Origin of the sequence: Streptomyces sp. BA2 (assembly GCF_009769735.1) — a bacterium.
Lineage (GTDB): Bacteria > Actinomycetota > Actinomycetes > Streptomycetales > Streptomycetaceae > Streptomyces.
In genome coordinates this window covers 1711087-1767156 of record NZ_WSRO01000002.1, presented here as the reverse complement: position 1 = coordinate 1767156, position 56070 = coordinate 1711087, and the positions used below count along the sequence as shown (strand labels likewise).

Annotated in this window: 53 protein-coding genes and 1 pseudogene (1 of these 54 only partly in view); 19 read left to right on the top strand and 35 right to left on the bottom strand. The window is 72.1% G+C overall.

Translation table 11 applies throughout. The features are described from left to right. Positions 1-54 precede the first annotated feature (54 nt). Together E5671_RS10520 and E5671_RS10515 are read left to right on the top strand one after the other, a co-directional pair. The gene (locus E5671_RS10520) at positions 55-1218 is read left to right on the top strand and encodes an exonuclease SbcCD subunit D (RefSeq protein WP_160503585.1); all 1164 of its coding nucleotides are present in this window, start codon (positions 55-57) and stop codon (positions 1216-1218) included. Continuing rightward, positions 1215-4316 carry an AAA family ATPase gene (locus E5671_RS10515; RefSeq protein ID WP_160503584.1) on the top strand — a complete coding sequence of 1034 codons (3102 nt, stop codon included), beginning with the start codon at positions 1215-1217 and terminating at the stop codon, positions 4314-4316. The genes E5671_RS10520 and E5671_RS10515 overlap by 4 nt, the downstream gene beginning before the upstream one ends. 10 nt (positions 4317-4326) lie before the next feature. Here the strand turns inward: E5671_RS10515 and E5671_RS10510 are convergent, their stop codons facing one another. After that, positions 4327-4773 carry an Lrp/AsnC family transcriptional regulator gene (locus E5671_RS10510; RefSeq protein ID WP_160503583.1) on the bottom strand — a complete coding sequence of 149 codons (447 nt, stop codon included), beginning with the start codon at positions 4771-4773 and terminating at the stop codon, positions 4327-4329. 103 nt (positions 4774-4876) lie between these two features. Between E5671_RS10510 and E5671_RS10505 the strand changes: the two genes are divergently transcribed. Further along, positions 4877-5395, top strand: coding sequence for a rhodanese-like domain-containing protein (locus tag E5671_RS10505; protein WP_443032783.1), 519 nt, complete (start codon positions 4877-4879; stop codon positions 5393-5395). A gap of 6 nt (positions 5396-5401) precedes the next feature. Here the strand turns inward: E5671_RS10505 and E5671_RS10500 are convergent, their stop codons facing one another. Next, a complete protein-coding gene (locus E5671_RS10500) occupies positions 5402-7126 on the bottom strand; it encodes a DUF885 domain-containing protein (protein ID WP_160503581.1) in 1725 nt (574 codons plus the stop codon). Between the two features lie 35 nt (positions 7127-7161). After that, positions 7162-7674 (bottom strand): winged helix-turn-helix transcriptional regulator, encoded by a 513-nt coding sequence (locus E5671_RS10495; protein ID WP_160503580.1) that lies wholly within the window; start codon positions 7672-7674, stop codon positions 7162-7164. Positions 7675-7734: 60 nt separating this feature from the next. Here E5671_RS10495 and E5671_RS10490 point away from each other — a divergent pair, with 60 nt between their 5' ends. Then, positions 7735-9015, top strand: a complete 1281-nt coding sequence (locus E5671_RS10490; protein ID WP_160503579.1) for a trans-sulfuration enzyme family protein — start codon at positions 7735-7737, stop codon at positions 9013-9015. On the opposite strand, the gene E5671_RS10485 is transcribed toward E5671_RS10490, so the two are convergent. Further along, complete coding sequence (locus E5671_RS10485; RefSeq protein WP_160503578.1) at positions 8954-10435, bottom strand: GNAT family N-acetyltransferase; 1482 nt, start codon at positions 10433-10435, stop codon at positions 8954-8956. The two genes, E5671_RS10490 and E5671_RS10485, sit on opposite strands and share 62 nt — an antisense overlap. 141 nt (positions 10436-10576) lie before the next feature. Beyond that, a complete protein-coding gene (locus E5671_RS10480; RefSeq protein WP_160503577.1) occupies positions 10577-12160 on the bottom strand; it encodes an alkaline phosphatase D family protein in 1584 nt (527 codons plus the stop codon). A gap of 252 nt (positions 12161-12412) precedes the next feature. On the opposite strand from E5671_RS10480, the gene E5671_RS10475 reads away from it, so the two are divergent. Beyond that, the gene (locus E5671_RS10475) at positions 12413-12823 is read left to right on the top strand and encodes a VOC family protein (RefSeq protein ID WP_160503576.1); all 411 of its coding nucleotides are present in this window, start codon (positions 12413-12415) and stop codon (positions 12821-12823) included. Positions 12824-12889: 66 nt separating this feature from the next. On the opposite strand, the gene E5671_RS10470 is transcribed toward E5671_RS10475, so the two are convergent. The 5 genes from E5671_RS10470 to pdxR form a co-directional block, all read right to left on the bottom strand. Further along, positions 12890-13210 (bottom strand): hypothetical protein, encoded by a 321-nt coding sequence (locus tag E5671_RS10470; RefSeq protein ID WP_160503575.1) that lies wholly within the window; start codon positions 13208-13210, stop codon positions 12890-12892. Positions 13211-13225: 15 nt separating this feature from the next. Further along, the gene (locus E5671_RS10465) at positions 13226-13480 is read right to left on the bottom strand and encodes a hypothetical protein (protein WP_160503574.1); all 255 of its coding nucleotides are present in this window, start codon (positions 13478-13480) and stop codon (positions 13226-13228) included. 34 nt (positions 13481-13514) lie between these two features. Beyond that, positions 13515-15221, bottom strand: a complete 1707-nt coding sequence (locus tag E5671_RS10460) for a S8 family peptidase (protein WP_336605724.1) — start codon at positions 15219-15221, stop codon at positions 13515-13517. 106 nt (positions 15222-15327) lie between these two features. Further along, the gene (locus E5671_RS10455; protein WP_160503572.1) at positions 15328-15618 is read right to left on the bottom strand and encodes a hypothetical protein; all 291 of its coding nucleotides are present in this window, start codon (positions 15616-15618) and stop codon (positions 15328-15330) included. A 67-nt stretch (positions 15619-15685) separates the two neighbouring features. Continuing rightward, positions 15686-17269, bottom strand: coding sequence for a MocR-like pyridoxine biosynthesis transcription factor PdxR (pdxR, locus tag E5671_RS10450; protein ID WP_160503571.1), 1584 nt, complete (start codon positions 17267-17269; stop codon positions 15686-15688). Between pdxR and E5671_RS10445 the strand changes: the two are divergent. Then, positions 17268-18104: pseudogene (locus E5671_RS10445) on the top strand (DMT family transporter); the annotation flags it as partial. The gene pdxR and the pseudogene E5671_RS10445 sit on opposite strands and share 2 nt — an antisense overlap. A gap of 24 nt (positions 18105-18128) precedes the next feature. On the opposite strand, the gene E5671_RS10440 reads toward E5671_RS10445, so the two are convergent. Beyond that, positions 18129-18974 carry an alpha/beta fold hydrolase gene (locus E5671_RS10440; protein ID WP_160503570.1) on the bottom strand — a complete coding sequence of 282 codons (846 nt, stop codon included), beginning with the start codon at positions 18972-18974 and terminating at the stop codon, positions 18129-18131. A gap of 182 nt (positions 18975-19156) precedes the next feature. Here E5671_RS10440 and sigJ point away from each other — a divergent pair, with 182 nt between their 5' ends. Both sigJ and E5671_RS10430 read left to right on the top strand, forming a co-directional pair. After that, positions 19157-20047, top strand: coding sequence for an RNA polymerase sigma factor SigJ (gene sigJ / locus E5671_RS10435; RefSeq protein ID WP_160503569.1), 891 nt, complete (start codon positions 19157-19159; stop codon positions 20045-20047). Positions 20048-20290: 243 nt separating this feature from the next. Next, the gene (locus tag E5671_RS10430) at positions 20291-21052 is read left to right on the top strand and encodes a GntR family transcriptional regulator (RefSeq protein WP_160503568.1); all 762 of its coding nucleotides are present in this window, start codon (positions 20291-20293) and stop codon (positions 21050-21052) included. A 34-nt stretch (positions 21053-21086) separates the two neighbouring features. On the opposite strand, the gene E5671_RS10425 is transcribed toward E5671_RS10430, so the two are convergent. From E5671_RS10425 to E5671_RS10415, 3 genes are all read right to left on the bottom strand, one after another. Beyond that, the gene (locus E5671_RS10425) at positions 21087-22244 is read right to left on the bottom strand and encodes an ROK family transcriptional regulator (RefSeq protein WP_160503567.1); all 1158 of its coding nucleotides are present in this window, start codon (positions 22242-22244) and stop codon (positions 21087-21089) included. A 108-nt stretch (positions 22245-22352) separates the two neighbouring features. Then, complete coding sequence (locus E5671_RS10420) at positions 22353-23015, bottom strand: response regulator (RefSeq protein WP_160503566.1); 663 nt, start codon at positions 23013-23015, stop codon at positions 22353-22355. Between the two features lie 14 nt (positions 23016-23029). Further along, positions 23030-24244 (bottom strand): sensor histidine kinase, encoded by a 1215-nt coding sequence (locus E5671_RS10415; RefSeq protein ID WP_160503565.1) that lies wholly within the window; start codon positions 24242-24244, stop codon positions 23030-23032. 108 nt (positions 24245-24352) lie between these two features. Between E5671_RS10415 and E5671_RS10410 the strand changes: the two genes are divergently transcribed. From E5671_RS10410 to E5671_RS10400, 3 genes are all read left to right on the top strand, one after another. Further along, positions 24353-25285: an ATP-binding cassette domain-containing protein gene (locus E5671_RS10410; RefSeq protein WP_160503564.1), complete on the top strand. Its 933-nt coding sequence runs from the start codon at positions 24353-24355 to the stop codon at positions 25283-25285. A 2-nt stretch (positions 25286-25287) separates the two neighbouring features. Next, positions 25288-26025, top strand: coding sequence for an ABC transporter permease (locus tag E5671_RS10405; protein WP_202121073.1), 738 nt, complete (start codon positions 25288-25290; stop codon positions 26023-26025). Positions 26026-26142: 117 nt separating this feature from the next. Next, positions 26143-26631 (top strand): hypothetical protein, encoded by a 489-nt coding sequence (locus E5671_RS10400; protein ID WP_160503563.1) that lies wholly within the window; start codon positions 26143-26145, stop codon positions 26629-26631. Between the two features lie 32 nt (positions 26632-26663). Here the strand turns inward: E5671_RS10400 and E5671_RS10395 are convergent, their stop codons facing one another. The 7 genes from E5671_RS10395 to E5671_RS10365 form a co-directional block, all read right to left on the bottom strand. Beyond that, positions 26664-27737, bottom strand: coding sequence for an enoyl-CoA hydratase/isomerase family protein (locus tag E5671_RS10395; RefSeq protein ID WP_160503562.1), 1074 nt, complete (start codon positions 27735-27737; stop codon positions 26664-26666). A gap of 143 nt (positions 27738-27880) precedes the next feature. Continuing rightward, positions 27881-29128: an alpha/beta hydrolase family protein gene (locus E5671_RS10390; RefSeq protein ID WP_160503561.1), complete on the bottom strand. Its 1248-nt coding sequence runs from the start codon at positions 29126-29128 to the stop codon at positions 27881-27883. A gap of 85 nt (positions 29129-29213) precedes the next feature. Next, complete coding sequence (gene meaB / locus E5671_RS10385; RefSeq protein ID WP_160503560.1) at positions 29214-30218, bottom strand: methylmalonyl Co-A mutase-associated GTPase MeaB; 1005 nt, start codon at positions 30216-30218, stop codon at positions 29214-29216. Positions 30219-30220: 2 nt separating this feature from the next. Then, a complete protein-coding gene (scpA, locus tag E5671_RS10380; RefSeq protein ID WP_160503559.1) occupies positions 30221-32422 on the bottom strand; it encodes a methylmalonyl-CoA mutase in 2202 nt (733 codons plus the stop codon). Then, positions 32422-34275: a methylmalonyl-CoA mutase small subunit gene (mutA, locus tag E5671_RS10375; protein ID WP_160503558.1), complete on the bottom strand. Its 1854-nt coding sequence runs from the start codon at positions 34273-34275 to the stop codon at positions 32422-32424. Before mutA ends, scpA begins: the two co-directional genes overlap by 1 nt. A gap of 141 nt (positions 34276-34416) precedes the next feature. Then, positions 34417-34989 (bottom strand): hypothetical protein, encoded by a 573-nt coding sequence (locus tag E5671_RS10370; RefSeq protein ID WP_237330152.1) that lies wholly within the window; start codon positions 34987-34989, stop codon positions 34417-34419. Between the two features lie 165 nt (positions 34990-35154). Further along, complete coding sequence (locus tag E5671_RS10365) at positions 35155-35970, bottom strand: SDR family NAD(P)-dependent oxidoreductase (protein WP_160503557.1); 816 nt, start codon at positions 35968-35970, stop codon at positions 35155-35157. A gap of 603 nt (positions 35971-36573) precedes the next feature. Between E5671_RS10365 and E5671_RS10360 the strand changes: the two genes are divergently transcribed. Further along, positions 36574-36978, top strand: coding sequence for an SAV_915 family protein (locus E5671_RS10360; RefSeq protein ID WP_160503556.1), 405 nt, complete (start codon positions 36574-36576; stop codon positions 36976-36978). A gap of 62 nt (positions 36979-37040) precedes the next feature. Continuing rightward, positions 37041-38381: a diaminopimelate decarboxylase gene (gene lysA / locus E5671_RS10355; RefSeq protein WP_160503555.1), complete on the top strand. Its 1341-nt coding sequence runs from the start codon at positions 37041-37043 to the stop codon at positions 38379-38381. 25 nt (positions 38382-38406) lie between these two features. On the opposite strand, the gene E5671_RS10350 is transcribed toward lysA, so the two are convergent. Together E5671_RS10350 and E5671_RS10345 are read right to left on the bottom strand one after the other, a co-directional pair. Next, positions 38407-39042, bottom strand: coding sequence for a response regulator transcription factor (locus E5671_RS10350; RefSeq protein WP_202121735.1), 636 nt, complete (start codon positions 39040-39042; stop codon positions 38407-38409). Then, positions 39042-40178 carry a sensor histidine kinase gene (locus E5671_RS10345; RefSeq protein WP_160503553.1) on the bottom strand — a complete coding sequence of 379 codons (1137 nt, stop codon included), beginning with the start codon at positions 40176-40178 and terminating at the stop codon, positions 39042-39044. Before E5671_RS10345 ends, E5671_RS10350 begins: the two co-directional genes overlap by 1 nt. A gap of 134 nt (positions 40179-40312) precedes the next feature. On the opposite strand from E5671_RS10345, the gene E5671_RS10340 reads away from it, so the two are divergent. Further along, complete coding sequence (locus E5671_RS10340) at positions 40313-40990, top strand: DedA family protein (RefSeq protein ID WP_160503552.1); 678 nt, start codon at positions 40313-40315, stop codon at positions 40988-40990. A 4-nt stretch (positions 40991-40994) separates the two neighbouring features. On the opposite strand, the gene purB is transcribed toward E5671_RS10340, so the two are convergent. Continuing rightward, positions 40995-42437 carry an adenylosuccinate lyase gene (purB, locus tag E5671_RS10335; RefSeq protein WP_160503551.1) on the bottom strand — a complete coding sequence of 481 codons (1443 nt, stop codon included), beginning with the start codon at positions 42435-42437 and terminating at the stop codon, positions 40995-40997. 246 nt (positions 42438-42683) lie between these two features. On the opposite strand from purB, the gene E5671_RS10330 reads away from it, so the two are divergent. Continuing rightward, positions 42684-43034, top strand: coding sequence for a hypothetical protein (locus tag E5671_RS10330; protein WP_160503550.1), 351 nt, complete (start codon positions 42684-42686; stop codon positions 43032-43034). Between the two features lie 253 nt (positions 43035-43287). Here E5671_RS10330 and E5671_RS10325 read toward each other — a convergent pair whose 3' ends face one another. After that, on the bottom strand, positions 43288-44067 hold the full coding sequence (locus tag E5671_RS10325) for an SGNH/GDSL hydrolase family protein (RefSeq protein WP_160503549.1): 780 nt from the start codon (positions 44065-44067) through the stop codon (positions 43288-43290). Positions 44068-44084: 17 nt separating this feature from the next. Between E5671_RS10325 and E5671_RS10320 the strand changes: the two genes are divergently transcribed. After that, complete coding sequence (locus E5671_RS10320) at positions 44085-44588, top strand: GNAT family N-acetyltransferase (RefSeq protein WP_160503548.1); 504 nt, start codon at positions 44085-44087, stop codon at positions 44586-44588. A gap of 42 nt (positions 44589-44630) precedes the next feature. Here the strand turns inward: E5671_RS10320 and E5671_RS10315 are convergent, their stop codons facing one another. Continuing rightward, positions 44631-45122 carry a DNA-binding protein gene (locus E5671_RS10315; protein ID WP_160503547.1) on the bottom strand — a complete coding sequence of 164 codons (492 nt, stop codon included), beginning with the start codon at positions 45120-45122 and terminating at the stop codon, positions 44631-44633. Between the two features lie 343 nt (positions 45123-45465). Between E5671_RS10315 and E5671_RS10310 the strand changes: the two genes are divergently transcribed. Beyond that, positions 45466-46086, top strand: a complete 621-nt coding sequence (locus tag E5671_RS10310) for a hypothetical protein (protein ID WP_160503546.1) — start codon at positions 45466-45468, stop codon at positions 46084-46086. 18 nt (positions 46087-46104) lie between these two features. On the opposite strand, the gene E5671_RS46170 is transcribed toward E5671_RS10310, so the two are convergent. Both E5671_RS46170 and E5671_RS10305 read right to left on the bottom strand, forming a co-directional pair. Further along, positions 46105-46254, bottom strand: coding sequence for a hypothetical protein (locus E5671_RS46170; RefSeq protein ID WP_237330151.1), 150 nt, complete (start codon positions 46252-46254; stop codon positions 46105-46107). After that, entirely contained in the window at positions 46206-47384 is a 1179-nt protein-coding gene (locus E5671_RS10305; protein WP_237330150.1) for an acyl-CoA carboxylase subunit beta, read from the bottom strand. The genes E5671_RS46170 and E5671_RS10305 overlap by 49 nt, the downstream gene beginning before the upstream one ends. 137 nt (positions 47385-47521) lie before the next feature. On the opposite strand from E5671_RS10305, the gene E5671_RS10300 reads away from it, so the two are divergent. Continuing rightward, entirely contained in the window at positions 47522-48094 is a 573-nt protein-coding gene (locus E5671_RS10300) for a TetR/AcrR family transcriptional regulator (RefSeq protein ID WP_443032592.1), read from the top strand. Between the two features lie 112 nt (positions 48095-48206). After that, positions 48207-48569 (top strand): AMP-binding enzyme, encoded by a 363-nt coding sequence (locus E5671_RS10295; protein WP_237330149.1) that lies wholly within the window; start codon positions 48207-48209, stop codon positions 48567-48569. Here the strand turns inward: E5671_RS10295 and E5671_RS10290 are convergent. From E5671_RS10290 to E5671_RS10260, 7 genes are all read right to left on the bottom strand, one after another. Continuing rightward, positions 48520-49209 (bottom strand): HAD family hydrolase, encoded by a 690-nt coding sequence (locus E5671_RS10290; protein WP_160503545.1) that lies wholly within the window; start codon positions 49207-49209, stop codon positions 48520-48522. The two genes, E5671_RS10295 and E5671_RS10290, sit on opposite strands and share 50 nt — an antisense overlap. A gap of 59 nt (positions 49210-49268) precedes the next feature. Next, positions 49269-49751, bottom strand: a complete 483-nt coding sequence (locus tag E5671_RS10285; protein WP_160503544.1) for an Lrp/AsnC family transcriptional regulator — start codon at positions 49749-49751, stop codon at positions 49269-49271. A gap of 110 nt (positions 49752-49861) precedes the next feature. Then, positions 49862-51025: an aminotransferase class I/II-fold pyridoxal phosphate-dependent enzyme gene (locus tag E5671_RS10280; RefSeq protein ID WP_160503543.1), complete on the bottom strand. Its 1164-nt coding sequence runs from the start codon at positions 51023-51025 to the stop codon at positions 49862-49864. Between the two features lie 3 nt (positions 51026-51028). After that, on the bottom strand, positions 51029-52627 hold the full coding sequence (gene malX, locus E5671_RS10275; RefSeq protein WP_160503542.1) for a maltose/glucose-specific PTS transporter subunit IIBC: 1599 nt from the start codon (positions 52625-52627) through the stop codon (positions 51029-51031). 219 nt (positions 52628-52846) lie between these two features. Then, complete coding sequence (locus tag E5671_RS10270; RefSeq protein WP_160503541.1) at positions 52847-53632, bottom strand: ABC transporter permease subunit; 786 nt, start codon at positions 53630-53632, stop codon at positions 52847-52849. Beyond that, positions 53629-55146, bottom strand: coding sequence for an ABC transporter permease subunit (locus E5671_RS10265; RefSeq protein ID WP_160503540.1), 1518 nt, complete (start codon positions 55144-55146; stop codon positions 53629-53631). Before E5671_RS10265 ends, E5671_RS10270 begins: the two co-directional genes overlap by 4 nt. Then, on the bottom strand, positions 55143-56070 hold the 3' portion of the coding sequence (locus E5671_RS10260) for an ABC transporter ATP-binding protein (protein ID WP_160503539.1). It continues 38 nt past the right edge of the window; only the last 928 of its 966 coding nucleotides appear in the window; its start codon lies off the right edge, out of view; the stop codon is at positions 55143-55145. The genes E5671_RS10265 and E5671_RS10260 overlap by 4 nt, the downstream gene beginning before the upstream one ends.

The window sequence follows — 56070 nt, the reverse complement described above, 5'->3', positions numbered from 1 at the left end:
TCCTCGATCCGGGGCGTGGGAGGGGAGAGCGAGCATGTGGGCCGGAGCGGCGTCTTGAGAATTCTGCACACGTCCGACTGGCATCTGGGCCGGGCGTTCCACCGCGTGAACATGCTCGGCGCCCAGGCCGAGTTCATCGGCCACCTGGTCGCCACCGCGCGTGAGCGCGAGGTGGACGCCGTCGTCGTGTCCGGGGACGTCTACGACAGGGCGGTGCCGCCGCTCGCCGCCGTGGAACTCTTCGACGACGCGCTGCACCGCCTCGCGGACCTCGGCGTCCCGACGGTGATGATCTCCGGCAACCACGACTCGGCACGCCGCCTCGGCGTCGGCGCCGGACTCATCGGCCGCGCGGGCATCCATCTGCGCACCGCGCCCGCCGCCTGCGCGGACCCGGTGGTCCTGGCCGACGGCCACGGGGACGTGGCGTTCTACGGCCTGCCCTATCTCGAACCGGCACTGGTCAAGGACGAATTCGGGGTGGAGCGGGCCGGACACGAGGCGGTGCTCGGGGCCGCCATGGACCGGGTGCGCGCCGACCTCGCCGACCGCACGCCGGGCACCCGTTCCGTCGTCCTCGCCCACGCCTTCGTCACCGGCGGCGAGGCGAGCGACAGCGAGCGCGACATCACCATCGGCGGGGTGGCCGCCGTGCCGTCGGGGGTCTTCGACGGCGTCGACTATGTGGCGCTCGGCCACCTGCACGGCAGCCAGGCCATCAGCGAGCGCGTGCGCTACTCGGGCTCCCCGCTGCCGTACTCGTTCTCCGAGTCCGCGCACCGCAAGAGCATGTGGCTCGTCGACATCGGCGCCGCCGGGGAGATCGCGGCCGAGCGGATCGACTGCCCGGTGCCGCGGCCCCTCGCCCGCATTCGCGGCGACATCGAGACGCTGCTCGCCGACCCGGAGCTCGCCCGCCACGAGGAGGCCTGGGTCGAGGCGACACTCACCGACGCGGTGCGGCCCGACGACCCCATGGCCCGCCTCTGCGAGCGCTTCCCGCACACCCTCAGCCTCGTCTTCGACCCGGAACGCGCCCCCGAGGACCCGGACGTCTCGTACGCCCAGCGTCTGAAGGGGCGCAGCGACGAGCAGATCGCGGAGGACTTCGTGTCCCATGTGCGGGGAGCGGGACCCGACGTACGCGAACAGGCGGTGCTGCGGGCGGCGTTCGACACCGTCCGTACCGACGACACGCTGCGCGAGGTGGCCCGATGAGGCTGCACCGGCTGAGGATCACCGCGTTCGGCCCCTTCGGCACCACCCAGGACATCGACTTCGACGACCTCTCGGCCGCCGGGCTCTTCCTGCTGCACGGACCGACCGGCGCCGGGAAGACGTCCGTCCTGGACGCCGTCTGCTACGGCCTGTACGGCTCGGTGCCGGGCCCCCGGCAGGGCAGCGGCCAGGGAGTGACGCTGCGCAGCGACCACGCGCGGCCCGAAGCGCGGACGGAGGTGTGCCTCGAACTCACCGTCGCCGGACGCCGGTTGGAGGTCACCCGGCAGCCGCCGTGGGAGCGCCCGAAGAAGCGCGGCACCGGCACGACCATGGAGAAGGCGCAGAGCTGGCTCCGCGAGTACGAGTACGAGGCCGCCGGTGGGGGTGGCGGCGAGGGTGGCGGTGAGTGGAAGGACCTCAGCCGCTCCCACCAGGAGATCGGCGAGGAGATCACGCAGCTGCTCGGCATGAGCAAGGAACAGTTCTGCCAGGTGGTGCTGCTGCCCCAGGGCGACTTCGCGCGTTTCCTGCGGGCCGACGCCGAGGCCCGCGGCAAACTGCTCGGGCGGCTCTTCGACACGCGCAGGTTCGCCGCGGTCGAGCAGCGCCTCGCCGAGCAGCGGCGCGACGCCGAGGGCGCGGTGCGGGAGGGCGACGGGGAGCTCCTCGCCGACGCGCACCGGATGCAGCAGGCCGCCGGGGGCGACCTGGAGGCCCTGGAGCATGCGGAGTCGCCGCTGCCCGACCTGTCGCCCGGCGACCCGGGGCTCGCCGAGTCCGTCCTGGCCTGGGCCGCCGTCGCCCGCACCAGCGCCCGCGAACGGCGCACGATCGCCGCGTGCGCCCTCACGGCCGCCGAGTCCGCGCAGGCCGCCGCGGGGCGCCGCCTGGACGACGTACGCGAACTCGACCGGCTGCAGACGCGGTTCGCCCAGGCGCAGGAGCGGGCGGGGCGCCTTCAGGAGCGCGCGGACGAGCACCGGCAGCGGCAGACCCGGATGGAGCGGGGCCGCAAGGCCGAGACGGTCGCCCCCGCGCTCGGCCTTCGCCGGGCCACCGAGGAGGAACACCGCCGCGCGAGCGCCGACGAGGCACGCGCGCGTGGGCAGCTGCCCGCCACGTTCGCGGACTCCGGCGCGTCGGGGCTCGCCGCCGCCGCGCGCAAGGTCGCCGAAGAACTCGGCGGCCTCGAATCGGCCCGGCGCGCCGAGCGGCGCCTCGCCGAACTCGGCACGGAGCGCGCGTCCCTGGAACGCGAGGAGCGGGCCGACGACGAGCTGCTGCGCGAGGCGGCAGGCTGGCTCGACGGCTGGGAAGCGAACCGGGCCGCGCTCCAGGAGCGCATCGATTCCGCCCAGGAGGCGGCGACGCGCGCGGAGCACATCGCGGGCCAACTGGAGCCCACACAGGGCAGGTTGGACGCGGCCCGCCGCCGTGACCGCCTCACGCAGGAGGCTGCCGTCGCGTACGAACGCACCCTCGCGGCCCGCGAGCGTGCCACCGCGGCCCACGAACACTGGCTCACCCTGAAGGAGCAGCGTCTCACCGGCATCGCGGCGGAACTGGCCGCGGGCCTGACCGACGGCAACCCCTGCGCGGTCTGCGGAGCCACCGAACATCCCGCGCCCGCGCCGAAGTCGGCCGGTCACGTCGACCGCGCCACGGAGGAGTCCGCGCTTGCCGCCTACCGGCAGGCGGAGGAGTTGCGCGCGCGGGAGGAGCGGCAACTCGGCGAGTTGCGCGAGTCGTTGGCGGCGGCCGGGGCGGCGGCGTCGGGGTCGTCCGCCGGGGAGTCGGGTGCCGAAGAGTCGAAGGCTGCCCCGCAGGGGCCCTCGGTCGAGCAACTCGCCGTACTCGTCGAGGAGTTGCGAGGTGAACACGCCGGGGCGCGCAGCCGCGCCTCCGGGCTGCACGCCGCACGGGAAGCCCTCGCTCAGGCCGAGCGCGAGCACGACCGCAGGGTCTCCGTGCAGCAGGAAGCCGCTGTGCGGGCCGCGTCCCGCGCCACTCTGCGGGACGCCCTGGAGCGCGAACAGGCAGGCCTGAGCGTCGAGTTGACCCGTGCGCGGGGAGCCAGCGGCAGCGTCGCCGCCCGAGCCGCACAACTGGAGCGGCAGGCCGCGCTCCTGACCGAGGCGTCAGAAGCCGCGCGCGTCGCCGACGACACCGCCCAGCGGCTCAAGGACGCCGACGCGCGACTCGCCGACGCGGCCTTCCGCGCCGGGTTCGACACGCCGGGGGACGCCGCCGACGCCCTGCTCGACGACGCGCGCCACCGCGAGCTCCAGCAGCGCATCGACGCGTGGCGGAACGAAGAGGCGGCGGTGCGTTCCCTCCTCGCCGAGCCCGACGCGGTCGCCGCGGCACAGCAGCCGCCCGCCGACCTCAGGGCCGCCCAGGAAGCCGCCGAGCAAGCTGACCGGCGGGCCCGCGCGGCCGCTTCCGCACTCGACGCGGCCACGCGGCGCTGCGCCGAACTCGACCGCCTCTCCGACCGGTCGGCCGCAGGAGCCCGGCGGCTCGCGCCGCTGCGCGCCGAGTACGACCGCGTGGCGCGCCTCGCGGGACTCGCCGCGGGCACGTCGGCGGACAACGAACGCAAGATGCGCCTGGAGTCCTACGTCCTCGCGGCCCGCCTCGAACAGGTCGCGGCCGCGGCGACCGCACGGCTGCGGCGCATGTCGTCGGGCCGCTACACCCTCGTCCACTCCGACGACCGTACGGGGCGCGGCCGTTCGGGCCTCGGGCTGCACGTGGTCGACGCGTGGACGGGGCGCGAGCGCGACACGTCCACGCTCTCGGGCGGCGAGACCTTCTTCGCCTCGCTCGCCCTCGCGCTCGGTCTCGCGGACGTCGTCACCGACGAGGCGGGCGGCGTACGGCTCGACACGCTCTTCATCGACGAGGGCTTCGGCAGCCTCGACGACCAGACCCTCGACGAGGTCCTCGACGTCCTCGACTCCCTTCGGGAGCGGGACCGCAGCGTCGGCATCGTGAGCCACGTCGCGGACCTGCGACGCCGCGTCCACGCTCAGCTGGAGGTCGAGAAGGGACGCGCGGGGTCGGTCGTACGGCAGCGGGGCGGCGGGGTCTGAGCCGCCGGGGTCAGCGGCCCAGAGGGCGCCTCGGCAGGGGAGAGGAGTAGACGATGCTGGTGGTCACCGACCCCAGCGCGCCGATCTTCCCCGCGACCTCCTCGAGGTGACCCATCGAGCTCGCCGCGACCTTGATCACGAAGCAGTCGTCGCCGGTGACGTGGTGCGCCTCCAGGATCTCCGGGGTCACTTCGACCAGGTCGTGGAACGGCTTGTAATTGCCGTTCGGGTAGCGCAGGCGCACGAACGCCAGGATGGGCAGACCAAGACGCTCCGGGTCGACCACGGCCGCGTACCCCTGGATCACGCCCGCCTCCTCCAGGCGGCGGACCCGTTCGGTGACGGCGCTTGCGGACATGGAGACGGCGCGTGCCAGCTCGGCGTAGCTGGCGCGGCCCTCACGCTGGAGGACGTCGAGGATGCGCCAGTCGGTGGCGTCCGTGGAATAACCGGTCATGCCTGAGAGGTAACAGGGGAATCCCCGGCCGATCAAGAGGTACGCCGGTGATCGGCTCTTCTGGGTGGGCGGATTCGCCCGTAGATTTTTGGCCATGAGCACAGTGACGAACACAGAGCCGACGACCGCCACGAGCCCCCAGGCAGCGGCCGCGGGCGCCCGGAACGCCGTCCTGCGGGTGGTCCCCGCCGCCCCGGCAGCCGCCGCCGCGTACTTCGGCGCGAGCCTTGCCTTCCACGCCGACGTGTCCGACGTCGCCGCGGCGCTGTCCGCCGACGGCGACCCCGGCTTCGTCGTGATCGACTCCCGCTCGACGGCGTCCTGGGACCAGGGCCACATTCCCGGCGCGATCCACCTCCCCACCGCCCTCATCCCCGAGCAGGCGGAGCAACTCCTCGACAAGTCGGTCCCGGTCGTCACGTACTGCTGGGGCCCCGGCTGCAACGGCGCGACCCGCGCGGCCCTCGCCCTCGCCCAACTCGGCTTCCAGGTGAAGGAAATGCTGGGCGGTTTCGAGTACTGGGCCCGAGAGGGCTTCGAGTTCGAAACCTGGGAGGGCAGCGCGCGCCGCACACCCGATGCCCTGACGGCCCCGCTGGACGCGGACGACTGCGGCTGCTGAGGCCCCTTAAAGGGCCGACAACTCGTCCACCAGATCGTCGAGCCCCAGAGACCCTTGCGACAGCGCCGCCATGTGCCAGGCCTTCGCGTCGAAGGCGTCCCCGAGCCGGCGCTGCGCGTTCTCGCGGCCGAGGAGCCAGGCCCGCTCGCCCAGCTTGTAGCCGATGGCCTGGCCCGGGATGGAGAGGTAGCGGGTCATCTCGCTCGCCACGTAATCCGTGGGACGGCTGCAGTGCGCGTCGTAGAACTCCTGCGCGAGGTCAGGTGTCCAGCGCTCGCCCGGGTGGAAGGGCGAGTCCGCCGGGATCTCCAGCTCCAGGTGCATGCCGATGTCGACGATGACACGCAGCGCCCGCATCATCTGGGCGTCCAGATAACCGAGCCTGCGCTCGGCGTCCTTGAGGAAGCCGAGCTCGTCCATGAGCCGCTCCGCGTACAGCGCCCAGCCTTCCGCGTTGGCGCTGACGATGCCGATGGTCGCCTGGTAGCGGGAGAGGCTCTCCGCGACGTGCGCCCACTGCGCCAGCTGGAGGTGATGGCCGGGCACGCCCTCGTGGTACCAGGTGGAGACCAGGTCGTACACGGGGAAGCGGGTCTCGCCCATCGTCGGCAGCCACGTCCGCCCGGGGCGCGAGAAGTCCTCCGACGGACCCGTGTAGTACGGCGCCGCGGCGCCGCCCGGCGGGGCGATGCGGGACTCCACCTTCCGTACCCGCTCGGCGAGTTCGAAGTGCGTACCGTCAAGCGCCTCGATCGCCTCGTCCATCAGCTCCTGGAGCCAGACCCGCACCTCCTCCACGCCCTCGATGTGCGTGCCGTGCTCGTCGAGGTGGGCGAGCGCCACCCACGGGGTGGCCGCGCCGGGCACGATCTTCTCGGCCTCGGCGCGCATCTCGCCGAGCAGCCGGTGGAATTCGGACCAGCCGTACGCGTACGCCTCGTCCAGGTCCAGATCGGTGCCGTTGAAGTAGCGCGACCAGCGGGCGTAGCGCTCGCGGCCCACCGTGTCGGGGGCACCCTCGATCGCGGGCGCGTACACGTCCCGCATCCAGTCGCGCAGCGCCACGACCGACGCGGTGGCGGCGCGGGCCGCGGCGTCGAGCTCGGAGCGGAGCGCGTCCGGGCCCTGCGCGGCGAACTCCTCGAACCAGCCGCGGCCCTCGTCGCCGCCAGGTCCCGCCCACTCGCCGAGTTGCTCGATGAACACGGCCGTGGGACGCGGCGCCGCGAACAGCTCGCGCTCCAGGCCGAGTTCGAGAGAGGCGCGATATCCCTCGTACGCGGCCGGCACGGCACGCAGCCGTTCGGCGATCGCCGCCCAGTCCTCGTCCGTCTCCATCGGGGTCACGGTGAAGATCTCGCGCACCGCGTGCGGAATCGTATGCAGATTGCCGACCGCGCGCAGTCCCTCATCCGCGTCGTGCACGGCGAGTTCGGCGGTGAGCCGCTCCCGCAGGAGCCGCGCGCACCGGCGTTCGGCGTCGCTGTCGGCGCCGGGCGCGCGCTCTGCCTCGTCGAGGCGGGCGAGCGTCGAGCGGGCAAGTTCCGCGACGGCGTCCTGGCCCGCAGGGGAGGTGTCCGGGAGCTTGCTGTGGCTGGCCTTGACGCCGAGAAACGTGCCGTTGATGGGGTCGAGGGCGATGAGCTCGTCGACGTAGGCGTCGGCGACCTGGCGAGGCAGCGGGCTCCCGCTCTCGCTCGTGTTCGGGCTCGGGATCTTCGTGGCTGACATGCGGACATCCTCATACGCGAGGCGCGTCCCCGTCATCACGATTGGCCGGAGGCCTCTCCTTGGTCATCGGCTCCCGGCCCCGGCGGCAGGAGCGGACCGCACTCCCACTGCTGGAAGATCAACCGCGTCTCCACGCGTGCCACTTCACGCCGCGCGGTGAACTCGTCGAGGACGAGCCGCTGGAGGTCCGCCGTATCGGCCACCGCCACGTGCACCAGATAGTCGTCGGGGCCCGCGAGATGAAACACGGAGCGGGACTCCGGCAGCGCCCTGATCCGCTCCACGAACGGCCCGACAAGCTCCCGCCGGTGCGGCCTGACCTGCACGGAGAGCAGCGCCTCCAGGCCGCGCCCGAGCTTCCCCGGATCGAGGCGCAGCTGGTGTCCGAGGATCACGCCGGAGCGGCGCAGCCGGGAGATACGGTCGAGGCAGGTCGACGGCGCGACGCCGACCTGGGCCGCGAGATCGCGGTAGGTGATCCGGGCATCGTTCTGCAGCAGCCGCAGTATGCGGAGATCCACCGGGTCCAGTACGACAGAATCAGCCACTTGCCGAACGTAGCACGGGGTTCAACTACCAGCCACCGGCCTTTGTTCAGGCTGTCGGGCATGGACACGAACACGGAACCCCGCACCGGATCCGGCCACCCGGCCGCCAGGCAGGCATCGCCCGCTCCGCGCGCCCTCGCTACCGAGGCCGTGCACGCCGGACGCGACGACCTCGCCGGACTCGGCCTGCACGCCGCGCCGATCGATCTGTCCACCACCTACCCGTCGTACGACACCCGTGGCGAGGCGGCGCGCATCGACGCCTTCGCCGCCGACGGCGCCCTGGACGATGGACCGCCCGTCTACGCCCGGCTCGCGAACCCGACCGTCGCCCGTTTCGAGACGGCTCTGGCCCGGCTCGAAGGGACGGAGAGCGCGGTCGCGTTCGCGAGCGGCATGGCGGCGCTGACCGCGGTCCTTCTCGTCCGGGGGGCGGCAGGCCTGCGCCATGTCGTCGCGGTCCGGCCGCTGTACGGCTGCAGCGACCACCTCCTCACGGCGGGGCTCCTCGGCTCCGAGGTGACCTGGGTCGACCCCGCGGGGATCGCGGACGCCATCCGGCCCGACACGGGTCTGGTCCTTGTCGAGTCGCCCGCCAACCCGACCCTCGCCGAACTCGATCTGCGCGCGGTGGCCCACGCCTGCGGCACGGTGCCACTCCTTGCCGACAACACCTTCGCCACGCCCGTCCTGCAACGGCCGGCCGAGAGCGGGGCGCGGCTCGTGCTGCACAGCGCCACCAAGTACCTGGGCGGCCACGGCGACGTCCTTGGGGGAGTGGTCGCGTGCGACGAGGAGTTCGCGCGGCAGCTGCGGCAGGTCCGGTTCGCCACCGGCGGGGTGCTGCATCCGCTCGCCGGTTATCTGTTGCTGCGGGGCCTTTCCACGCTGCCGGTGCGGGTGCGTGCCGCCTCCGCGAACGCGGCGGAGCTGGCGCGGCGCCTGGCCGCCGATCCGCGCGTGAGCCGCGTGCACTATCCGCGGCTCGGCGGCGCCATGGTCGCCTTCGAGGTCGAAGGCGACCCGCACGCGGTGACCGCCGGGGTGCGGTTGATCACCCCGGCGGTCAGCCTCGGCAGCGTCGACACGCTTATCCAGCATCCGGCGTCCATCAGCCACCGCGTCGTCGACCCGGCGGACCGGCGGTCGTCGGGCGTGAGCGACAAACTGCTGCGCCTCTCGGCCGGGCTCGAGGACATCGATGACCTGTGGCAGGACCTCGACCGCGCCCTCGGCCCTCAGCCTTCGGGCACCCGTGCGGCAACCACGGCTCCCCGGGTCAGTGCTGCTCCGCCCGCCCCTGCGGCTGGTCGTACGGCAGTCGCGAACTCACCGGCGTGACTTCGAGGCGCGCGGTGATGACCAGCGTGCCCTCCTCGATCTGGTAGTCGAGGGGGAGCCCGAGGCCGCGCATCGCGGCGACCATGCCCGTGTTGGACGCCTGCGTCACCGCGTACACGCTCTCGCAGCCCGCCTCGACCGCCATCGTCACCAGGCGGCCGAGCAGCTCGCTGCCGATGCCGCGGCGCTGCCAGTCGTCCTCCACGAGCAGCGCGATCTCGGTCTCGTCGCCGTCCCAGAGCAGATGGCCGAGGCCGACGATGCGACCGGACGCGGTCCGCACCGCCAGGGTGCGGCCGAACCGCGGGCTGAGCAGGTGGTTGAGGTAGCGGTCGGCGTCCCGCACGGGGCCGTGGTAGCGCATGCCGAGGGTGCGCTGCGAGCAGCGTTCGTGCATGGCCTTGGCCGCGGCGACGTCGGCGGTGTCGGCCCGGCGTACGGTGATGGAACTGCCCTCGGCGAGGGTCAGTACGTCCTGGCTGCGCGGGATGCGCGGGCCGAGCCGGGTGTCGAGCTCGACCAGGGCACGCGCGCGGGCGAACTCGGTGGGCGTGAACGGCAGGTAGGGCCGCTCCACGGTGATCACTTCGCCGTCCGGCGCCTGGAGCCGCAGCACCGTCCCTTCGCCTTCCAGGGCGCCCTCGACGGGTGCGCCGTCGGCGGGCTTGTCCACCGGCGGCCCGGACGCGCCCTGCGCCTTCGCGGGCAGCGATCGGATGGTGCAGCGGCCCAGCAACTGCCGCAGTGCGAGGGGGAGTTCGGCGGCGTCCAGGGCGGTGCGGGTGGCGAGTCCGAGGATGCGGGTGGGGGCGTCCACCAGGTCGTGGGCGTCCGCACGCTCGATCCAGGTGCCCGAGCCGCCCGCGTGCGCGACGCCCCGGGTGATCTCGGCCGCGGGCAGGTCGGCGGGGGCGCGCAGCAGGAACTCGTCGACGGTGCCTTCGGCCAGCGGGTGCGCCTGGAGGCTCAGGATGTCGACCTTGCCGTGGGCGAGGGCGGTGCACAGGGAAGCGAGCGAGCCCGGCTCGTCCCGCACCGTGGTGCGCATCCGCCACAGGGCCGTCGCCCCTGCGGACGACTCCGTGGCGATGGCCCCGGCGCGCTCCATGGGCCCGGCCTGCTCCACGGCCCCGGTCTGCTGCCCGGCGGTGAGCGGCCGGGCGCCGGTATCGTCCCCCGTCGGGGGCGCATGGTTGTGGCGGCGTGCCCACCATGTGTGGAACCCGACCGTGGCGAGCAGCGCCACGGCCGAGATCACGAGCAGGGCGGGGCCGTCGGGGCCGTGCCCGATCATGTTCGCCACCGCGTCCGCCACGGCCACGGCCGTGAAGAGGGCGGCGAGCTCCACCAGATCCCGCCGCCAGTGGTGAACGGGACGGCCGTGTTTGGTTCGTGTCACATCAGGCATGTCAGCACTCATACAGCCACTGTGGAGGAAGGGTGTTGCGTGATCACGAACGTTTTGTGACTGATGAGTTAAGACACCTTCTGCCCGTTTAGTTCATCTTTGGCCTTTCGTGGTGGCCGGACGTGACCTCTCGTTGCGTGTTCAGGCGCGTCATCACTGCTGCCCCACCCGACCCGGCGACAGCACCTTCGTGAACAGCACCGCGCCGTCCTCCTGGCGCAGCCGCACGGTCAGCTCCCCGCTGCCGCCGTCGATGTCGACCTCGCCGAAGTACTGCGGGGTCTCGGCCGGAGAGGTGTTGGCGCGGTTCGGCGCCTTGACGAAGCGCTGCTCGGCGCCGAACGTCCCGTCGAGCTTGAGGGCCTGGAAGCCGCCCGCCGCCAGCGGCCCCGACACGAACTCCCAGAACGGCGCGAAGTCCTTGAAAGCCGCACGCGAGGGGTCGTAGTGCTGCGCCGACGTGTAGTGCACGTCGGCCGTCAGCCACAGGGTTCCGGTGATCTTACGGTGCTTGATGTGCCGAAGCAGCTCGGCGATCTGCAGCTCGCGGCCCAGCGGCGCGCCCGGGTCGCCCTGCGCGACCGCCTCGAAGTTCGCCGACCCGTCCGGTACGACGAGGCCCAGCGGCATGTCGGAGGCGATGACCTTCCAGGTGGCGCGCGAGCGCGACAACTCACGCTTCAGCCACTGCAGTTGCCGGGCACCCAGGATGCCGGTGGTGTCGTCGGGCTGCCGGCCGGGCGAGTTGGCGTTGCGGTACGAGCGCATGTCCAGGACGAACACGTCGAGAAGGGGGCCGTGCCGCTGCACGCGGTAGACCCGCCCGTCCTCGTCGCCCGGCGGGAGCGTCGAGATCGGGTAGTACTCGCTGAACGCCCGCAGGGAGCGCTCGGCGAGTACGTCCACGTTCTTCTCCGTGTAGCGGGGGTCGGTCAGGATCTGTCCCGGGTACCAGTTGTTGCGCACCTCGTGGTCGTCCCACTGGACGATGGAGGGCACCTGCGCGTTGAAGCGCCGCACGTTCTCGTCGAGGAGGTTGTAGCGGAAGGCGCCACGGAACTCCGCGAGCGACTCGGCGACCTTCGACTTCTCCTCCGTGGTCACGTTCCGCCACACGCTGCCGTCGGGGAGGGTGACGCTCGGCAGGATGGGCCCGTCGGCGTAGATGTTGTCGCCGCTGCACAGGAAGAAGTCCGGGTCCCTGCGGCGCATCTCGTCGAAGACGCGCCAGCCGCCGCGGTCCGGGTTGATGCCCCACCCCTGGCCCGCGATGTCACCCGACCACAGGAGGCGCACCCCCTCCTTGCGCCCCTTCGGTGTCGTACGGAACGTGCCGGTGACCGGCTCGCCGGTGCGTCTGGGGTCGTCGGGGTCGGCCAGGACCACGCGGTAGTGGATCTGCTCGCCCGCGGGCAGCCCGCGCAGCCGTGTCGTCCCGGTGAAGTCGGTGTCCGGGCCGAGCACCGGGCCCTTCCAGCGGGTGGGGTTGCGGAACGACTCCGTGGCGGACGTCTCCACGATCATGCGGGCCGGACGGTCGGAACGTACCCACACCAGGCCCGCGTGCGCCGTCACGTCACCGGCCTGCACACCCCACTCGGCCCGCGGGCGACCCGACCGGGCGAACGCCGGAGCGGCCCCGGCGAGTGACGGCACGGCCAGCGCCGCCGGTACGGCGAGCGAGCCGCGCAGCACACTGCGGCGGCGAGGGGACGGGCTCGGCTGAGGGTGTGACATGAATGCGCCTCCAGTGACAGGTCCGACCAGTGTGCAGGGCCACAACTAGCGGTGCGCGGCGGCGCACACACAAACCACAAGTGAACAACTGCCCATGGGGGCAAGGGAACCGGTGTGCGAAAACCATGTCGGCCACATCGTCGCCTACATCCCCGGTCGCAGGTCTTGAGCCCGATGCCGGAAGATCGTTCGCTGTCTACGCTCGGCGGCAGAGGCGCGCGGCCGAGCGCGCCCGCCCGAAGGGGGAGTCCCATGCCTGTCAACGGTCAGAGCCACATCCGTATCGCCCGCCCGTCCCGCGACCTCGCGGTGGCCGAGCGGTTCTGGGTGACGGGCCTCGGCCTGGACGTCGTATGGCGTTCGGAGGGCGGCGGTGCTCCCGGAGAGCACGACCTGCTCATGGTCGGCTGGCCGGACGCCCCCTGGCACCTCGAACTCGTCCACGAGGCCGGGAAGCCGGTCCTGCCCCGCCCCACGGAGGAGGACCTCCTCGTCATCTACCTCGACGAGCCCGTCCCCGAGGACCTGGTGGCCCGCCTGGAGGCGCACGGCGGCACGCGCGTGAAGTCGCCCAACCCGTACTGGAACGAGTGGGGCGTCACCATCGAGGACCCGGACGGCTACCGCCTGGTGCTCTGCACGCGCGCGTGGGCCAACTCCTGAGCCAGGTGCGGGTACCCGAACGGGGCCGTCACGCAACGCGTGGCGGCCCCGTTCGTCGATGACTGCTCAGCGCGGAGCCCCTCCCGCGCTCCCGGCATCCATGGACAGGCCATCCGAGGGCCGTCGGGTCTCCTGCGGCTCCTCGCCCGGGCGGGCCACCTCTCCGGCATCGGCGAGCCGGACGAGTTCGGCGAGCCAGGCCGGAGCCTCGCCGCCGTCCGTGACGGACCCTTCCGGACGCGCCGAATCCGTGCCAGGAGCGGCGGGCCCGGCGTCGACGGCGGCCGTGATGTCCGCGGCCCGTGTCACGTCGAGCTGTCGCTCCGCCCCGGCGGCCGGGGCCGGGGCCGCGCCCGCGTCCTCCGCGATCGTGATGTGCACCTTCATGGCCGTTCCCCCCGCCTAGTTGAGAACCGCGTACCGGCCTTCGAAGTTCATCTGGGTGCTGCCGATGTTCTTCACCGTCAGCCAGTACGTGACCGCCGTGGCCGATGCCCGCTCGACCTCGGTTTCCCACTCGATCTGGGGGCTGCCCGTCTGGGGTGTCGTCGGCATGAAGTACCAGACGACGTGCCAGTCCTGCGGCCAGCCGAAGGTGAACCAGCGCCCGGTCTGCCCGGGGTTGAGTGTTCCGGTGAACTGTGTGCCTACTCGCATCGTTGTTTTCCTCTCACCATCCGAGAACCGCGAATCACCATCCGAGAACCGCGAACCGGGCCTCGAAGTCGACCGAGTCGGCCACGAGGTTCGTCACGTCGATCCAGTACGTCGCGTAGGTGTCGTTGGCCCGCTCGACCCTGACCCTCCAGCGGATCTGCGGGGCGCCGGGGCGGGGACTCGTCGGGACGACCGTCCACACCACATGCCAGTGGGCGGGCCAGTTGAAGGTGAACCAGCGGCCGGTTCGGTTCCCGGCGAGGGTGCCCCGGAACTGGACGCCGACCCAGCTGCTGGTCTGGAGCGCCGCGGGGACGAGCTGCCGCAGATCGGGCCGCCTGCCGATGCGCTGGGTCGCCGGGCGGCCGGGCGCGTCCTGCTGCGGTGAGCCGGTGGCGCGCAGCAGCTGCCTGGCCCGCGATGGCGACAGCGGGATACGGCGGTTCGCGCGCAGGATGCCCTGGGTGCCGGCCAGGGCGCCCACCACGATCGGCGAGGCACTGGACGTACCGCTGAACCGGTCCGTGTACCAGAAGTCCTGGTTGTCGCCCGCCTGGAGGTCGCCGTAGCCGGTGGTGGTCACCTCGCGTCCCCAGCCCTGGGCGTCCACGCAGGCGCCGTAGTTGGAGAAGTCGAGGCGGGAGCGGTCGGGGCCGTGCTGGCGGCCGTGGGTGCCGGGCGGCGGCGCCCCGGCACCGACGATCACGGCGCCGGCGTCGAGGGTGGTGCGCCGGAAGGGGTTGCGCCACCAGGAGGGGAAGCCCGCCCTCGGGGTGTCGTAGTCGGCGTGGTCCAGGTCCTCCGCGCCGTTGCCCGCCGCCTCGACGACGGTGATGCCCTTGTTGACGGCGTAGCGGATCGCCAGATAGTCGTCCGGCCACCACTCGACGGCGATGTACCCCACCTGCCCGACGCCGGTCGCGTGCGGCCCCGCGCGGTGGATCTCAAGGAGGATGATGTCGCCGGGGCCGAGGCGGTCGGCGGCGTTCCTGATCGCCGTGGCCGTGGGGATGGAGAAGGCGGACGCGCTGGTGATGGTGTCCGGCGCGATCCCGGTGATCCCGAACGCGTTGACGTCCCCGCCGATCTCGCCGAGCACCGCGGTGCCGTGATCGGTGTCCGTGCTTCCGGTGCCCGAGACGATGCCGCCCTGGTTCAGCCGCAGGTCCTCGTGGGTGAAGCGCCAGCCCCACTCGCAGTCGATCACCCGGACACCGGCGCCACGCCCGCCCGGCAGGGTCCACGCGTAGCGGGCGTCGACGCCGCCTGGAGCCGCGTCGAGATAGCCCTGGCGGGCGGTGAAGTCGGGGGTCACGGGCGGCGCGTCGGCGCCCGTCGGCTGCATGTCGTTGAGCGGTGGGAGCTCGGTCTCCCCGCTCTTCTTCTTCTGGTCGGTGACGGCGAGGGCGGCGCCGGGCTTGACGTAGGCGCCCTCCACGGCGTCCGACGCGCGGAGCCGCTCGGCCAGCGCCTCCAACTGGTCGGCCGGAGCGTCTACATGGAAGAAGAGCCCCATCCGGTCGAGGATCTCAAGGGTGGCCTCGTCGGCCCCGGCGCCGGGGCCGTCAGCGGTAGCCCCCGTCTGGGCGCGCAGCCTCTCCTGGTCCGCGCCGAACAGCGGCCTGATGGTGACGTCCTCCTGGGCCGCCACCGCGTCGAGACCGCTCACGGAGACGTCCGCCGTGGCGGTCGCGCCGGTCGGGGTGATGCGTACCCCGGCGTCGGCGCGCGTGACGCACACCAGCTCAGGGCGTCCGAAAGGTGGCTCGAATCCTGGAGCCGGGCGGTCGTTCCCCCGGCTGTTCCCCGCACCTGATCGCTGTGGCACAGCTGACTCCTTCACCACGTTACGGAAGGTCCGCCGGTGGTTTCACATAGGCGGCCTCGACTGCCGGGTGGCCGCGCAGGGCCGTGGCGACGGCCTCGGCGTCCATGCCGGCGGGGACGGCGACCCGTTGCCAGCCGATGAGGGCCGGGTCGTCGGCGCCGGGGTGCAACGGCTCCGGCGTGACGCCGAACCGCCGCTCCAGAAGGCTTCGGACGTCTCTGACATCACAGGCGTCACAGACATCCGCGGTGCCCGTCGTCGCAAGACGCGGCGGGGTTCGGAGCTGGACGATGACTTCGGCCTCGGCCACGGTTCTGCCCCCCGGACACCCCCGGTACCGCGTGCGTCTCGCTCGCGGTCACCGGGCCCGGCCGACCCTAATGAGGTGCTGTCACCGGAGCGTCACCACGCCCCTGAGCCGCCTCGGCGAGGAGCCGCACCCCCTCGGCGATCCGGGCGGGTGCGAGATGGGCGTAGCCGAGCACGAGGCACACCCCCGAGCCGTCCGCCGAGCCGTAGTCGCTCAGCGGGCGGACCGCGACCCCGGCCGCGGAGGCCCGCCGCAGGAAGTCGTCCTGCGGACCCCGGCGTTCGGGCAGCCGGGCGATGACGTGCAGTCCGGCGGCGATGCCGGTCACCTCCGTACCCGGAAAGTGCTCGTCGAGCGCCGCGACGAGTGCGTCCCTGCGCTCCCGGTAAGCACGCTGACAGCGGCGCAACTGGCGGTCGTAGTCGCCGCGTTCCACGAAGCGCGCGAGCACCGCCTGGTCGAGCGCCGGATTGCCTAGGTCCATCATGCGCTTGCGGGCGACGACCTCATCGGTCATCGACTCCGGCACGAGCAGCCAGCCGAGTCGAAGACCCGGAGCGAGCGACTTGCTGACCGAGCCCGTGTACGCGACGTGTTCGGGGTCGAGTCCTTGCAGCGCGCCGACCGGGGCGCGGTCGTAGCGGAAGTCACCGTCGTAGTCGTCCTCGATGACCAGACCGTCCACGGCCCGTGCCCAGTCCAGGAGTTCGGTGCGCCGCCGCGCCGAGTAGCCGATGCCCAGGGGGAACTGATGGGCGGGCGTGGTGACGACCGCGCGCAGGCCCCGCTCCCTCAGTACGCCGGTGACGACACCCTCGTCGTCGAGGGGCACCGGCACCGTGGCGACGTCCGCCGATGCGAACAGATCGCCGTGCTGCGGGCTTCCGGGGTCCTCGACGCCGACGACGCGCACCCCGCGCGCGTGCAGCACGAAACCGACCAGCGCCATGGCCTGCGCCACGCCGGAGCAGACGACGATCGCCTCCGGGTCCGCGACCACGCCCCGGCGGCGTACGAGCAGTTCGGCGATGGCCGTACGCAGCCGGGGCAGGCCCCGCGGGTCCGGGTAGCCGAGTGCGTGGTGGGGGAGTTCGGCAAGGACGCCGCGGTGCGCGGCCGCCCACGCGGCGCGCGGGAACAGGGACAGGTCGGGGGTGCCCGCGATGAAGTCCACGCGCGCGTGGACGGGACGCGGCGCCAGATCGCGTGCGCCTCGTGCGGCCTTCCGCGCCGCGCCGCCCACCCAGGTGCCCGCGCCGCGGTCGCTGCGCAGATAGCCCTCGGCCGTCAACTGCTCGTACGCCTCTGTGACAAGCCCCCGTGAGACGCCCAGATCGGCGGCTAGCTCACGGCTCGACGGCAGCCGCGTCCCCGGCGCGAGCCGACCGGACCTGACCGCATCGCGCAGCGCCGACTGGAGACTGCGGCCACGGCTGCGGGCCGGGGCGGCCGCGGCGGGGAGCAGCAGCTCCCAGGCGGCCGTGCCAGGTACCTCGCCCGAACTTGATGCCACCGGGATGCGCCTCCTGAGAGTGACGGACGGCCGGGACCCGGAAAGTGGTCCCCGAACCGGACCCGGAAAGTGGTCCCCGAACAGGCCCCGGAAGTGGACCTTAAACCGGGCCGCGTCCGTTCCTAGCGTCAGGGACATGAACGCGAACCTCACGCGCGGGTCCCTCCTCGCCGCCCTCGCCTGCCTCCTCGTAGGCGGCTCCTTCACCGCCAACAGCCTCCTCGGCTACTACCCGTACGCGGGCGGCCAGTTCCTGCGCTACGGCCTGGCCTTCCTGCTGCTCCTGCCGCTGCTCGGACGGGGCGGCACGGCGCCGCTGCGCCGCCTGACGCGACGGCAGTGGGGGCGGCTCGCGGTCCTCGCCGCCGTCGGCATGGTCGGCTTCAACCTGGCGATCCTGGCCGCCGAACGCACGGCGGAACCTGCCGTACCGGGTGTCTTCGTAGGCTGCGCCCCCGTCGTCGTGGCGGTCATCGTCCCGCTCCTGGAGGGGCGGAAGACTCAACGGGCGGTCGTGTACGGGGCGCTGATCGTGGCCGCGGGAGCCTTCACCGTGCAGGGGTGGGGCCGTACGGACACGGTCGGCATCCTCTTCTCCGTGTGCGCGCTCGCGGGTGAGGTCGGCTTCGCGGTTCTCGCCGTTCCCGTACTGCGGCCGCTCGGCCCGAAGCTGCTCTCCGCGACGGTCTGCGGGATCGCCGCCGTCGAGTCCGCCGTCATCGGTGTCGTGGCCGAGGGAGGGGACTGGCTGCGGATGCCCGGCACCACCGAGGCGGCGGCCCTGCTGTGGCAGGCGGCGATCGTCACCGTCATCGGGTTCGTCTGCTGGTACGCGGGCATCCAGCGCATCGGCGCGGAGCGCGCCACCCTCTTCTCCGGACTCATTCCTGTCGCGGCGGCCTTCACCGCGCCCTTGGTCGGCACCGGCACCTACGGCGTCCCGCAGGCCGTGGGCAGCGCGCTCGTCGGCGCCGGGGTGGCCCTGGGATCCGGCGTGCTACGCGGCCGGCAGGCGGCGGCAGGTGTCGAGGACGACGCGCGAGACGAGGGCCGGGTCGTCGTTCATCGGGACGTGTCCGCAGCCGGGAAGGCGCACCAGACGCGCCCCGGGGACGGCGTGCTTCGCGCGGACACCCTGGCGGCGCAGCAGGATCCGGTCGCGCGAGCCCCACGCGACGGTGACCGCGAGACCGGGCACGTCGTCGCTGAAGAGCACGTCACGCCCGGCGGCGAGGGTCTGCTCGAACCCCTTGGCGCCGCGCAGCGCGAGCGTCTCGGCGACGACGGCCTCGGGTGAACGGCGCCCGGGGTGGGCGTAGATGGTGCTGGTCAGCGCCGCACGCCCGGCCGCGCTCCGCGAGAGCCGTTCGATCAGCGGCAGGGGAAGGAGCCGCGCCCCGTGCCGCATGGCGAGCAGGGTGTTGAACGCGTACCGCCGCTCGCCGGGCGTCCAGAAGCCCGCGGGGGACAGCGCGGTGACCGAGCGCACGAGCTTCTCCCGGCCGAGTTCCAGGGCGAGCAGGCCGCCCAGCGAGTTGCCCGCCACGTGCGGACGCTCGATCTCCAGGGCCTCGCACAGCGCGCCGAGCACGGACACCACCGTCGAGATGTCGTACGGAAGCCCGTCGGGCAGGGCGGCGGACTCCCCGAAGCCCGGCAGGTCCACGGCTATCACGTCGTACTCGGCGGCCAGAATGCCGAACACCGGGTCCCACGCCTGGCGGTGGTGCCCGATGCCGTGCAGCAGGAGCAGCGGCTCGCCCTCGCCCGCGCGTTCGTACACGACGGACAGCGTCCGCGGGCCGCCGGGAGATTCGACGCTGAAGGACACCTCTGCGGCCATTGCTGCTCCAGTCCCCGCCGCCCGGCGACGGTCCTCAGACACCTTAGACACCTTGTCAGCAACAATTACCGCTCAGTAGCCTCCAGTTCAAGAGGGAGGGCGGGGCGGCCTCCGGGCCGGTGTGGTCCGCGACGCACCGAATTCGCCTGGACACCAGGTGTTCCGTCGGCTGGGATGGAGAGGTGGCGACCGACACCGTGACCGACGTCTTCGAAGAGCACCGGCCCGTTCTGATGGGCGTGGCCTACCGCATGCTCGGCCGCGTGGCCGACGCCGAGGACGTCGTGCAGGAGTCCTGGCTGCGCTGGTCGGCTGCAGACCCGTCGCAAGTGCGCGAACCGCGCGCCTACTTGGTGCGCATCACGACACGGCTCGCCATCGACAGGCTGCGCCACGTGCAGTCACGACGCGAGTCCTACGTGGGGCAATGGCTGCCCGAACCCCTCGTCACGGACTACGGGCCGAGGGTCCCCGACACCGCCGAGCAGGCGGTGCTCGCCGACTCCGTGTCCATCGCCGTCCTGGTCGTCCTGGAGTCCCTGTCGCCCCTGGAGCGCGCGGTGTTCGTGCTGCGGGAGGCCTTCGGGTTCCCGTTCTCGGAGATCGCCCTCACGCTGGACCGCGGCGAGCCCGCCGTGCGGCAGCTCGCGGCGCGGGCCCGCAAGCACGTCGACGAGGGAAGGCCGCGCTACGACGTGGATCCGGACGAGCGCAGGGACCTGACCGAGCGGTTCCTCGCCGCGGCGGCCGGCGGCGACCTGGACGGCCTCATGTCCCTGCTGGCTCCGGATGTCCGCCTCGTCGGCGACAGCGGCGGCAAGGCCAAGGCCCCGCTGCGTGTCATCGAGACGGCCGACAAGGTGTGCCGCTTCCTCGGCGGCGCGGCCCGCAGGGGCGTGCCGGAGGGGGCGGAGCTGGAAGCCCGGTTCATGGAGATCAACGGCGCGGTCTCCCTGCTGTTCCTGGTCGACGGCAAACCGCACTCCCTCTTCCAACTGGACGTCGCCGACGGCCAGATCACGAACGTCTACATCATCCGCAACCCGGACAAGCTGGTCGGGCTCGTCTCCTAGACCGGCCACGACAGACCCCCGCCCTGTATGGGCGGGGGTTTTTGTCTTGTTCCCTACGCGTGCGTGACCCGACGCCAACATCGCGTGAATGCTCTGTGGCATCGTCCCTGTGCGCGCTGTAACGGATCGAGGATTGGTCTTGACCAAGGGTGGGTGCCGCTCTATCGTCGCAGAGATAGTGCAGGAACCTTTAATAAACAAGGGCTAAAAAGCCGCCGGCACACGGCGATTGCGGAGGACAGGGTGGGGACCACGCAGCTGGAAACGGCGCCGGAGCCGAAGTACTGGCACCTCAAGACCGTGCTCAGCGAGGCACTCGACTCCGAGTTCGCCGTCGGCGAGATCCTGCCCAACGAACGTGATCTCGCGGCCCGCTTCGGCGTGGCCCGCGCCACGCTCCGTCAGGCACTCGAGCAGCTGGAGCTGGAAGGCAGGCTGCAGCGCCGCCGCGGGGTCGGCACGACCGTCGCCCCGCCGCGGATGGGTGTGGCCGTCGGATCCGCACAAGGCACCTGGCCGGGCGAGGTCGGCGACGCCTGGCAGCCCGCCGACTGCGCACCGGCGGTCCCGCCCGCCGAGGTGGCCCGCATGCTCGCGGCCCGCCCCGACGACCAGGTGCACGTCGTGCGGCGCACGCGCGTCTCGCACGGCCAGCCCGTCGCCGCCGAGCTGCTGTACGTGCCGATGTCGTCCGTCGCGGAGCTCTCCGCAGTCGACGCCCCGTCCGGACCGACGCGCGCGCGTGCCGTGCTGCGCGAGCTGCACCGGCTCGGCCTCGAAGGACAGGACCGCGCCGTCGAGCTCGGCTCGGCCCGCGCGGACGACGCCAAGGCGCTCGACCGGCTCCCCGGAGCCCCGGTCCTCGTCGTGACGACCCGATTCCTCGCCGAGGGACGCACAGCGGCGGTATCCGTGGCGACGTACCGCGCGGACACCTGCCGCCTCACGTTCGGCGACGCGGGCGGCGTCGAGATCCACCACGGCCCGGAGCGCCAGGCTTCCTGACGCCGCTCTTCTCTCTCGTGCACCGCGTGGCGCCTCAGCGCCGCGCGGTGACCGTCCCCTCGACCGCGAACAGCTGCTCCTCGACATGGTCGAGGGCGAGGCGCAGCGCGCCCGTAGCGACAGCGGCCTCGCCGAGCATCGACAGGGCCACCCGCGGCGGCCGCAGGCAGTAGCGGGCCAACTCCCGGCGCAACGGCTCCAGTACACCGTCCAGACCGGCCGCCCAGCCGCCCACGACGACCAGCTCGGGATCGAGGGCGAGCACCAGCGCCGCCACGTCGTGCACCAGGCGCTGGATGAACCGCTCGACAGCCTGCCGCGCCCGCTCGTCCCCCTCGCGCGCGTGGGCGAAGACCTCCGCCACGGCCTGCTCGTCGAGCGGGTGCAGTGGCTCGTCCGTGGTCGAGAGGAGCGTCTCCGGAGTCACGTCACGGCCCAGCAGATGCAGGGCCCCGATCTCCCCGGCGGCGCCGCCGTAGCCGCGGTGCAACCGCCCGCCGATCAGCGCCCCGGCCCCCGGGCTGAGCCCCGCGAGGACGAACACCACGTCGTCGGACTCGGTCGCCGCGCCCTTCCAGTGCTCGGCCACCGCCGCCGCGTTCGCGTCGTTCTCCACCAGGACCGGGCACTTGAAGGACCTGCGAAGACGCTCCCCCAGCTGGAGCCCCGTCCACTCCGGCAGCGCGGTGCCAAGGCGGACCGTGCCGTCCGCCTCCACGATGCCGGGGCTGCCGACACCCACCGCGCGCAGTGAGCTGCGGGCGATCCCGCCACGGCGCAGCAGATCAGCCACCGCAGTGCGCAGCCGCTCGATGCGTTCGTCCGCCGGGGCCGTCTCGTCCACGTCCTTGGCGGCCGTGCCCATCACCCGGCCGTCCAGGTCCGAGAGGACGGCGGCCACCCGGTGCGGGCCGATCTCCAGGCCGAGCAGATGCCCCGCCTCGGCCCGGAAGCGGAACCTCCGCGCGGGCCGTCCCTGGCGTCTGGCCGCGCCTTCCTCGGCGGCGGTCTCCACCACGAGCCCGGCCTCGATGAGCCCCTCGACCACACCCTCGACGGTCGGCCGCGAAAGCCCCGTCACCCGGGTGACCTCGGTGAGTGTCGCGAAGTCCGCCGCACGCAGAGCGTGCAGCACCACCGCGGAGTTGATCCGCCGCAGCAGAGAGGGATCCCCGCCGGTCAGCCGCCCCAACGTCCGTCCTCCCAGCTCGTGCGCATGATGGGCGGATCGTACTCGCCGGGGCCGACCGCTGCGAGTGCCGGGCCCACCTGTGACACAGAGTGCCGATCAGTGGTCATCTCAGCCCGGTGCCACGAAACCGGATTCGTACGCGGCGATGACCGCCTGCGTCCGGTCGCGGGCGCCCAGCTTCGCCAGCAGGGAACTCACATGCGACTTGACCGTCTCGGCGCCGACGATCAGCTCCGTCGCGATCTCCGCGTTCGACAGGCCGCGCGTCATGAGACGCAGCACATCCGCCTCGCGCTCGGTGAGCGCGGCCCGGTCGAGAACGTCCCTGGCCGCCGCGTTGCCGGGTCTGCGCCCGTACTCGCCCGCGAGCTGCCGCACCGCCGCGGGGAACAGCAGCGAATCGCCCTCCGCGACCAGACGGACGGCGTTCACGATCTCCGCGGGACGGGCGCGCTTGAGCAGGAAGCCGTCGGCACCCGCGCGCAGCGCCTCGTACACGTACTCGTCGTTCTCGAAGGTCGTCACGACCAGGATCTTCGGCGGCTCCTGCACGGTGCGCAGGACCGCGCGCGTGGCCTCGATGCCGTCCAGGAGCGGCATCCGGACGTCCATGGCGACCACATCCGGCCGCAGTTGGCGCACGAGCGGAATCACCGCGGCGCCGTCGGCCGCCTCGCCGACCACCTCGATGTCGGGCTGCGCCTCCAGAACGGCACGCAGGCCCGCGCGTACGAGGGGTTCGTCGTCGACGAGGAGGACTGTGACCGGCATCCGGTCAGCGTAGATCACCCGAGGGGCAACTCGACGTGCACCTGCCACTCGCCCTCACGCGGTCCCGTGGTGGCCCGGCCGCCGAGGAGTGTGGCCCGCTCCCGGATGCCGCGCAGCCCGCTGCCACCACGCCCGGTGGCCTCTCCTCCCGTGGGCAGAGCGTTGCGTACGTCGATCTCCAGGGCCGCATCGTCGACCGCGAGCCGCACCAGTACCGGGACGGGTCCCGAGTGGCGCAGCACGTTCGTGAGGGCCTCCTGGAGCATGCGATAGGCCTCGCGGGACACCGCACCCGGCACCTGCTCCAAGGGGCCCGTCATTTCGGTGTCGACCTTCGCCCCCGAAGCGCGCGCGGAGTCCAGGAGTTGGCCGGCGTCGGCGAGCGTGGGGCGGCGGCTCGCGGTCTTCCCGTCCTCCCGCAGCACGCGCAGGACGCGCTCCAGGTCCTCCAGGGCGGCCCGGCCCGTCTCCTCGATCGCGCCAAGGGCGCGGTCGGTGAACTCCGGGTCGGCCGCGGCCCGAGCGGCACCCGCCTGGACGACCGCGACGGTCAGCGCGTGCCCGATCGAATCGTGCAGTTCGCGGGCGATGCGGTTGCGTTCGAGGAGCTGCTCCGTGCGCTCCTCCAGGGCGGCGAGGCGCTCCTTGGGGGAGGGGCCGAGCAGACGCCGGGCGGCCGAGGCCATCAGCCGGCCCGCGACCACGGCCAGCGCGAGGAGGGCGAGGACGGGGAGCGGCGCGAGCAGCGCGTTGGTCCAGTTGGGGGCGGGAAGGGGGAGGAGCACACCGGGGTCCTCGGTAGTCTCCGACGCCGATCCCAGCAGGGCCAGCATGGTCCCCAGCAACTGCACCGTGCAGAACGCCGCCACGGCTCCGGCCTCAAGGCGCAGCACGAGCCACACCGCCGTCCTGCCCCGGTCGCGCCAGGACGCGGAAGGAGCGACGGAGACGCCCCGGCCCTCGTCGTCGCCCGGCACGCGCGCGTGCTGCCCCGGAAACAGCATCAGCCGGGCCTGCAGCCCCTCAGCCCGGCGCATGGACGGCAGCAGGGCGGCCGCCGCCACCAGCGGGATCGGCTGGACCGCGATCAGTACCCACTCGGCGATCGCGGGGTCACTGAGCCCGGGATAGATGAACGCGATCATCAACGAGACGGCCGAACCCATGAGCAGGTGCAGCCAGCGCGTGTAGGTCACCGCGCGCGTGAGCGGCTTGAGGAAGCGGGGCATCTCGCCATCGTGCCAGTGGGCCCTGGCCGCACGGCTCCCCCATGAGGGGGAGACGCGATCCCCGGGCGGGGGAAGCCCCACCGCACCGCCGGGCGCGAGTCTGGGCCCATGACCAGCATCGATGTCCAAGACCTCACCAAGGAGTACGGCACCACCCGCGCGGTGGACGGTCTGACGTTCACCGTCCGGCCGGGCAAGGTCACGGGGTTCCTCGGCCCCAACGGCGCCGGCAAGTCCACCACCATGCGGCTCGTTCTCGGCCTCGACCGGCCCACTTCGGGCACGGCGACGGTGGGCGGCCGCCCCTATGCGGCCGTCGAGGAACCGCTGCGCCACGTAGGGGCCCTGCTCGACGCCCAGGCCGCGCACGGATCGCGTACCGCACGCAACCACCTCCTCGCCCTCGCAGTCAGCAACCGCATCCCCGAGCGTCGCGTGGACGAGGTCCTCGAAGAGGCGGGGCTCGCCACCGTGGCGGGGCGCCGGATCAAGACGTTCTCCCTCGGCATGCGCCAGCGCCTCGGCATCGCGGCGGCACTGCTCGGCGACCCGCGCGTCATCATGCTGGACGAGCCGTCCAACGGTCTCGACCCCGAAGGCATCATCTGGATCCGCGAGCTGCTGCGGCGCCTCGCCCGCGAGGGCCGGACGGTCCTCGTCTCCAGCCATCTCATGAACGAGACCGCCACGTTCGCCGACCACCTGGTGGTCCTCGGCCGCGGCCAGCTGCTCGCGGACACCTCGATGCCGGACTTCATCGCGGCGCACAGCAGCCCGCGAGTGCGGCTGCGCACTCCGCGGAGCGACCGGCTGCGGGGCCTCCTGAGGGACAAGGGGTACGCGATGACGGAGGGCGATGACGGCCGCTGGACGGTGGACGGCGCGAAGGCCGACGAGATCGGCTCCATCGCCGCGGGACACGGCATCCCCCTCCTCGAACTCTCCGACGAGCAGGCCTCCTTGGAGCAGGCCTACCTCGCCCTCACGGCCGACGACGCCGAGTTCGCCGCCACCCCTTCGACGCCCCGCAAGGAGGCCTGACCATGTCGACGACCGCCGTGCTCCGCTCGGAGTGGATCAAGATCAAGTCGGTGCGTGCCAGCCTCGGTTCACTCATCGCCGTGTTCGTGGCCACCGTCGCCATCACCGTGCTCGCGTTCGCCGCGGTCGGCACGGCGGAGGCGGACAACGCCGGCTACGAACCGCTCTTCGGAGCCTTCTACGCGCTCAACTTCGGCCAGATCGCCGCCATCAGCTTCGGTACGACCGCGATGTCGTCCGAGTACGTGAACGGCGCGCTGCGGATCTCGCTCTCCGCGGTGCCGCGCAGAGGGCTCTTCTACGGGGCCAAGGTCGCGGTGGTGGGCGCGCTGGCCCTCGGCGTGGGGGTCCTCACCAGCTTCGTCGGCTTCCTGACCGGCCAGGCGTTCCTGGGGGAGTACGCCATCGGCCTGGGCCATGACGGTGCCGTCCGGGCGTGCGTCGGCGGAGGCATCTACCTCGCGCTCATGGCACTGCTCGCCGCGGGCCTGACCATGCTGCTGCGCAGCGGCGTCGCCGTACTGAGCATCCTCATCCCGTTCACTCTGATCGTGTCCTTCGTGGTCGGGGACGTGGCGGGCGGCGTCGCGGACTTCCTGCCGGACCGGGCGGGACAGCAGGTGCTCCACGAGAACCCGTCCGGAACTCTCGGGCCGTGGGCGGGACTTGCCGTCAGCGCGGCGTGGGCGGGCGCCGCGCTGCTCGCGGGCTGGTGGGCGGTGCGGCGGCGCGACGCGTGACGTGACGTGTCATCGTGAGGTGTCATATGGCGTGTTTCATGAGCCTCGTGACCGGATGACGACGCCCAGGGACTGACGGCGGGCCAGTTGTCAGTGGCGGCCGCTTTACTGGGTGTCATGAGTACCGCAGAGCATCTCGCCGCGATCGACCTGCTGCGCTCACGGGAGTTCCCCGCGGAGCACGGCAGGTCGCCGTGCGGCGTCGGCGGTCCGGGGTATCACATAGCCGAGTTACTGACGAGCGGCGACTTCTGGGAGGACGACGGCACTCAGTGGGAGGCGACCTCGGTTCAGTACGACGCCGAGCGCGACGGCCTGACGGTCCTGCTCACCGAGCGCTGGGGAGCGCCGCAGATATTCAGCCTGGCGAGTGCCTTCGAGCGGGCGCAGGGCGATGTGTACGACGACGGGGGAGAGGCCGGTGATGACGGCGAGGCCGGTGCGGCCGAGGAGATACCGGAGCCCTGGGGCTCGCTGAGCTCCTCGGTCCCGGACCTTCATCTGTGGCGGGTCGACGGGCGGTGGATCGCTCTCGGCGTCTCCCAGTGGGACAAGGAGCTGCCGTTCCAACTGCTCGCCGTGGTCACGGAGATCGATCCACCGTAGGGGGCGGCCCGCGCGGAGTGTGTGGATCAGGGCTACCGCGGATCCGCCGCGGGGGCGAGGCCGAGCTCGTCGCCGTCGCGCGGCGCGAAGTGGCGGGCGACCTCCGCGTCGGTCACCTGGGGGAGTTCGGCGGGGGACCAGTGCGGATCGCGGTCCTTGTCGACGACCTGTGCGCGGATGCCCTCGACCATGTCCGGTGCGGTGATCGCGGTGGCGGACACGCGGTACTCCTGGTCGAGCACCTGCTCCAGGGATGCGAGGGCGCGGGCCCGGCGTAGTGCGGCGAGGGTGACCTTCAGGGAGGTCGGCGACTTGCCGAGGACGGTCTCGGCCGTCTCCTTGGCCGCCCGGTCGCCGGAGCTGTAGAGCCGGTCGACGATCTCCTCCACGGAGTCGGCGGAGTAGCAGGCGTCGATCCACTCGCGGTGGGCCGCGAGTTCGCCATCGGGCGCGGCGGCGGCGTACTCCGCGACCACCTCGCTCACCTCGGCGTCGGCCAGCGCGGCGGTGAAGTCCGGCAGCCGCTCCGACGGCACGTAGTGGTCGGCGAGGCCGCACAGGAGCGCGTCGCCCGCGCCCACCGCCGAGCCGGTCAGCGCGAGGTGGGTGCCGAGCTCGCCGGGCGTGCGCGTCAGCAGATACGTACCGCCGACGTCCGGCACGAAGCCGATCCCGGTCTCCGGCATGGCGATCTTGGAGCGTTCGGTGACGATCCGCACGCTGCCGTGCGCCGAGACGCCGACCCCGCCGCCCATCACGATGCCGTCCATGACGGCCACGTAGGGCTTCGGATAGCGGGCGATGCGGGCGTTGAGCCGGTACTCGTCACGCCAGAAGGCCACGGACGCGGCGCCGCCGCCGGCACGGATGTCGTCGTGGATGGACCGGATGTCGCCGCCGGCACACAGCCCGCGCGTACCGGCACCGGTGAGGACGACGGTGGCGACGGCGTCGTCCCGCTCCCACGCGGCGAGGGCATCGTCCATCAGCCGGACCATGGCGTGGTTGAGGGCGTTGATGGCACGGGGGCGGTTGAGAACGATGTGCCCCGCGCGGCCGTGGGTGCGCAGGAGAACGGGAGCTTCGTCGGAGTCAGCGGTGGGCATGGGGCGGGTGGCTCCTTCGGCGACGGATCATTCGGCCGGCCGGCACACGAGGTTCTGCGCCCGCACAGATCGAATCTACGGTGTGGCTTCACCGGCCGACGGAGGGGGCACGGCCAGGACGGGAGCCGACCCCGCCCCAGGCATCAGGGCGAGTGGAAGGCGACCTCCGGGTCGGCCTTCGAGGGGCCGTCAAGGAGGGGGCTGTGCCGGTCGCGGAGATGCTTGTCGAAGAAGGCCGTCACGTAACCGGTGGTGATCTCTCCCGATCGCTTGCCGGAGAGCGGCGCCGACGGGTCGGTCATGTTGAGCTGGCCGCCGAGTATCGGCAGGTCGGTGAAGGTGAGGTGCCCGGAGTCCGCCACCGTGAGCCAGCGCTTCCAGCCGTGCAGGCGGTGCCACTGGCGGGGCCAAGTGGCGTCTTCGGCACGGGGATTGTGGCCCTTGCGGGTGCCGAGCATGAGGACGGGGCGGCCGGTGCCGGCCGGCGGGACCGGTGCGAAGAACGTGCCGTCCAGATTGGCCGCGGCACGGATGCGGTGGTCCGTGCCGACGGCCACGGCCGCCGCGTTGCCGCCCAGCGAGTGGCCCGCGGCCCCGATCCGCCGGGTGTCGATGAGCGCCGCGTAGTCATGGCGCCGCCCGTCGCCGGGCCGGGACCGCCCGGTCAACTCGTCGACGACGAAGGAGATGTCCGCTGCCCGGTTCCGGGCCGCCTTGGCCAGCATCTGCTTCTCCCCGGCGTCACCGTTCGGTGCCTCCTCGACCTTTTCGCACGCGACACAGGTGCGTATGCGCGAGGAGTCGTTCCCGCCCGGGAATTCCGTTCCGAAGGACTCGTACGCGTGGTCTACGAGAGCGACGAGGTAGCCGTGGGACGCCAGTGTCTCCGCAAGGGTGGTGAGCGTGGCGCGATGCAGGGTGAAGCCCGGGGAGAGGACGACCAGCGGGTGCCTGCCCCTGGCGGGGCGGGCGTCGGAGCGGGCGTTGGTACGGACGGAGGTCAGCTGCTGGGCCTCGTACAGCTTGTCCAGCTTCTGCCCCTTCAGGAGCAGCTCCGCCTCTTTGGTGGCCAGGTACGGAGCGCGGTCGCCGTTATCGCCGCCGCGCCGAGCCGGGTAGAAGACCGACACCATCAGCTCCCGGGGCCCCGCCGAGGGTACCCACGGGTCACGGCGCTTGTCGTCCACGAGATGGAGGGTGTCCCGTCCGGTCTCGTAGGGACCGGACGGGCGTGGCAGGGAGAGTGCCGCGGCTTCCGTTGCCGACGAAGAAGCGTGTCGTGCCGAGGGCGAGCCGCTGCCCTCCTCGGCACAGGCTGCGACGGCAGGGGTGAGGAGGGAGAGAGTCAGCAGAGCGGTGACGGCGTTGCGCTGTGCGCGGGTTCTGATCATGCCCTGGAGCGTATGAACCGGGGGAGCTGACCGGCATCGACGAAGGTGCCGAGCAACCCCCTACTTTCGTAAGGGGTTTCCGGCGTCAGTCAGAACCGCCCCCGCCACCCTGAAACGCCTCCAGGATCCGCTCGGCCGCCATCGTCGCCGTCAACGTGCCTTCGCGCACCCGCTGTTCGAGGTCAGGTGCCAGAATCCGCACCGCCTCGTGCCCCCGCAGCCGGTCCAGGATCTCGTCCCGCACCATCGTCCACGTCCAGTCGACCTGCTGGTCGCGCCGCTTGGCGGCGAGGCGGCCCGTGGAGTCCAGGAGCGTGCGGTGCTGTTCCAGGCGGTCCCAGACCTCGTCCAGGCCGCTCGACTCCCGTGCGCTGCAACTGAGCACCGGGGGAGTCCAGGCAGCGTCGGCCGGGTGCATGAGCCGCAGGGCGCCCGCCAGTTCACGCGCAGCCGAGCGCGCGTCGCGTTCGTGCGGGCCGTCCGCCTTGTTGATGGCGAGGACGTCGGCCAGTTCGAGGACGCCCTTCTTGATGCCCTGGAGCTGGTCGCCGGTGCGGGCCAGGCTGAGCAGCAGGAACGAGTCGACCATGTTCGCGACCGCCGTCTCCGACTGGCCCACGCCCACCGTCTCCACGAGCACCACGTCGTAGCCCGCCGCCTCCATCACCACGATCGACTCGCGCGTCGCCTTCGCCACCCCGCCGAGCGTCCCGGCGGTCGGGGAGGGGCGCACGAACGCCGCCGGGTCCACCGCGAGGCGTTCCATCCGCGTCTTGTCGCCGAGGATCGAGCCGCCCGTCCGGGTCGACGACGGGTCCACGGCGAGGACCGCGACCCGGTGCCCGAGGCCGGTCAGCATCGTGCCCAGCGCGTCGATGAACGTCGACTTGCCCACGCCGGGCACCCCGCTGATGCCGATCCGCCGCGCCCGCCCGCTGTGCGGGAGCAGCTGGGTCAGCAACTCCTGTGCCAGGGCCCGGTGTTGAGGCCGGGTCGACTCGACGAGGGTGATGGCGCGCCCGATCTGCGCGCGCTTCCCGTCGAGTACGCCCTTGACGTACGCGTCGATGTCGATCCGCGGCGCCGCCATGCTCACAGCTCGTGGCCGAGGTCGGCCGCCAGCCGCTTCACCAGGTCGTACGCGGCGTCCGGGATCACCGTGCCGGGCGGGAAGACCGCCGCGGCACCCATCTCCAGGAGGGTCGGCACGTCCTGCGGCGGGATCACACCGCCCACGACGATCATGATGTCCTCGCGGCCCTCGGCGGCGAGCTCCGCACGCAGCGCCGGTACGAGGGTCAGGTGCCCGGCGGCGAGGGACGAGACGCCGACGATGTGCACGTCCGCCTCGACGGCCTGGCGCGCGACCTCCGCCGGGGTCTGGAAGAGCGGGCCGACGTCCACGTCGAAGCCGAGGTCGGCGAAGGCGGTGGCGATGACCTTCTGGCCGCGGTCGTGGCCGTCCTGGCCCATCTTGGCGACCAGGATGCGCGGACGGCGCCCCTCGGCCTCCTCGAAGGACCCGACGAGCGTGCGGGTGCGCTCCACGGACGGGGACGAGCCTGCTTCGGTGCGGTACACACCGGAGATCGTACGGATCTGCCCCGCGTGCCGCCCGTACGAGGTCTCCAGGGCGTCGGAGATCTCACCGACCGTCGCCTTCGCGCGGGCCGCGTCGACCGCCAGGGCGAGGAGGTTGCCTTCGAGACCCGGACCCGGGTCGCGCTCGGCCGCCGCCGTCAGCGCACGCAGCGCGTCCTGGCAGGCCGCCTCGTCGCGCTCCTCGCGAAGGCGCTTCAGCTTGGCGATCTGCTGGTTGCGCACGGAGGAGTTGTCGACCGCACGGACGTCGATCTGCTCGTCGGTCTCCACGCGGTACTTGTTGACGCCGATCACGGGCTGGCGGCCGGAGTCGATGCGCGCCTGCGTGCGCGCGGCGGCCTCCTCGACGCGCAGCTTCGGGATGCCCGCGTCGATGGCCTGCGCCATGCCGCCCGCCGCCTCGACCTCCTCGATGTGCTGCCAGGCGCGGCGCGCGAGGTCGTGCGTCAGCTTCTCGACGTACGCGCTGCCGCCCCACGGGTCGATCGTCCGTGTCGTGCCCGACTCCTGCTGGATGAGCAGCTGGGTGTTGCGGGCGATGCGCGCGGAGAAGTCGGTCGGCAGGGCGAGGGCCTCGTCGAGGGCGTTCGTGTGCAGCGACTGGGTGTGGCCCTGCGTCGCCGCCATCGCCTCGACGCACGTACGCGTGACGTTGTTGAACACGTCCTGTGCGGTGAGCGACCAGCCCGAGGTCTGCGAATGGGTGCGCAGGGAGAGCGACTTGGCGTTCTTCGGGTCGAACTGCTTGACCAGCTTCGCCCAAAGGAGGCGCGCGGCGCGGAGCTTGGCGACCTCCATGAAGAAGTTCATGCCGATCGCCCAGAAGAAGGAGAGCCGCGGCGCGAACGCGTCGACGTCCAGGCCCGCTTCCTGGCCTGCCCGCAGATACTCCACGCCGTCGGCGAGGGTGTAGGCGAGCTCCAAGTCGGCTGTCGCGCCCGCCTCTTGGATGTGATAGCCGGAGATCGAGATGGAGTTGTAGCGCGGCATCTTCTGCGAGGTGTACGCGAAGATGTCGGAGATGATCCGCATCGATGGCTTGGGCGGATAGATGTAGGTGTTGCGGACCATGAACTCTTTGAGGATGTCGTTCTGGATGGTCCCGGCCAGCTTCTCGGGCGGTACGCCCTGCTCCTCGGCGGCCACGATGTAGAGCGCGAGTACGGGGAGCACCGCGCCGTTCATCGTCATCGACACCGTCATCTTGTCCAGCGGAATGCCGTCGAAGAGCTGACGCATGTCGTAGATCGAGTCGATCGCCACGCCCGCCATGCCGACGTCGCCGGTCACGCGCGGGTGGTCGCTGTCGTAGCCGCGGTGGGTCGGCAGGTCGAAGGCGACCGAGAGGCCCTTCTGCCCCGCGGCGAGGTTGCGGCGGTAGAAGGCGTTGGACTCCTCGGCGGTGGAGAACCCCGCGTACTGCCGGATCGTCCAGGGCTGGTTGACGTACATCGTCGGGTAGGGGCCGCGCAGATACGGCGCAACGCCGGGGTACGTCTCCAGGAAGTCGAGGCCTTCGAGGTCGGCGCCCGTGTAGAGCGGCTTGACCGCGATGCCCTCCGGGGTCTCCCACAGGAGGTCGTCGTCGGCCTTGCCGGTGGACTCCTTGACGGCGCTGCGCCACTGGTCCTTGGAGACGTCGGAGGCGGCTTCGGACGTCAGGCCGACGCCGGTGAAGTCGGGGATCGCCATTACGCCACTCCCATGTGGTCGAGGGTGGAGGAGAGCACGGACACGGCGTCGCAGCCCGCGAAGACGTACGCGTCGACCGACTCGTACTCGGCGGGACGCCCCGCGAGGAACACCCGCTGCGCGCCCGCCGACTTGAGCGCGTCGGCGACCGCTTCGGCCTGCTCTTCGTAGAGCGCGTCGCTGGAGCAGAGGCACGCCACCGTGGCCCCGCTGGCCTTGAACGCCTCCGCGGCCGTCGCCGCGTCCACCGTCACCGGGTCGTGGACGGCTTCGATGCCGCCCGCCTGGAAGAGGTTCGAGGCGAAGGAGGCCCGTGCGGTGTGCGCGGCGGCGGGGCCGAGCCCGGCGATGAACACCCGGGGGCGGGCCCCCGTCGAGGCGAGGTGCGCGTCCGAGCGCGAGCGCAGGATCTCGTACGCCTCGTCGCGGCGCACGCGCGGCAGGCCGCCCGACGGCTCGGGGGCGGGCGGGGCCACACGCTCGACCGGACGCTCCGTCAGGTTCGGGAACTCGCTGACGCCCGTGATCGGTTCGCGCCGCTTGGCGAGCTTCTCGCTGCGCTTCGCCCAGGTGGCGGCGAGCCGTTCGCCGATCAGACCGGAGCGCAGGGCCGCGGCCTGGCCGCCCGCGCGCTCGATCTCCTGGAAGAACTCCCAGCCCGCGTGGGCGAGTTCGTCCGTGAGCCGCTCCACGTACCAGGAGCCGCCCGCCGGGTCGATCACCCGGGCGAGGTGCGACTCCTCCAGGAGGATCGTCGAGGTGTTGCGGGCGATGCGGCGCGCGAACGCGTCCGGCAGGCCCAGCGAGTGGTCGAAGGGCAGGACGGTCACGGAGTCGGCGCCGCCGACGCCCGCGCCGAGGCAGGCCACCGTCGTGCGCAGCATGTTCACCCACGGGTCGCGGCGCGACATCATCACCGGTGAGGTCACGGCGTGCTGGCGCTGCGCCCCCGCGTCCGGGGCGCCGCAGACCTCGGCGACACGGGCCCAGAGCCGCCGGGCCGCCCGCAGCTTGGCGATGGTCAGGAACTGGTCGGCGGTGGCCGCGTACCGGAACTCCAGCTGGGCGCAGGCCGCTTCGACCGTGAGCCCCGCATCGGTCAGCTCGCGCAGGTAGGCGACCGCCGTGGCGAGGGACGCGCCGAGCTCCTGCCCGGCCGAGCCGCCCGCCTCGTGGTACGGCAGGGCGTCGACGGCCAGCGCGCGGAGGTTCGGGTACTCCTGGCCGCACAGCCGGGCCAGTTCGATCGCGGCGGCCGGGTCGAGCCGCTCACCGGTGCGGGCCTCGTGACCGAGGGGGTCGGCGCCGAGGGTGCCGCGCGCCGTGTCCTTCGGGATGCCCCGCTCCTCGTAGAGCCGGAACAACTCGCGTGCGGCGGGCTCGAATTCGGCGCCCGCGTCCAGGGCGACCGGTGCCAGGTCGAGGAAGACACCGTCGAGGGCGCGCGCGATGCCGGACACCGGGAGCGCGCCGGGGCCGACGCCGAGCCACAGCGAGGTGACGCCGTTCTCCAGGTCAGCGAGCACCGTCTCGTTCGAGCCCGCGGGGTCCGTGGCCGCGTGCCGCTGCCGTACGTCCCAGCCGGCCGCGGTACTGCCCGCGGCGGTGCCGCCCCTGACAAAGGGGGCGAAACCCGGATAGCCGGCGTCAGGCGCGGCTTCTCGGGCGGTGTACAGGGGGCGGGTGCTGAGCCCGTCCTCGAGTGCGGTGGACAGCGCTTCCTCCGCGGCCGGCCCCGATACGTCCTTACCCGATTTGCGCAGCACGCCTTCCACCAGGCGCTGCCACTGCTCATGGGTCGCATCAGGGAACTCGGCGGCCAGGGAAAGCCCGTCGTCAGGCAGGACCGTCATGGGCATGATGCTAGGGCGGAACCCCTGGCACTCGGTGCCGTCCAGGGCTGTGACCTTGGCCTCTTCCGAACTCTCTTGATCTCAAACGAGCGGGCGGCTACGGCGGGGCGGGGTCCGGGCCCCTCCGCGCCCGCTCCGGTGTCATTCCAGGCCGGAGGCCTTGAAGACGCCCTCGGCCGTCTCGCGGTCGATGCGTTCCGCAAGCCGGCGCAAGGCGGTCGCCCCGCACAGGAGCCGGCCGTCGTCGACAGATGTGCGCGCGCCCGCGGCCACGAGACGCCACAGCGCCGGATTGACGACGAGCACCTCGGGGTCGAGGACGACCTCGCCACCGGACGTGTCCCGCAGGACGAGCCGCGGCGCGATGCCGTCGGAACGGCGCACCGCCACGAGACGGTCGAGGCGCACCGACCGGACGCGTACCGGACCGCGGGAGACCAGGACCGTGCCGTGCGCCGCCACACGCGGCGGCGTGAGCACGGCGAACAGCAGCACGCCGAGTCCCAGCCAGAGCAGCGCACGCCCGACGCCGAGCCTGCCGGTCGCCGCGTCGAGCGCGAGGAGCAACCCGGACAACAGCACGGCACAGGAAGCCGCGGAGCGGGCCTCCCCGGCCCAGCCGCTGTCGTGCGTCCACGGGCGGTGCGCCGCGGACCGGGACGTCGTACGGGCGCCGGGGATGCGCCGAGCGGGGCGCGTCATGCGTGGGGCCATGAGGGGGACGCTAGGCACATCGGCGGGCCGTGAGCGTCGCCGCGCGGAACGTTGACGCGGCACTGACACGGCGCGCGGCGACCTTTACGGGGGCCTGACGGGGCGGGGTGCGAGCCGCGTGCGCCGCGGTGCAGCGCGAGGCGCCCGGCACGGTGGTGTCGCCTTCTACGTGGCGAGGGTGTTTCCGACGAGCAGGTCGGCGAGCTTGCTCAGGCGTTTGACGGTGCGGTCCTCCGTGGCGGCCGCGGCCGGTTCGACGCGCTCGTCGCAGTCGTAGTACGCGCCGTTGACGATCTCCGTCGCCGGGTCGCAGAGGCGCACCACGTGCGCGGCACCCTGCGCGGCCGACGCGCCTTCGTCGCCGTACAGGGACAGCAGCGCGGTGTCGCACACGCCGGGGTGCACGGAGACCGCCGTGACGCGCGGGTCCGACGCGAAGACGGTGAGGGCCAGCTGAGACTGGGCGTACGCGGCGAGCCGGGAGTAGCGGCGGGAGCGGTTCGGGTCGTTCCACTGGATGGACGCCGTGCGGTGCAGCGAGGACGAGACGTTGACGACGCGGCCGCCGGGCCCTGCCGTCAGCGCGGTCTCGAGCAGGCCGGTCAGCAAATAGTGCGCGAGGAAGTTGACCTGGAAGGCGATCTCGTTGCCGTCCGACGTGATGGTGTGCCGCTCGGGCGCGGCCATGCCCGCGTTGTTCACCAGGACGTCCAGGTGCGGGTGTTCGGTGACCACGCGGTGCGCGAGGTGCTCCACCTCGTCGAGGCGGGCGAAGTCGGCGGAGAACGGGCAGAGTTGACCGGCGCCGATGCCCGCGGTGGCGGCCAGACGGCCGGTCGCGGCCCGTGCCTCGCCGGGAGTGCGCCCGTGCACCAGCACGGTGGCCCCGCGTTCGGCGAGGAACCGTGCGGCCTCGTAGCCGATCCCGGAGGTCGCTCCGGTGATCAGGACGGTCCGTCCGGACAGGGATGCAGAAGACATGGCAGGTTCCTGGATTCGTGAGTGGGCGCACGCCGAGCGGCCCCCGGTGGGGGCGGTGGCGTGTGCGGTGGTGACACGGCCGATCACGGCCGCTGGGGGAGGTGCGGCGTCAGCGCACCGTCGAGTGAACAGGGCGCGGGACCGGCACCGCCGTATGAGGCGGCCGGTCGGCGCGGCGCGAAATGCTGTTCACATCCCCTATCCAACTGCCGGGCGGCCAAGGCCTCAAGAAGACGCCGGAGTCTTTGATGAGGCCCTGACGTACGTCCGGGCCGGCTCTGCGCAGGGGGCCCTGCGCAGAGCCGGCTGATCGCGCACACGGCCGCGCGGCGACGGGAAGGCAGGCGCGGCCGGTGCGAACAGGAAACGTAGCTTCCGCGATACCCCCGAACGGCTGTTGTGCCTGGGTATTTGCGCACCTCTGACGGTGCCCGCCCGCCCCCGTCAAACCCGCGTCAACGCGGGCCGCCCCTCCGTCAACGTCCCGTCATGGAGGGGCGGGTGGCACCTGATACCGGGCATAGCGTCGGTGCAGGCCCCCGGGTTCCTGCCCGGCGCCCGGGGGCCGCCGTTCACCGAGCAGGATCCTCAAGGAGGAACCCCATGGCAGAGCCCCAGTGCGCCGAGGACCCCGAGCCGTCCGAACCCGGCCCGGCCGGGCCGCTCTTCGTCCCCGTCCGGCCGGGACCCGCGGGCTGCGTCGCCCGCCTGTTCCGCACACCCGTGGGCGGCCGCACCGCCGTCGCCTTCACCACCCCGCAGCGGCTCAGTACCGCCCTGGGCGGGCGCCAGGCCTGGATCAGGCTCTCGGAGCCGGCGCTGCGGGCGCTCACCGAGCCGCTCGGCGTCCACGAGGTGACCGTCGACCCACGCCTCGCCGCGCATCCCGTCGGCGCCCCCGCGCGGCGCGCTTCCGCCTGGCGTGAGTGGGACCCGCAGGCGGTCGGCGCGCTCCGCGTCACGGGCGCCGCCGCGCTGGTCGGCGCCCTGACCACCTGGATCGGCTGACGACGCGGAAGCGGAATCGGAAGCGGACAAGGACGAGGACTAGGCGAAGAGAGAACCTGACCATGACCACCCTGCACGAACCCGTGACCCCGGACGCCACCGCCGACGACGACCTGTCCGTCTGGCCCGCGTCCACCGCGCGTCTGGCCCACGGCGACCTCGCCGTCGGCGGCGTACCGCTCACCGAGATCGCCGAGCGCTTCGGCACCCCGGCCTATCTCCTCGACGAAGGCGACGTACGGACACGCTGCCGCACCTACCTGCACGCCTTTCCCGAAGCCGAAGTGCACTACGCCGCCAAGGCGTTCCTGTGCCGCGCGATGGCCCACTGGGTGGCGGAGGAAGGGCTCGGCCTCGACGTCTGTTCCGCCGGCGAGCTGGAGCTCGCCGTCACCACGGGCTTCCCCGCCGAGCGCATCGTCCTGCACGGCAACGCCAAGAGCCCGCACGACTTGGAGGCCGCGCTGCGGCTCGGCGTCGGGCGCATCGTCATCGACAGTGCCTCCGAGATCGCCCGGCTCGCCGCCGCCGTGCCGCCGGGCAGCCGCCAGAAGGTGATGGTCCGGGTGGTACCCGGCATCGCGGCGGGCGGCCACGCCAAGATCCGTACCGGGACCGACGACCAGAAGTTCGGCCTGTCCATCACCGACGGCTCCGCGCAGCACGCCATCGCCCGCATACTCGGCCAGCCCGGACTCGAACTGACCGGCCTGCACTGCCACTTGGGCTCGCAGATCACCACGGACAAGCCGTTCATCGCGGCCGTACGCCGCCTGGTCGGCCTGATGGCCCGCATCAAGGACCAGCACGGCGTCACCCTCCCCGAACTGGACCTCGGCGGCGGCCACGGCATCGCCTACCGCCCCGGCGAGGCGGCGCTCGACATCACCACCCTCGCCCGCAAGGTGCGCGCCGAACTGATCGAGAGCTGCGCGGCGGCCGGGCTCACCGTGCCCAGGCTGCTCATCGAGCCGGGGCGCGCCATCGCGGGCCCCGCCGGAGTGGCCCTCTACCGCGTACTCGCCGTCAAGCGGACCGGCGGACGCACCTTCGTCGCCGTGGACGGCGGGATGAGCGACAACCCGCGGCCCGCGCTGTACGGCGTGCGGTACGTGCCGCGCCTGATCGGCCGGCGCTCCACGGTTCCGTCCGCGCCGGTGACCGTCGTCGGGCGGCATTGCGAGGCGGGCGACGTGCTGGCCTCCGACGTCGAACTGCCGGGCGACGTAAGGCCGGGAGACATCCTGGGCGTGCCGGTGGCCGGGGCGTACCACCTGTCCATGGCGTCCGGCTACAACCTCGTCGGGCGTCCGCCCGTGGTGGCCGTCGCCGACGGGAACGCGCGGCTCCTGGTGCGGCGCGAGTCGCTCGAGGACTTCCGCAGCAGGGACGTCGGCTTGTAGGGACCGCCGCTCGCAGAGGGGGAGTTCAGGAGCCGAGATAGCGCAGGACGGCGAGCACGCGGCGGCTGTAACCGGTCGTCCCGGTCAGTTCCAGCTTGTCGAAGATCGCGTTGATGTACTTCTCGACGGCACTCTGCGAGACGTACAACTGCCCGGCGATCGCCGCGTTCGTGTGCCCCTGCGCCATCTTGCCGAGCACCTCGCGTTCCCGTGCGGTCAGGCGCTTGAGCGGGTCGGTGTGGCTGCTGAGGGTCAGCAACTGCCGTACGACCTCCGGGTCGAAGGCGGTCCGGCCCGACGCGACCCGCTCCAGCGCGTCCAGGAACTCGTCGACCTGGACGACCCGGTCCTTGAGCAGATAGCCGACACCTTCGGTGGCGGTGGTCAACAGCTCGGTGGCGTAACGGCGTTCGACGTACTGCGACAGCACGAGGACGCTCGTCTCCGGCCACTTCTCGCGGATCTCAAGGGCGGCCCGCAGCCCCTCATCGGTGTGCGTGGGCGGCATGCGTACGTCGATCACGGCGGCGTCGGGCGGATCCTCGGCCACGGCGGCGAGCAGCGCCCGCGCGTCACCGACCGAGGCCGTGACGGTATGGCCCTCGTCCGCGAGGAGCCGGGCCAGGCCCTCCCGCAGCAGCGTCGAGTCGTCGGCGAGCATTACGCGCATGGGAGCTCCGCGGTGATGAGGGTGGGCCCTCCGGCGGGGCTTTCCACGGTGAGGGTGCCGTCCAGGGCGGCCACGCGCCGGGCGAGCCCGAGCAGACCGCTGCCGGACGGGTCGGCGCCGCCCCGTCCGTCGTCCTCGACGCGCAGGCGCAGCACGGCACTTCGCCGCTCGGCGTGGACGGTGACGAGGGTGGCGCCCGAGTGCTTGACGGCGTTCGTGACGGCTTCGGCGGCGACGAAGTACGCCACGGCCTGCGCGGTCGGCGGCGGGGTTTCGTGCAGGGCGCAGTCGAGACGTACGGGAATGGCCGCCCGCTCGGCGACCGTCTCCAGGGCGGCGGCGAGCCCGCCCTCGTCGAGGGCGGCGGGGTAGACCCGCCAGGCGACGTCGCGCAGTTCGACGAGGGCCTGCTGGGTCTCCTCGTGCGCCTGGGCGAGGAGCCGCGCGGACTTCTCGGGCTCGGAGGCGCGGCGGGCTCTGCCGAGCAGCATGCCGAGGGCGACGATGCGCTGCTGGACGCCGTCGTGCAGATCGCGTTCGATGCGGCGCCGCTCGTCGTGCACGGCCTCCACCACACCGGCGCGGCTCGCTACGAGCTCGCCGATCCTGCGCTCCATGAGCTGCCCGTCGTTCGGGCCGAGGAAGCGGCGCGCGTGGCGCTCGTCCGCGAGCGCGACACCGTACGTCCCCTGCACACAGAGATAGAGCAGGAAGAGGCCGCCGACCGAGGAGAGGATCAGGGTGCCGGGGGCGCGGATGTCGGCGACGAACCAGCCCCACACCGCCAGCGAGGCATAGACCGCGCCGACCACACCGCAGGCGAGGACGACACCGCCGAGCAGCCCGACCGTCCACCGCGTCGCGACGTAGTTGACGGACTGCAGGCCGGTCGGCGGCGTGGTGATCCCGGTACCGAAGAAGGTGGCCATCCGGCGCTGCTCCCCATCGGCGAGCCGCTGGGCGACGGCCACGATGCGGTCCTCCGCGGCGCGCCCGGAGCGCCGCCCGAGCGTGCTGAGCAGCCAGAACCCTGCCACCAGGGCGAAGGGCAGTTCCACGACCGCGGTGCAGGCCCCGGCCAGGACACCGGTCGTCACCCTGAGCCAGCGTTGTATGTGCGTACGCATGATCGGCCACGCTAGCCGAGCGGACGAGGCCGGGGGACTGCGGAAAACCACAATGCCTCCCGGCGGTGCACCGCACACGACCTCTGCGGCCCCCCGCATACCGCCGCGCGCCGCCGTTTCCTAGCGTCTACAGCATGATCCTCAACGCCGCGCACGACGTGTCCGCCGCCGCGAACGAAGCGCCCACCGGCGGCATCGCGGGCTGGGCCACCGACCTCATGGACTCGATGGGCGCCGTCGGCGCCGGAGTGGCCATCGCCCTGGAGAACCTCTTCCCGCCGCTGCCCAGCGAGGTGATCCTGCCGCTTGCCGGCTTCGCCGCGAGCCAGGGCAAGTTCGGCATCGTCGAGGTCCTGATCTGGACCACGGCGGGCTCCGTGATCGGTGCGATCGCCCTCTACGCGATCGGTGCGCTGCTCGGCAGGGACCGCACGGTCGCCGTCGCGGCCCGCCTTCCGCTCGTGAAGGCGTCCGACATCCAGCGCACGGAGAACTGGTTCGCCCGGCACGGCACCAAGGCGGTCTTCTTCGGCCGGATGATCCCGGTCTTCCGCAGCATGATCTCGGTTCCCGCGGGCGTCGAGCGGATGCGTATGCCCGTCTTCCTCGCCCTGACGACCGCGGGCAGCCTCATCTGGAACGCGGTCTTCATCCTGATCGGCCACGCACTCGGCACGCGCTGGCACCAGGTCACCGATCTGGTCGGCCTGTACTCCAAGGGGGTCCTCGCCGTGGCCGCGCTCGCGGTGCTCGCTTTCGTCACGCTGCGGATCCGCAGGGCGGGCAAGGGTGAGCACCGCTCGACACGCTAGGCGCTCAGAGAATCGCCCCAGGCGTGTAGGCCGCGGCCTCGGGGTGCTCCTTGAGCAGGGCCTCGATCTGCGCGACGACCACGGCGACCTGGTCGCTCGCCGCGCCCGTGAACGACAGCTTGTCCGCCATGAGAGCGTCCAGCTCGGCGCGGTCCAGCGGAATCCGGGAGTCGGCGGCGAGCTTGTCGAGGAGTTCGTTGCGCTCGGCGCCCTGCTCCCGCATCGCCAGCGCGGAGGCGACCGCGTTCTCCTTGATGGCCTCGTGGGCCTCCTCGCGGCCGACGCCCGCCCGCACCGAGGCCATCAGGACCTTGGTCGTGGCGAGGAAGGGGAGGTAGCGGTCCAGCTCACGCGCGACGACGGCAGGGAAGGCGCCGAACTCGTCGAGCACGGTCAGGAAGGTCTCAAGCAGCCCGTCCAGGGCGAAGAACGCGTCCGGCAGGGCGACGCGGCGTACGACCGAGCAGGAGACGTCGCCCTCGTTCCACTGGTCGCCCGCAAGCTCGCCGGTCATCGACGCGTAGCCGCGCAGGATGACGGTGAGGCCGTTCACGCGCTCGCAGGAGCGGGTGTTCATCTTGTGCGGCATCGCGGAGGAGCCGACCTGACCAGGCTTGAAGCCCTCGGTGACGAGCTCGTGTCCGGCCATCAGACGGATGGTCTTGGCCAGCGAGGAGGGTCCGGACGCGAGCTGCACCAGGGCGGTGACGACCTCGTAGTCGAGGGAGCGCGGGTAGACCTGGCCGACCGAGGTGAAGGCGCGGTCGAAGCCGAGGTGCCCGGCGATCCGCTGCTCGAGCTCGGTGAGCTTCTCGGCGTCGCCGCCAAGGAGGTCGAGCATGTCCTGGGCCGTGCCGACGGGGCCCTTGATGCCGCGCAGCGGGTAGCGGCGCAGCAGGTCGTCCACGCGGCGGTACGCGACGAGCAGCTCGTCGGCGGTCGTCGCGAAGCGCTTGCCCAGGGTCGTCGCCTGCGCGGCCACGTTGTGCGAGCGGCCGGCCATGACCAGCTCCGCGTACTCGCCCGACAGCTTGCCGAGCCGCGCGAGCACCGCGACGGTGCGGTCGCGCACCAGCTCCAGGGAGAGCCGGACCTGCAGCTGTTCCACGTTCTCGGTCAGGTCGCGGGAGGTCATGCCCTTGTGGACCTGCTCGTGCCCGGCGAGCGCGTTGAACTCCTCGATGCGGGCCTTCACGTCATGGCGCGTGACCTTCTCGCGCTCGGCGATCGAGGCGAGGTCGACGTCGTCGATGACGCGCTCGTAGTCGGCGAGGGCGGCGTCCGGGACCTCGATCCCCAGGTCCTTCTGCGCCCGCAGGACGGCGAGCCAGAGCTGACGCTCCAGCTTGACCTTCTGCTCGGGCGACCAGAGGGTGGCGAGCTCGGCGGAGGCATAACGTCCGGCGAGGACGTTCGGGATACGGGGCTTTGCAGGCGCGACAGTCACGTGTACGGAGTTTACCTGCCGTCCGACCTGCTCTTTGACCGTCCGTACAGTCCGGAGAGCGCAGGTCATTGGAGCATCATCCAGAACGCGACGTGCCGCCCGCCGCGCCGGTGATCACTCGCCGGGGGGCCCGCAGCACGCGCCTCAACGCTTCAACGCTCCGGCCCGACATCCCAAGTACCGCACGCGCCTCCGCACGGCTGTGCCGCAACTCCCGTTGATCCGTGTGCGTCTAGGCTTCATCGCATGGAGCAGCGCGAGATCATCCAAAGAGTCGTCGGCATCCTGACCGAGGCGATCGAGATGCGCAGACAGGTACGGGAGAACCCGGACGGCGAGGTCGAACCCAGCGGCGCGGTCGGCGCGATGCTCGAGGAGATGCTGCCGCGCATCGAAATCCCCGCCGACGCCACCGCCATAGAGGTCGCCGAGGTGGTGGGCCGGGAACTGAGCCCGGTCATCGAGCAGATCACGTCGGCCTTCGCCTTCTCCTTCGCACAGCTGGCCGAGGCCCACGACGAGGGGCGCACTGACGTGACGTCGGCGGACGTGCTGCAGTCCATCGCGCTCCACTTCGAGGAGGAGGTGGAGGAGTAGAGACGCGGTATTCGCCGGGGGGGGAGGGGGGGCGGCCGTCGCGCGACCGCGCTGAGGACCGCGGGTCTGTTCCGCGTGCGGCCCGGCGGCGTGGGGCGGAACCGCCGAGAGCGCCGCGTTCTCGGCGAGGATGGCTCACCCATGGCGCTGCGGCGATCGCAGGGTTCGTAGTCGGCGCCGTCATCGTCGCGACAGCAGCCCAGCGCCTCCACGTCCGAAGAGGAACCGGCCGGCGAGTAGCGTCTCCGAGTCGTTACGCCCGCGGCTCCTCGTAAGGCAGTAGATCCGGGCGCTTCGCCGGGAGGCCGTCTCCTGAGGAGCGGCCCGTTAGGCGGCGGGCGATCCAGGGGGCCAGGTGTTGTCTGGCGAAGCGGAGGTCGGATACTCGGCGCGCCGTCCAGTTCGGTGGGGCGGTGGCCGGGAGCGGGGACTGCCAGTCGTCCTCGGGGTCGTAGCCGAGGGACTGCCACACCGCTTCGGCGACCCTGCGGTGGCCCTCGGCCGTCAGGTGCAGCCGGTCCACGTCCCACATGCGCTGGTCGCCGAGCGCGGCCGATCCGTACAGGTCCACCACCGTGGCACCATGCCGTGTCGCCAACTCGTCGATGTGGACGAAGAGTTCCTCCATGCGGGGGCGGAAACGCTCCATCACGGGGCCGTTCCTGCCCGGGCTGCGCATCAGGACCAGCTGCTTGCACGCCGGGGCGAGGCGTTCGACCGCCTCATCCAGGAGCCCGCGTACGCGGGCCATGTCGCACTTGGGACGCAGCGTGTCGTTGAGGCCGCCCACCAGGGTGATCACATCGGGCTGCATGGAGGCCGCGACGTCCACCTGCTCGGCCACGATCTGCCCGATGAGTTTCCCGCGCACCGCGAGGTTCGCGTACCGGAAACCGGGGGAGGCGGCAGCCATCCGGGCGGCGAGCAGATCGGCCCAGCCGCGGTAGCTGCCGTCGGGCAGCAGGTCCGACATGCCCTCGGTGAAGGAGTCGCCGACCGCGACGAGACTGGTGTAGTTGGCATTCATCTGCATGGCGGGAGCGATCGTACATGGAGCTTCGACCCTTCGCCGTGGAGGATGCGGACACCGTGGCGCGCTGGCCCGTCTCCGCCGGTGAGGTGGCCCTGTGGTGTGGGCTGCGCGACTTTCCCGTGGCCGCGAGGGCCGTCGCCGGCTGGCAGCTGGAAGAGGGTGTGCGGGGGCACGCGCTCATCGAGGGGGAGACACTCCTCGGCTACGGGGAGGTGTGGTGCGACGAGGATGAGGGGGAGGCGGAACTCGCCCGGATCATCGTGGCGCCGGGCGCCCGTGGGCGAGGTGTCGGGCGCGTACTGGTGCGGGGGCTGGCCGAGCTGGCCCTGCGGGCCGGGTACGCGGAGATCTTCATGCGCGTACATCCGGCGAACGCCGCCGCCCTGCGCTGCTACCGCGCGGCCGGATTTCTGCCCGTCGCCCCCGCCCTTGCCGTGGAGTGGAACGCCCCGCAGCCCGTCGGCTATGTCTGGCTCCGGCATGCGGGCGCGGGTGCGGGCGCGGGGGACGTGGGGGCGTGAGCGGCGTCGCCACTTGGCTGCCGAGGGCATGGGCCCGTGACTTCACGGGCCCGTAGGCGTGGCTTCCGGGTCGATCGCCGTACGGCCGACCAGCCGTTCGTAGCGCTGCCTGGCCGCCTGCGGAGTGCCGAGGCCGAGGCCGAAGGCGATCTCCGGCCAGGTCATGCCGCGACCGCGGGCCATCTGCAGGAGTGCGGCCTCCACCTCGTCCATCTCGCCGCGCGCCATCGGCATGAGCGTCAGCGCCGCGGTGATGTCCGCGTGGTCCACCTCGGGCTCGCCCTCCGCGGGCTGCGCGATCCCGGTCAGCAGGAACGTCACGAGCCGTGCCGCCTCGTACGGGCCGACGATCGTGGCGTGGACTTGTCGACGCCGCTGCTCGTCGGTGGCCGCGTGCCGCTCGGCGATGCGGAACAGGGAGGCGGGGGCGCGGCCCGCGCGCACCTGGTCCGGGTGCGTAGGGCTGAAGGGGTCGGTCTCGGGGTCCGCCGCGGAGGCGCTGCCGGCGGGCTGCTGTTCGGGAGTCGCGGGCATGGGGCCAGCATCGACGGCACACGTCATGCTGTCAACACTTCCTTGTGAACATCTTGTTTGCATGCCTTCTCTGTGTCGCCGGTCCGGGCACTGTATGGAACGGTAGAAAACATCCGAAATGCCACTCCTGGCGAACCAGGCGAGTGGCGAACCAGTCGAGTGGCGAACCAGGCGAGAGGGGAATCGCATGTCATCGAAGCGACGCCGTAAGAAGAAGGCACGCCGTAAGCACCCGGCCAACCACGGCAGCCGTCCCCAGTCCTGACCGCTGACCCCACAACCGTTTTCTGTGTGATCTCGTCAACAGCCTTGCCACCTGGGTCAACGGGTGAACAATGGTGCAATGTTGGAGTTGTTGCGAGAAGTCGGCGTGGAACTGCCGGGCGGCGCTGGGCTGTTGAAGTTCGGGATGACACCCGGCGAGGTCCTGGAACTGCTGCCGCCCGACAGGGTCACACACCACCGGCAGTGCATGGGACTGACCCTGAGCCAGTACGCGGAGCTCCGGCACGCGCACGACGCCTGGCTCGGCGGCCTCCTCTACGAGCCCGGGTGGAGCTTCGACGCCGAGCTGGACGGCGTCGTCCTCGGCTTCGGTGGCGGCGGGCCGGGCGCCACGGACCGGCTCGCCCGCGTGGAGATCCAGGCGACGGCCAAGGCGCGGTCCCAGGCGGAGAGCCCGGAGGTGACCCCGGTGGCCTGGGACGACATAGACCTCTTCGGCTATCCCGCCGCGGAGATCGTGGCCGTGCTGCCAGGGGCCACCGCATCGCCCGCCGGGCCGCCGCCCGCGGAGATGGCCGTGCACGAGCTCGGACTGCGCCTCTCGCGGGCCAGGCCGACCGCGGAGCACTGGGAGCGGGTGACCCTCTTCGGGCCCGGGTCCGGCAGCTGGGGAGCCTGCTGCACGGGCGGACTCGTCTGCGCCGAGCAGGGGGACGGCCTCGTTGGGATCATGTACTGAACAGCCCCCAGGAGCTGATCACCGCCGTGGCCCGCCCGCCCCCTCCAGCGCCGTCAGGATCCAACTCCGCGACTCCGCGGGGTCGATGACGGCGTCGATCTCCAGCGCGGCCGCGGCGTTCACCGCCTTGCCGTGCTCGTACAACTCGGCGACATGGGCATCGAACACCCGCTGCCGCTCCCCGGGATCGGCGATCGCGGCCAGCTCCTTGCGGTAGCCGAGACGGACGGCGCCCTCAAGACCCATCCCCCGAACTCGCCGCTCGGCCACGCCGCCGTGGCCACGGGCGCGCGCGTGGAGCCGCCCATCATGGCCATCGCGCCGAGCCCGTACGCCTTGCGCAGCACCAGGCTCACCAGCGGGACACGGAGCTGTGCGCCGGTCACGAAGAGGCGGGAGAAGTGCCGTACGGTCGCGGTCCGTTCGGCATCCGGGCCGACCATGAAACCCGGTGTGTCACACAGCGAGACGACAGGAAGCCCGAACGCGTCGCACAGCCGCAGGAAGCGCTCCGCCTTGTCCGCGGCGTCGCGGTCGATCGCCCCGCCCAGGTGCCCGGGGTTGTTGGCGAGCAGCCCCATCGGCCTGCCCTCGACGCGCACGAGAGCCGTGATGATGCCTGCGCCGAAGCCGCCCCGCAGCTCCAGGACCGAGTCGGTGTCGGCGATCCCCTCGATCGCGGCCCGCATGTCATAGGCGCGGCGCCGGTTCTCCGGGACCGCGTGCCGCAGCAGCCGCGGGTCCGGCGCCTCCCAACTGCGGCCCGACTCAGGGGAGTACGAGAAGTAGCCGAGGTACTTCCGTGCCACCCGCACCGCCTCGGCCTCGTCGGCCACCGCGGTGTCCACCACCCCGTTCGGCACCTGGACCGACAGGGGCCCGACCTCCTCGGGGCGGTACACGCCGAGGCCGCCGCCCTCGATCATCGCGGGCCCGCCCATCCCGATGCTGGCCTCCGGCGTCGCGATCACCACGTCGCAGCAGCCGAGCAGGGCGGCGTTGCCCGCGAAGCACCGTCCCGACGCGACGCCCACCAGGGGGACTTGGCCGCTGAGGCGCCCCATCTGATGGAACGCCGTCACGTCGAGCCCGGCGACGGACGTCGTGTCGGTGTCCCCGGGGCGCCCGCCGCCGCCCTCGGCGAACAGCACCACCGGCAGCCGCCGTTCCTCGGCCAGCTGGAGCATCCGGTCCGTCTTGCGGTGGTTCTGCAGGCCCTGGGTGCCGGCCAGGACCGTGTAGTCGTACGACATCGCCACGCACCGCACGCCGTCGATCCGGCCCGTGCCGGTGACCATGCCGTCGGCGGGCGTCGACGAGATCAGGTCGTCGAGGGAGCGACGGCGGCGCTGGGCAGCGATCGCGAGCGACCCGCACCGGCCGCGACCGCAGCGACGCCCCGGCCCGCGGGCGGCTCCTGGACGCCGCCGAGGCCGTGTTCGCGCGGCGCGGGTACGGCGCGACGACCGTCGCCGACATCACGGCGGAGGCAGAGGTCTCCCGGGCGGGCTTCTATGTGTACTTCGCGTCCAAGGAAGAGATCTTCCGCGTCCTCGCGGTACGCGTACGGGACGCGTTCCTCGCCGCGCAGGACGTGCCCGGAGTGGACCAGGACGACGCCCGCGAGGTCTGCCGGGCTTCCACCGCCGCCTTCATCGCGGCGTACGCCCAACACCTGCCGCTGCTGCGGCTGTTGGAGCAGCAGGCGCAGAGCGACGACGACGTGCGCGCCCTGTGGGAGGAGACCCAGGAGCGCCCGATCCACCGCTCCGCCCGCTACATCCGGCGGCTCGCGGCCGAGGGCAGGGCCCGGCCGGTCGCGGAGCCGCTCGCCGTGGCCCGCGCTGTCGGCGGCATGAGCATCCAGTTCGCCCGGCTCACGGCGTCCGCCCCGGAAGCGTCCGCCCCGGAGACGTACGACGCGGCCGTGCGCGATGTGACCGCCATGTTCCTGCACCTGCTCGGAGTCGAAGACCCACGCCGGACCCCACGCCAGACCCCACGTTGAGGAGCCGCCCCATGTCCGTGCGGAAGCCCTGCGCGACGGCCGCCCGCACACCGGTGACATCGGGCGCCTCGACGAGGACGGCTGTCTGTACTACCTCGGCCGTGACAAGGACATGATCAAGGTCAAGGGCATGAGCGTCTTCCCCGCCGAGGTCGAGACCCTGCTCGCCCGGCACCCCGACGTCCTCGCGGCGGCCGTCGTCGCCGTCCCGGACGCGGAGGCCGGCCAGCGCCCTTACGCCTGCGTGCGCACCGCCCCCGGCAGCGCGCTCACGGCACATGAGCTGCACGCCTGGGCGGCCGGATCCATGGCGACGTACAAGGTCCCGGCCGTCGAGATCCTCGACGAGCTGCCCCTCACCGCGACCTGCAAGATCAAGAAGACGGAGCTCGCTGAGCGGGCCGCGACGACGGCTGCAGCCGTGTCTACGGTCGCGTCAGCGCGGCCAGGTGATCCCACGCCGCCTGCGCCGTGAACTCGGCCTGCCCGCCCCGGAGCAGCAGCCCCGCCGACGCGAACGCCGGTGCGTCCGCGTGGGCGGTCACGTAGGGGATCGCGATGCAGCGCATGCCCGCCGCGTGCGCCGCCGTGGCACCCGGAGCGGCATCCTCCAGGACCACGCAGTCGGCGGGGTCCGCGCCGAGCAGTGCGGCGGCGGCCAGGAACACGTCGGGCGCGGGCTTGCCGTGCGCGACCTCGTCGGCCGAGACGACCGTGGTCAGGAGCGCGTCGAGGCCGGTTCCGGAGAGGATCGCTTCGATGGCGGCGCGGGACGATCCGGAGGCCACGGCCATCGGCACCCCGGCACCGTGCAGCCGCTCGACGAACTTCCGCATCTCCGGGAACACGTGCGTGTCGGCGCGGGCCAGCTCCAGATAGCGGCGGTCGAGCTCCGGAAGGAGTTCGGCCACCGGTACGTCGATGCCGTACTGGTCCTGCCAGACGGCGAGGGTCTCCTGGGTGCTGATGCCCACGAAGCGCTCGTTGTCGGCCCAGGTGTAGTCGATGCCGTGCTCGGCGAGGAGACCGCGTTGTGCCGCGAAATAGTTCGGCTCGCTGTCCACGAGGGTGCCGTCGAGATCGAAGATGACCGAGGTGTCGCCGAAGGTGCTCATGCACTCCAGCATGCCAAAGCCGCAGATCAACGCCGCCGCACGGGTCGGTGGCCGACGGATCACTTCTGTTCGGCGGAGGCCCTGCCGATCGACTCGACCAGCGGCAGCAGACGGTGCGGGACGCGCTCGCGCAGCGCCATCTCGGTACGGGTGCGGACCACGCCCGGCATCTGGATCAGCTGCTGGACCACGTCTTCCAGGTGGCCGTTGTCCCGGGCGACGACGCGGGTCAGGAGGTCACCGCCGCCGGTGATCGAGAAGGCCTCGACGATCTCCGGCACGGCGGCGAGCGCGTCGCCCACCTCGTCCAGGTGCCCCTGCGTGACCTCGATGTGCACGAAGGCGAGCACCGGATGCCCGAGCGCGGCGGGCGAGAGCCAGGGCCCCGTCCCGGTGATCACCCCGTCCCGCTCCAGCCGGTCGAGCCGGGCCTGCAGGGTGCCGCGGGCGACACCGAGCACACGCGCGTACTCACGGACGCTGGTGCGGGGCTGCTCCAGGAGGAGCCGCAGAATGCGGGTGTCGAGTTCGTCGACGGCCATGGGGCGGGGTCTCCCGGGTACGAGGGATGAACCTCGTGACTGTACCAACGGCAGGGGGCGGTCTCCGTGAAGAGACCGGCCTGACCTGCGCGTACTGACGCGCCCCGCACCTACGTCGGCTGGATCGCCCGCACCGCCTCCACCAGGGCCGTGACGCCCCGCTCGGCCTTGGCGCGTGGGCAGCCCACGTTCAGGCGCAGATGCCCGGAGGAGCCGTACGCCGTGCCGGGCATGATCGCCACCTTCTGGGTCTCGATCAGCTCGCGTTGCAGGGCCTCGTCGTCCACGCCCAGCGGGCGTACGTCGATCCAGGCGAGGTAACCGGCCTGTGGCGGTGCCCAGTTGAGGGAGGGGAACGCCGTGTTGAGGCGGTCGGCGACGAGTTGGAGGTTGCCGCGGAGGTAGGTGCCCAGGGCTTCGAGCCAGGGGGCTCCCTCTCGGTACGCGGCGATGTGCCCGACGAGTGAGAGCACCGCCGGGGACGAGAGGCCGTCGGCCTCCTTGAGGTCACGCAGGTACGCGTCGCGTGTGGCCGGGTCGCCGAAGATGCCGTAACTGCCCGTCAAGGCCGGGATGTTGAAGGACTTCGAGGCCGATGACACCACCGCCCAGCGGCCTTCGCGGCCACCGTGCAGGGACCACGGGCGGTGGACGTACGGCGGGTGGGCGAGGTCCGAGTGGATCTCGTCGCTGATCACCGCGACGCCGTACCGCGCGCACAGGGCCGCGAGGCGGTCGAGCTCGGCCTCCGTCCATACGTGGCCGGTGGGGTTGTGGGGCGAGCACAGCAGCAGAACGGCCGTGTCCGGCAGGCCGAGCAGCCGTTCCAGTTCGGTCCAGTCGCCGAGCGGGCAGCGCAGCAGCCGCCGTTCGTGCGCGGCGACGGTCTTGGGGAAGGCGTCGTACGCCGGTGTGTGGACGACGACGCCGTCGCCGGGGCGTGACCACAGCCGCAGGAGCCGGCCGACCTGGTAGATCACGGAGGGGCCGTAGACGATCGACTCCGGGTCCACATCGGTGGCGTGGCGTTCGCCGTACCAGTCGACGATCGCGGAGAGGAAGTCGGCCTGGCGCCAGCGGGAGTAGCCGAGCACGCCGTGGTCGAGCCGGCCGCGGAGGGCCGCGAGTACCGCGGGCGCCGTCTCGAAGTCCATGTCCGAGATGGTGAAGGGCAGCAGGCCGGGGACGCCGAAGCGGTCCTCGACGTAGTCCCACTGCGTGCACCACGTGCCGTGCCGGTCGACGGGCACATCGAAACCGAAGGGCTCGGGCACCGGTCAGCCCACCCGGACCAGCGACGCGATCGCGTCCTTCACCGACTGCACCTGCGGGCCGATGATGACCTGCACGTTGTGCGCGTCGAGCGTGATGACGCCGACCGCGCCGAGCTTCTTCAGACGGGTCTCGTCGACCTGTCCGGCGTCCTCGACCGTCATGCGCAGGCGGGTGATGCAGTTGTCGAGGGTCCGGATGTTCCCGGCGCCGCCGATCGCCTCCAGGATGCCCACGGCGTCGTACTTCCCGGCGATGAGCTCACGCGGGGACTCAGCCGCAGCCGCAGCCTCCTCTTCCTCTTCCTCTTCCGGCGCGGGCTCGTCGCGCCCCGGTGTCTTGAGATCGAAGCGGGTGATGGCCCAGCGGAAGAGGAAGTAGTAGCCGGCGAACCACACCGCGGCGATGACGGGTATCAGGTACCACTTCGTGGTCGTGCCTTGCAGGACGCCGAAGACGAGCCAGTCGATGACATTGCCGTCGGTGTTGCCGATGAACACCCCGAGGACGGCTGCGGTCAGGAATCCCAGGCCGACAAGGACGGCGTGGATCAGATACAGCCACGGCGCGATGAACAGGAACAGGAATTCGAGCGGTTCGGTGATGCCGCCGACGACGCACGCCACGACGCCGGAGATCAGCAGCGCCTTGATCTCCGGGCGCATCTTCCTGTTCGCGCAGTGATACATGGCGAGGGCCGCGCCCGGCAGTCCGCCGAGGTAGACCGCCATCTTGCCCTGGGACAGGAAGTGGGTGGCGCTCGTGACCGAATCACCGGGCGGGTTCGCGCAGTTGAGCTGGGCGTAGAAGAGGTTCAGCGCGCCGGACACGTGGTCGCCGCACACCGCGCCGGAGCCGCCGACATCCGTGAAGCGGAACATCGCGACGAGGATGTGGTGCAGGCCGATCGGGCGCAGGAGCACCTCGCCCATGCCGAAGAAGAACGGGCCGAAGACGCCCGCGTGACCGATCGCGCGCCCGAGATCCGTGATCCAGCCGTTGAACGTCGGCCACACCAGCGGGATCAGCAGGCCGAGCAGGCTGAGCGCGAGCGTCGAGATGATCGGCACGAACCGCAGACCGCCGAAGAAGGCGAGCGCATCGGGCATCCGCTGGGCACGAAACCGCTGGTGAAGGATGCTGACAACGATGCCAACAGCGACGGCGCCGAGCAGTCCCGTATCGATGGACTGGATGCCGATCACGTCGGCGATGCCGTAGTGGGCGATGGCCTTCTCGTCCTCCAGGTCCACGCCCTTGGCGGTGAGGTAGAAGTTCACCGCCAGGTTCATCGCGGCGTAGCCGACGAAGCCCGAGAAGGCCGCGACGCCCTTGTCCTCGCGGGCCAGGCCCAGGGGGATGGCTATCGCGAACATCACGGGGAGGAACTTGAAGGCGACGAGGCCGGTGCTCGCCATCCACGTGAAGACGAGGTGGAAGCCCTCGCCCTGGAGGAAGGTGAGGTTCTCGGTGACGGCCTCGCTGGAGAGCGACGAGCCGATGCCCAGCATGATGCCGCAGAACGCGAGCAGGGCCACCGGGAGCATGAACGTCTTGCCGAGGCCCTGGAGGAATTCCCAGAGCGCGGACTTGGTCTTCTGCATGTGTGGGGGTCTTTCGGGCCTGAGCGGAGGCGAACAATGACCGGCCCACGGGCGCGCGGGCCAGGACGGTGGCCGGTCACATGCCGCACACAGGGATCGCCTGCGGATCGGCGCGGAAGGTCCGTCGATCCACGCCGAAGGTCGATCGATCCGCCCGGACGGATGAGATCACAGCGGCTCGGGGGCTGTCCATGGCCGTTGCACATGGTGTACGCGGCCTCAGGCGTCCCGCATCCGCAGCACCGTTCCCCCGGCGAGGAGCGCCGCCCCCGCGTACGCGGCGAGCACCCCGATGCCCGCCCACGGCCCGATCGGCAGCCGGTCCAGGTCTACGGTCGCCTGGATCGCGAGCCCGGCCGTCGCGGGCGCCGCCCGCCGGGCGTACTCCTGCCAGTCGGGGTCGGCGAGCAGCCCCGCGAGCAGCGGGAAGGCATAGAACAGCCCGAGTACGGAGGTGACGGCGGTCGCCGTGTCGCGCAGCGCGGCGGCCACACCAAGGCCGATCAGGGCGGCGAGCGTGAGGTAGAGGACCGTACCGACGGCCGCGCGCAGGGTCGCACCGTCCGTGAGGCCCGGTGTCGCGAAGCCGTCGGCGGCCAGCAGCATCCGCCCGGAGAGGAGCGAGCCGAACACCCCGGCGGCACCGGCCGCCGCGGTCAGGGCGCACAGGACGAGGGCCTTCGCGGCAAGCAGTCGTACGCGGCCGGGCTCGGTCGTCAGCGTCGTACGGATGGTGCCCGTGCCGTACTCGCCGCTCATCGTGAGCACCGCCAGGACGACGACCGCGCCCTGGCCGAGCCAGACCCCCGTGAGGCTGAGCTTCACGGTGTCCTCGTGGCAGTCGGCCGGGAGCGGGCAGTCCCCGGCGGTCAGCGACGCGGTGGTGGCCGCGCCCGCGAGGACGGTCAGGGCCACCACGGCGAACAGGAGCCACCAAGTGCTGTGCAGCGTACGGAGTTTGGTCCACTCGGCGTGCAGGGTGCCGAGCGCCCGGCCGCCGCTCACGCGTCCCGCTTCCGGATGCGCCACACCGCGATGGCGAGCACCACGACGGCGTACGCGGCCAGCGTCGCGAAGCCTGTCCACGCGCCCTGCGGGTAGCAGCCGTCCTCCGGGAGGCACAGGCTCGCCACCTGGTCGTAGCGCGGCGTCGTCTCCTGGATCGCGAACCCCGCGACGGGCGTGAGCCGTTGCAGCCACTGCGAAAGGCCGAGCGGCAGCACGCTGACCAGGATCAGGGGCAGGACGATCACCACGACGACGGTGGTGATCGCGGCGGCGGTGCTGCGCAGCAGCGCGCCGAGCGCCAGGGCGAGCACGGCGACCAGGGCGAGCAGGGCCGCGGTGCCGAGCACAGCGCGCACGACCGGGCCGTCGGTCAGCGAGAACTCGGGGAACATCGGCGGCTCGTGACCGTTCTCGCGCAGGACGGGCATGCTGAGCAGGAACGACGCCAGCGACGCGACGAGCCCGGCCGCGAAGGCGGCCGCGCCGACCACCACGGCCTTGGCGACCAGGACCCGGCCGCGCCGCGGACTGGCCACGAACGTGGTCCGGATCATGCCGCGCCGGTACTCGGCGGTGATGAACAGTACGCCGAGCGCGGCGATCAGGACGAGGCCGAGCTGGGAGCCGTTCAGGGAGGTGGCGACGAGGTCGGGCTGCATGGGGGTGCCGGGCGCGATGTCGCCGGAGCCGGTGAGCGTGAACGTGCCGCCGGAGCGGCTCAGTTCGCCCTGGTCACCTTTGGTCTGCCCGACATCGGTCCGCTGCCAGTCGGCCCCGCCGGCCGCCCCCTCGACCGTCACCTCGTCGAAGCGCGCGGTCGAGCGCGAGGGGCCGTCGCTCAGCGAGACGTTGCCGAACTCGCGGTTCATGGACTGCACGTTGGGCGACGCCACGAAGAGCCCGACGGTGACCGCGCCCGTAGCGTTGTCGAGTTCGGCCGTGCCGACCTTCCTCCAACCGCCGCTGTCGGCCGGCACGTACGCCGTGACGGTGGCGCCCGACCGGGTCAGCCGCAGCCGGTGCGGCTTGTCGGCGGACGCGGCTCCGCCCGCGACATCGCCGGTGAAGTGGCTCTGGAACCGCACCCCGTGCCCGGGGGTGACCATCAGGGCGGCGTAGTCGGAACCGCTCTCGGTGTTCTCCTTGACGAGCACCCCGGCCTTGGCCCACTCGGGCGCCCGGTCGGGGCTCACGCCCTCCGGTCCCGCCACCCGCGCGGTGATGCTGCCGTCGGCGGGGAGCGTGCGGTGCACGAAGGTGAAGTCGTCACGGATGGACTGCCCGCCGGGGCCGGTGGGCGCGGTCGAGCCGCCGCCCGCGATGTCGACGCTCGAACTGGCCGCGGAGAACAGGGAGATCAGTACGGTCACCAGGACCGCGGCCAGCAGAGTGAGGGCCCAGCGGCGCACCGTACGCAGCTTGGTCCACTCGGCGCGGAGGAGCTGCGGGAAGCCGTCGCGGCCGACCACGACCGTGCTCGGCCCGCGAGGTGGCGTCTCGGTGGTGGTCATCGCGTGCTCCCCTCGACGGGGTGCTCTGCAGCGAACTCCACGTCGTTCCTGGTCAGTTCCATGTACGCCTCTTCGAGCGTGGCCCGGTGCGCGGAGACCCCGGAGAAGGAGACACCGGCGCCGCCGAGCAGTTCCACGACCCGTTCGGCCGCGAGACCGGAGACGGCGAGGGTGTCGCGTCCGGTCGCCGCGACGCTCGCGCCCCCGCCCGCCAGGACGGTCATCGCCGCCGTCCGGTCGGCCGTCCGCACCTCGACGCGGTCGCCCGACGCGGCGGCGAGCAGCTCTCGTACGCTCGTGTCGGCGATGACGCGCCCGCGGCCGACCACCACCAAGTGGTCCGCGGTGTCCTCCAGTTCACTCATCAGGTGACTGGACACGAGTACGGCCCGCCCCTCGGCGGCCAGGGACTTCAGGAAGCCGCGGATCCACCGGATGCCCTCCGGGTCGAGTCCGTTGACGGGTTCGTCGAAGAGCAGCACGGGCGGATCACCGAGCAGCGCCGCCGCGATGCCGAGGCGCTGCCGCATGCCGAGCGAGTACCCCCCTGCTCTGCGCCGCGCGGCTTGCCCGAGCCCGACGAGCTCCAGGACTTCGTCGACGCGCCGCACGGGAAGGCGGTGCGAATGCGCCATCCACAGAAGGTGATCGCGCCCCCGGCGGCTGGGATGCACGGCGGCCGCGTCGAGCAGCGAGCCCACTTCAAGGAGGGGCGTGCGCAGTGCCCGGTAGGGACGGCCGCCGATGAGGGCGGTGCCCTCGTCGGCGGAGTCCAGGCCGAGGACGATGCGCATGGTCGTCGACTTGCCCGCGCCGTTGGGGCCGACGAACCCCGTGACCTGCCCGGGTGCGACAGTGAACGTGAGACCGTCCACCGCGGTGACGGAGCCGAACCGCTTGCGCAGCCCGCGCACTTCGATGGTT

Coding starts and splice junctions, on each gene's coding strand:
- E5671_RS10515 (WP_160503584.1), top strand. CDS start 1,215: ATGAGGCTGCACCGGCTGAGGATCACCGCGTTCGGCCCCTTCGGCACC.
- E5671_RS10510 (WP_160503583.1), bottom strand. CDS start 4,773: ATGACCGGTTATTCCACGGACGCCACCGACTGGCGCATCCTCGACGTC.
- E5671_RS10500 (WP_160503581.1), bottom strand. CDS start 7,126: ATGTCAGCCACGAAGATCCCGAGCCCGAACACGAGCGAGAGCGGGAGC.
- E5671_RS10490 (WP_160503579.1), top strand. CDS start 7,735: ATGGACACGAACACGGAACCCCGCACCGGATCCGGCCACCCGGCCGCC.
- E5671_RS10485 (WP_160503578.1), bottom strand. CDS start 10,435: ATGAGTGCTGACATGCCTGATGTGACACGAACCAAACACGGCCGTCCC.
- E5671_RS10480 (WP_160503577.1), bottom strand. CDS start 12,160: ATGTCACACCCTCAGCCGAGCCCGTCCCCTCGCCGCCGCAGTGTGCTG.
- E5671_RS10475 (WP_160503576.1), top strand. CDS start 12,413: ATGCCTGTCAACGGTCAGAGCCACATCCGTATCGCCCGCCCGTCCCGC.
- E5671_RS10470 (WP_160503575.1), bottom strand. CDS start 13,210: ATGAAGGTGCACATCACGATCGCGGAGGACGCGGGCGCGGCCCCGGCC.
- E5671_RS10465 (WP_160503574.1), bottom strand. CDS start 13,480: ATGCGAGTAGGCACACAGTTCACCGGAACACTCAACCCCGGGCAGACC.
- pdxR (WP_160503571.1), bottom strand. CDS start 17,269: ATGTCCCTGACGCTAGGAACGGACGCGGCCCGGTTTAAGGTCCACTTC.
- E5671_RS10440 (WP_160503570.1), bottom strand. CDS start 18,974: ATGGCCGCAGAGGTGTCCTTCAGCGTCGAATCTCCCGGCGGCCCGCGG.
- E5671_RS10420 (WP_160503566.1), bottom strand. CDS start 23,015: ATGCCGGTCACAGTCCTCCTCGTCGACGACGAACCCCTCGTACGCGCG.
- E5671_RS10415 (WP_160503565.1), bottom strand. CDS start 24,244: ATGCCCCGCTTCCTCAAGCCGCTCACGCGCGCGGTGACCTACACGCGC.
- E5671_RS10410 (WP_160503564.1), top strand. CDS start 24,353: ATGACCAGCATCGATGTCCAAGACCTCACCAAGGAGTACGGCACCACC.
- E5671_RS10405 (WP_202121073.1), top strand. CDS start 25,288: ATGTCGACGACCGCCGTGCTCCGCTCGGAGTGGATCAAGATCAAGTCG.
- E5671_RS10400 (WP_160503563.1), top strand. CDS start 26,143: ATGAGTACCGCAGAGCATCTCGCCGCGATCGACCTGCTGCGCTCACGG.
- E5671_RS10395 (WP_160503562.1), bottom strand. CDS start 27,737: ATGCCCACCGCTGACTCCGACGAAGCTCCCGTTCTCCTGCGCACCCAC.
- E5671_RS10390 (WP_160503561.1), bottom strand. CDS start 29,128: ATGATCAGAACCCGCGCACAGCGCAACGCCGTCACCGCTCTGCTGACT.
- meaB (WP_160503560.1), bottom strand. CDS start 30,218: ATGGCGGCGCCGCGGATCGACATCGACGCGTACGTCAAGGGCGTACTC.
- scpA (WP_160503559.1), bottom strand. CDS start 32,422: ATGGCGATCCCCGACTTCACCGGCGTCGGCCTGACGTCCGAAGCCGCC.
- mutA (WP_160503558.1), bottom strand. CDS start 34,275: ATGACGGTCCTGCCTGACGACGGGCTTTCCCTGGCCGCCGAGTTCCCT.
- E5671_RS10370 (WP_237330152.1), bottom strand. CDS start 34,989: ATGGCCCCACGCATGACGCGCCCCGCTCGGCGCATCCCCGGCGCCCGT.
- E5671_RS10365 (WP_160503557.1), bottom strand. CDS start 35,970: ATGTCTTCTGCATCCCTGTCCGGACGGACCGTCCTGATCACCGGAGCG.
- E5671_RS10360 (WP_160503556.1), top strand. CDS start 36,574: ATGGCAGAGCCCCAGTGCGCCGAGGACCCCGAGCCGTCCGAACCCGGC.
- lysA (WP_160503555.1), top strand. CDS start 37,041: ATGACCACCCTGCACGAACCCGTGACCCCGGACGCCACCGCCGACGAC.
- E5671_RS10350 (WP_202121735.1), bottom strand. CDS start 39,042: ATGCTCGCCGACGACTCGACGCTGCTGCGGGAGGGCCTGGCCCGGCTC.
- E5671_RS10345 (WP_160503553.1), bottom strand. CDS start 40,178: ATGCGTACGCACATACAACGCTGGCTCAGGGTGACGACCGGTGTCCTG.
- E5671_RS10340 (WP_160503552.1), top strand. CDS start 40,313: ATGATCCTCAACGCCGCGCACGACGTGTCCGCCGCCGCGAACGAAGCG.
- E5671_RS10330 (WP_160503550.1), top strand. CDS start 42,684: ATGGAGCAGCGCGAGATCATCCAAAGAGTCGTCGGCATCCTGACCGAG.
- E5671_RS10325 (WP_160503549.1), bottom strand. CDS start 44,067: ATGCAGATGAATGCCAACTACACCAGTCTCGTCGCGGTCGGCGACTCC.
- E5671_RS10320 (WP_160503548.1), top strand. CDS start 44,085: ATGGAGCTTCGACCCTTCGCCGTGGAGGATGCGGACACCGTGGCGCGC.
- E5671_RS10315 (WP_160503547.1), bottom strand. CDS start 45,122: ATGCCCGCGACTCCCGAACAGCAGCCCGCCGGCAGCGCCTCCGCGGCG.
- E5671_RS10310 (WP_160503546.1), top strand. CDS start 45,466: ATGTTGGAGTTGTTGCGAGAAGTCGGCGTGGAACTGCCGGGCGGCGCT.
- E5671_RS10305 (WP_237330150.1), bottom strand. CDS start 47,384: ATGGTCACCGGCACGGGCCGGATCGACGGCGTGCGGTGCGTGGCGATG.
- E5671_RS10295 (WP_237330149.1), top strand. CDS start 48,207: ATGATCAAGGTCAAGGGCATGAGCGTCTTCCCCGCCGAGGTCGAGACC.
- E5671_RS10290 (WP_160503545.1), bottom strand. CDS start 49,209: ATGAGCACCTTCGGCGACACCTCGGTCATCTTCGATCTCGACGGCACC.
- E5671_RS10285 (WP_160503544.1), bottom strand. CDS start 49,751: ATGGCCGTCGACGAACTCGACACCCGCATTCTGCGGCTCCTCCTGGAG.
- malX (WP_160503542.1), bottom strand. CDS start 52,627: ATGCAGAAGACCAAGTCCGCGCTCTGGGAATTCCTCCAGGGCCTCGGC.
- E5671_RS10265 (WP_160503540.1), bottom strand. CDS start 55,146: ATGACCACCACCGAGACGCCACCTCGCGGGCCGAGCACGGTCGTGGTC.